The sequence below is a fragment of the Chryseobacterium culicis genome (assembly GCF_900108365.1).
In the GTDB taxonomy this organism is placed as follows: Bacteria; Bacteroidota; Bacteroidia; order Flavobacteriales; family Weeksellaceae; genus Chryseobacterium; species Chryseobacterium culicis.
This window is the reverse complement of the sequence record NZ_FNWQ01000002.1, coordinates 115,343-173,013: the sequence shown is the minus strand read 5'-3', so window position 1 is coordinate 173,013 and position 57,671 is coordinate 115,343. Positions and strand designations below refer to the sequence as shown.

54 protein-coding genes, 1 tRNA gene, 2 pseudogenes and 1 riboswitch (2 of these 58 running past the window's edge) are annotated in these 57,671 nt (G+C 37.8%); of the genes and pseudogenes, 15 read left to right on the top strand and 42 right to left on the bottom strand.

The features are described 5' to 3' along the window. The 3 genes in view from BLW74_RS22660 to BLW74_RS07100 are tightly spaced (at most 12 nt apart) and all read left to right on the top strand, a layout consistent with a single transcriptional unit that may run on beyond the window. Positions 1-66 carry the final stretch of a hypothetical protein gene (locus BLW74_RS22660; protein WP_228424816.1) on the top strand. Its footprint begins 252 nt before the window's first position, so 66 of the gene's 318 nt are visible here — the last part of the coding sequence; its start codon lies off the left edge, out of view; its stop codon occupies positions 64-66. Next, positions 47-370: a hypothetical protein gene (locus tag BLW74_RS22655; RefSeq protein ID WP_228424814.1), complete on the top strand. Its 324-nt coding sequence runs from the start codon at positions 47-49 to the stop codon at positions 368-370. Before BLW74_RS22660 ends, BLW74_RS22655 begins: the two co-directional genes overlap by 20 nt. Before the next feature lie 12 nt (positions 371-382). Then, positions 383-784, top strand: a complete 402-nt coding sequence (locus BLW74_RS07100; protein WP_089691005.1) for a DoxX family protein — start codon at positions 383-385, stop codon at positions 782-784. A gap of 66 nt (positions 785-850) precedes the next feature. Here the strand turns inward: BLW74_RS07100 and BLW74_RS07095 are convergent, their stop codons facing one another. Continuing rightward, a complete protein-coding gene (locus BLW74_RS07095) occupies positions 851-1,486 on the bottom strand; it encodes a DUF1062 domain-containing protein (RefSeq protein WP_089691003.1) in 636 nt (211 codons plus the stop codon). A 502-nt stretch (positions 1,487-1,988) separates the two neighbouring features. On the opposite strand from BLW74_RS07095, the gene BLW74_RS07090 reads away from it, so the two are divergent. Together BLW74_RS07090 and BLW74_RS07085 are read left to right on the top strand one after the other, a co-directional pair. Next, positions 1,989-3,404, top strand: a complete 1,416-nt coding sequence (locus BLW74_RS07090) for an aldehyde dehydrogenase family protein (RefSeq protein ID WP_089691001.1) — start codon at positions 1,989-1,991, stop codon at positions 3,402-3,404. 124 nt (positions 3,405-3,528) lie between these two features. After that, a complete protein-coding gene (locus BLW74_RS07085) occupies positions 3,529-4,326 on the top strand; it encodes a helix-turn-helix domain-containing protein (RefSeq protein ID WP_089690999.1) in 798 nt (265 codons plus the stop codon). A 126-nt stretch (positions 4,327-4,452) separates the two neighbouring features. Here the strand turns inward: BLW74_RS07085 and metE are convergent, their stop codons facing one another. Next, the gene (metE, locus tag BLW74_RS07080) at positions 4,453-6,756 is read right to left on the bottom strand and encodes a 5-methyltetrahydropteroyltriglutamate--homocysteine S-methyltransferase (protein WP_089690997.1); all 2,304 of its coding nucleotides are present in this window, start codon (positions 6,754-6,756) and stop codon (positions 4,453-4,455) included. Between the two features lie 172 nt (positions 6,757-6,928). After that, positions 6,929-7,114, bottom strand: a riboswitch (cobalamin riboswitch). A gap of 195 nt (positions 7,115-7,309) precedes the next feature. Between metE and BLW74_RS07075 the strand changes: the two genes are divergently transcribed. Next, entirely contained in the window at positions 7,310-7,771 is a 462-nt protein-coding gene (locus BLW74_RS07075) for an Lrp/AsnC family transcriptional regulator (protein WP_089690995.1), read from the top strand. A gap of 84 nt (positions 7,772-7,855) precedes the next feature. Here the strand turns inward: BLW74_RS07075 and BLW74_RS07070 are convergent, their stop codons facing one another. The 3 genes from BLW74_RS07070 to BLW74_RS07060 form a co-directional block, all read right to left on the bottom strand. Next, positions 7,856-8,398: a hypothetical protein gene (locus tag BLW74_RS07070; RefSeq protein WP_089690993.1), complete on the bottom strand. Its 543-nt coding sequence runs from the start codon at positions 8,396-8,398 to the stop codon at positions 7,856-7,858. 100 nt (positions 8,399-8,498) lie between these two features. Beyond that, complete coding sequence (locus BLW74_RS07065) at positions 8,499-8,873, bottom strand: VOC family protein (protein ID WP_228424812.1); 375 nt, start codon at positions 8,871-8,873, stop codon at positions 8,499-8,501. A gap of 4 nt (positions 8,874-8,877) precedes the next feature. Then, positions 8,878-9,738 carry an alpha/beta fold hydrolase gene (locus tag BLW74_RS07060; protein ID WP_089690989.1) on the bottom strand — a complete coding sequence of 287 codons (861 nt, stop codon included), beginning with the start codon at positions 9,736-9,738 and terminating at the stop codon, positions 8,878-8,880. A gap of 286 nt (positions 9,739-10,024) precedes the next feature. Here BLW74_RS07060 and BLW74_RS22380 point away from each other — a divergent pair, with 286 nt between their 5' ends. Together BLW74_RS22380 and BLW74_RS22375 are read left to right on the top strand one after the other, a co-directional pair. Next, positions 10,025-10,168, top strand: coding sequence for a bacteriocin-like protein (locus tag BLW74_RS22380; protein ID WP_002980068.1), 144 nt, complete (start codon positions 10,025-10,027; stop codon positions 10,166-10,168). 26 nt (positions 10,169-10,194) lie between these two features. Continuing rightward, positions 10,195-10,341 carry a bacteriocin-like protein gene (locus BLW74_RS22375; RefSeq protein WP_167358394.1) on the top strand — a complete coding sequence of 49 codons (147 nt, stop codon included), beginning with the start codon at positions 10,195-10,197 and terminating at the stop codon, positions 10,339-10,341. A gap of 375 nt (positions 10,342-10,716) precedes the next feature. Here BLW74_RS22375 and BLW74_RS07055 read toward each other — a convergent pair whose 3' ends face one another. The 6 genes and pseudogenes from BLW74_RS07055 to BLW74_RS22650 form a co-directional block, all read right to left on the bottom strand. Beyond that, the gene (locus tag BLW74_RS07055) at positions 10,717-11,121 is read right to left on the bottom strand and encodes a hypothetical protein (protein WP_089690988.1); all 405 of its coding nucleotides are present in this window, start codon (positions 11,119-11,121) and stop codon (positions 10,717-10,719) included. Between the two features lie 63 nt (positions 11,122-11,184). Next, positions 11,185-11,460, bottom strand: a complete 276-nt coding sequence (locus BLW74_RS22220; RefSeq protein ID WP_139265715.1) for a hypothetical protein — start codon at positions 11,458-11,460, stop codon at positions 11,185-11,187. A gap of 341 nt (positions 11,461-11,801) precedes the next feature. Beyond that, positions 11,802-12,334: pseudogene (locus BLW74_RS07050) on the bottom strand (RHS repeat domain-containing protein); the annotation flags it as partial. Between the two features lie 131 nt (positions 12,335-12,465). Then, positions 12,466-12,762: a hypothetical protein gene (locus BLW74_RS07045; protein ID WP_089690986.1), complete on the bottom strand. Its 297-nt coding sequence runs from the start codon at positions 12,760-12,762 to the stop codon at positions 12,466-12,468. A gap of 50 nt (positions 12,763-12,812) precedes the next feature. Continuing rightward, positions 12,813-13,667 (bottom strand): toprim domain-containing protein, encoded by an 855-nt coding sequence (locus tag BLW74_RS07040; RefSeq protein WP_228424810.1) that lies wholly within the window; start codon positions 13,665-13,667, stop codon positions 12,813-12,815. Continuing rightward, a complete protein-coding gene (locus BLW74_RS22650; RefSeq protein ID WP_228424808.1) occupies positions 13,625-14,047 on the bottom strand; it encodes a CHC2 zinc finger domain-containing protein in 423 nt (140 codons plus the stop codon). The genes BLW74_RS07040 and BLW74_RS22650 overlap by 43 nt, the downstream gene beginning before the upstream one ends. 209 nt (positions 14,048-14,256) lie before the next feature. Between BLW74_RS22650 and BLW74_RS07030 the strand changes: the two are divergent. Beyond that, positions 14,257-14,541 (top strand): annotated as a pseudogene (locus BLW74_RS07030) (helix-turn-helix domain-containing protein); the annotation flags it as partial. A 390-nt stretch (positions 14,542-14,931) separates the two neighbouring features. Here BLW74_RS07030 and BLW74_RS07020 read toward each other — a convergent pair. The 14 genes from BLW74_RS07020 to BLW74_RS06955 all read right to left on the bottom strand — a co-directional run bounded on the left by BLW74_RS07020 (position 14,932) and on the right by BLW74_RS06955 (position 37,701). Then, positions 14,932-18,306, bottom strand: coding sequence for a DUF6443 domain-containing protein (locus BLW74_RS07020; RefSeq protein WP_089690976.1), 3,375 nt, complete (start codon positions 18,304-18,306; stop codon positions 14,932-14,934). 12 nt (positions 18,307-18,318) lie between these two features. Further along, the gene (locus tag BLW74_RS07015; RefSeq protein ID WP_089690974.1) at positions 18,319-21,540 is read right to left on the bottom strand and encodes a hypothetical protein; all 3,222 of its coding nucleotides are present in this window, start codon (positions 21,538-21,540) and stop codon (positions 18,319-18,321) included. Positions 21,541-21,546: 6 nt separating this feature from the next. Beyond that, positions 21,547-23,208 carry a T9SS type A sorting domain-containing protein gene (locus tag BLW74_RS07010; RefSeq protein WP_089690972.1) on the bottom strand — a complete coding sequence of 554 codons (1,662 nt, stop codon included), beginning with the start codon at positions 23,206-23,208 and terminating at the stop codon, positions 21,547-21,549. Positions 23,209-23,568: 360 nt separating this feature from the next. Beyond that, positions 23,569-23,653, bottom strand: a tRNA-Ser gene (locus tag BLW74_RS07005). Between the two features lie 216 nt (positions 23,654-23,869). Next, a complete protein-coding gene (locus BLW74_RS07000; RefSeq protein ID WP_089690970.1) occupies positions 23,870-24,364 on the bottom strand; it encodes a hypothetical protein in 495 nt (164 codons plus the stop codon). A gap of 108 nt (positions 24,365-24,472) precedes the next feature. Beyond that, positions 24,473-24,826 carry an immunity 51 family protein gene (locus tag BLW74_RS06995; protein ID WP_228424806.1) on the bottom strand — a complete coding sequence of 118 codons (354 nt, stop codon included), beginning with the start codon at positions 24,824-24,826 and terminating at the stop codon, positions 24,473-24,475. A gap of 9 nt (positions 24,827-24,835) precedes the next feature. After that, complete coding sequence (locus BLW74_RS06990) at positions 24,836-25,339, bottom strand: Imm26 family immunity protein (RefSeq protein WP_089690968.1); 504 nt, start codon at positions 25,337-25,339, stop codon at positions 24,836-24,838. Positions 25,340-25,342: 3 nt separating this feature from the next. After that, positions 25,343-25,948, bottom strand: coding sequence for a hypothetical protein (locus tag BLW74_RS06985; RefSeq protein ID WP_089690966.1), 606 nt, complete (start codon positions 25,946-25,948; stop codon positions 25,343-25,345). A 22-nt stretch (positions 25,949-25,970) separates the two neighbouring features. Then, positions 25,971-26,645 (bottom strand): hypothetical protein, encoded by a 675-nt coding sequence (locus BLW74_RS06980; protein WP_089690964.1) that lies wholly within the window; start codon positions 26,643-26,645, stop codon positions 25,971-25,973. After that, complete coding sequence (locus tag BLW74_RS06975; RefSeq protein WP_317041026.1) at positions 26,636-31,363, bottom strand: RHS repeat-associated core domain-containing protein; 4,728 nt, start codon at positions 31,361-31,363, stop codon at positions 26,636-26,638. The genes BLW74_RS06980 and BLW74_RS06975 overlap by 10 nt, the downstream gene beginning before the upstream one ends. An 18-nt stretch (positions 31,364-31,381) precedes the next feature. Then, the gene (locus BLW74_RS06970) at positions 31,382-32,641 is read right to left on the bottom strand and encodes a tetratricopeptide repeat protein (RefSeq protein WP_089690962.1); all 1,260 of its coding nucleotides are present in this window, start codon (positions 32,639-32,641) and stop codon (positions 31,382-31,384) included. 6 nt (positions 32,642-32,647) lie between these two features. Further along, positions 32,648-34,810: a type VI secretion system Vgr family protein gene (locus tag BLW74_RS06965; protein WP_089690960.1), complete on the bottom strand. Its 2,163-nt coding sequence runs from the start codon at positions 34,808-34,810 to the stop codon at positions 32,648-32,650. Between the two features lie 540 nt (positions 34,811-35,350). After that, on the bottom strand, positions 35,351-37,123 hold the full coding sequence (locus BLW74_RS06960; protein ID WP_089690959.1) for a S41 family peptidase: 1,773 nt from the start codon (positions 37,121-37,123) through the stop codon (positions 35,351-35,353). Between the two features lie 74 nt (positions 37,124-37,197). Further along, positions 37,198-37,701 carry a DinB family protein gene (locus BLW74_RS06955; protein ID WP_089690956.1) on the bottom strand — a complete coding sequence of 168 codons (504 nt, stop codon included), beginning with the start codon at positions 37,699-37,701 and terminating at the stop codon, positions 37,198-37,200. A 171-nt stretch (positions 37,702-37,872) separates the two neighbouring features. Between BLW74_RS06955 and BLW74_RS06950 the strand changes: the two genes are divergently transcribed. Next, entirely contained in the window at positions 37,873-39,009 is a 1,137-nt protein-coding gene (locus BLW74_RS06950) for a tetratricopeptide repeat protein (RefSeq protein WP_139265714.1), read from the top strand. A gap of 88 nt (positions 39,010-39,097) precedes the next feature. Further along, entirely contained in the window at positions 39,098-39,433 is a 336-nt protein-coding gene (locus BLW74_RS06945; protein WP_089690952.1) for a nuclear transport factor 2 family protein, read from the top strand. A gap of 43 nt (positions 39,434-39,476) precedes the next feature. Here BLW74_RS06945 and BLW74_RS06940 read toward each other — a convergent pair whose 3' ends face one another. From BLW74_RS06940 to BLW74_RS06895, 9 genes are all read right to left on the bottom strand, one after another. Then, positions 39,477-40,040, bottom strand: coding sequence for a DUF6624 domain-containing protein (locus BLW74_RS06940; protein WP_089690950.1), 564 nt, complete (start codon positions 40,038-40,040; stop codon positions 39,477-39,479). 35 nt (positions 40,041-40,075) lie between these two features. Continuing rightward, a complete protein-coding gene (locus tag BLW74_RS06935) occupies positions 40,076-40,636 on the bottom strand; it encodes an AAA family ATPase (protein WP_089690948.1) in 561 nt (186 codons plus the stop codon). A 57-nt stretch (positions 40,637-40,693) separates the two neighbouring features. Beyond that, positions 40,694-41,689 (bottom strand): MsnO8 family LLM class oxidoreductase, encoded by a 996-nt coding sequence (locus BLW74_RS06930; protein ID WP_089690946.1) that lies wholly within the window; start codon positions 41,687-41,689, stop codon positions 40,694-40,696. A gap of 65 nt (positions 41,690-41,754) precedes the next feature. Further along, a complete protein-coding gene (locus tag BLW74_RS06925; RefSeq protein ID WP_089690944.1) occupies positions 41,755-42,111 on the bottom strand; it encodes a winged helix-turn-helix transcriptional regulator in 357 nt (118 codons plus the stop codon). Between the two features lie 121 nt (positions 42,112-42,232). Then, positions 42,233-42,397 (bottom strand): bacteriocin-like protein, encoded by a 165-nt coding sequence (locus BLW74_RS22370; protein WP_167358393.1) that lies wholly within the window; start codon positions 42,395-42,397, stop codon positions 42,233-42,235. A 90-nt stretch (positions 42,398-42,487) separates the two neighbouring features. Further along, complete coding sequence (locus BLW74_RS06920; RefSeq protein WP_089690943.1) at positions 42,488-43,123, bottom strand: ABC transporter ATP-binding protein; 636 nt, start codon at positions 43,121-43,123, stop codon at positions 42,488-42,490. Beyond that, positions 43,110-44,021, bottom strand: a complete 912-nt coding sequence (locus BLW74_RS06915) for a hypothetical protein (RefSeq protein WP_139265713.1) — start codon at positions 44,019-44,021, stop codon at positions 43,110-43,112. Before BLW74_RS06915 ends, BLW74_RS06920 begins: the two co-directional genes overlap by 14 nt. Positions 44,022-44,087: 66 nt before the next feature. After that, entirely contained in the window at positions 44,088-44,327 is a 240-nt protein-coding gene (locus BLW74_RS06905; protein WP_139265712.1) for a hypothetical protein, read from the bottom strand. 305 nt (positions 44,328-44,632) lie between these two features. Next, positions 44,633-45,928 carry an Ig-like domain-containing domain gene (locus BLW74_RS06895; RefSeq protein ID WP_089690936.1) on the bottom strand — a complete coding sequence of 432 codons (1,296 nt, stop codon included), beginning with the start codon at positions 45,926-45,928 and terminating at the stop codon, positions 44,633-44,635. A 234-nt stretch (positions 45,929-46,162) separates the two neighbouring features. On the opposite strand from BLW74_RS06895, the gene BLW74_RS06890 reads away from it, so the two are divergent. The 3 genes from BLW74_RS06890 (at position 46,163) to BLW74_RS06880 (ending at position 48,497) form a co-directional block, all read left to right on the top strand. After that, entirely contained in the window at positions 46,163-47,044 is an 882-nt protein-coding gene (locus tag BLW74_RS06890; protein WP_089690934.1) for a cupin-like domain-containing protein, read from the top strand. 139 nt (positions 47,045-47,183) lie between these two features. Further along, positions 47,184-47,897 carry a hypothetical protein gene (locus BLW74_RS06885; protein ID WP_089690932.1) on the top strand — a complete coding sequence of 238 codons (714 nt, stop codon included), beginning with the start codon at positions 47,184-47,186 and terminating at the stop codon, positions 47,895-47,897. Positions 47,898-47,960: 63 nt separating this feature from the next. Continuing rightward, positions 47,961-48,497, top strand: a complete 537-nt coding sequence (locus BLW74_RS06880; protein ID WP_089690931.1) for a TetR/AcrR family transcriptional regulator — start codon at positions 47,961-47,963, stop codon at positions 48,495-48,497. 87 nt (positions 48,498-48,584) lie between these two features. On the opposite strand, the gene BLW74_RS06875 is transcribed toward BLW74_RS06880, so the two are convergent. Continuing rightward, positions 48,585-50,834 (bottom strand): ATP-binding cassette domain-containing protein, encoded by a 2,250-nt coding sequence (locus BLW74_RS06875; protein ID WP_089690929.1) that lies wholly within the window; start codon positions 50,832-50,834, stop codon positions 48,585-48,587. Between the two features lie 51 nt (positions 50,835-50,885). Here BLW74_RS06875 and BLW74_RS06870 point away from each other — a divergent pair, with 51 nt between their 5' ends. Beyond that, positions 50,886-51,308, top strand: coding sequence for a MarR family winged helix-turn-helix transcriptional regulator (locus BLW74_RS06870; RefSeq protein WP_089690927.1), 423 nt, complete (start codon positions 50,886-50,888; stop codon positions 51,306-51,308). 9 nt (positions 51,309-51,317) lie between these two features. Here the strand turns inward: BLW74_RS06870 and BLW74_RS06865 are convergent, their stop codons facing one another. The 7 genes from BLW74_RS06865 to BLW74_RS06835 form a co-directional block, all read right to left on the bottom strand. Next, positions 51,318-52,040 (bottom strand): sterol desaturase family protein, encoded by a 723-nt coding sequence (locus BLW74_RS06865; protein ID WP_089690925.1) that lies wholly within the window; start codon positions 52,038-52,040, stop codon positions 51,318-51,320. A gap of 79 nt (positions 52,041-52,119) precedes the next feature. Continuing rightward, a complete protein-coding gene (locus BLW74_RS06860) occupies positions 52,120-52,389 on the bottom strand; it encodes a hypothetical protein (RefSeq protein WP_089690923.1) in 270 nt (89 codons plus the stop codon). Positions 52,390-52,523: 134 nt separating this feature from the next. Next, positions 52,524-53,864: a S41 family peptidase gene (locus BLW74_RS06855; protein ID WP_089690921.1), complete on the bottom strand. Its 1,341-nt coding sequence runs from the start codon at positions 53,862-53,864 to the stop codon at positions 52,524-52,526. 6 nt (positions 53,865-53,870) lie between these two features. Next, positions 53,871-54,614, bottom strand: coding sequence for a hypothetical protein (locus BLW74_RS06850; protein ID WP_228424804.1), 744 nt, complete (start codon positions 54,612-54,614; stop codon positions 53,871-53,873). 176 nt (positions 54,615-54,790) lie between these two features. Next, on the bottom strand, positions 54,791-55,714 hold the full coding sequence (locus BLW74_RS06845) for a T9SS-dependent choice-of-anchor J family protein (protein ID WP_089690917.1): 924 nt from the start codon (positions 55,712-55,714) through the stop codon (positions 54,791-54,793). Positions 55,715-55,787: 73 nt separating this feature from the next. After that, on the bottom strand, positions 55,788-57,080 hold the full coding sequence (locus BLW74_RS06840) for a hypothetical protein (RefSeq protein WP_089690915.1): 1,293 nt from the start codon (positions 57,078-57,080) through the stop codon (positions 55,788-55,790). 311 nt (positions 57,081-57,391) lie between these two features. Beyond that, on the bottom strand, positions 57,392-57,671 hold the 3' portion of the coding sequence (locus tag BLW74_RS06835; RefSeq protein ID WP_089690913.1) for a TonB-dependent receptor. 3,008 nt of this gene lie beyond the right edge of the window; the window shows 280 of its 3,288 coding nt (coding positions 3,009-3,288); its start codon lies off the right edge, out of view; it ends in the stop codon at positions 57,392-57,394.

Below are 57,671 nucleotides of genomic sequence, written 5' to 3'. Positions count from 1 at the left end.
AGCGCTAATGCCGCATTGGGAATGAAGAACCCTGGGGCATTTTTCAGTGCCTATCTTTCAGTATAAGATCGTTCAATCATCCTATTCTCTCTCCTACTCCGTAGGAACTACGTACCAGAAGGGATTTTCTCTGGAACAGTCAATATCTTTTGAATATACACCGTATCTGACAGAAAATTGTAAAGGATATTTCAGTGTGCTTGCTATTGGAAACCTTGATGACAGCGGATATCCCAGAGGACTGCAATTCATAAGACTGGGCGTAAAACAGAATAAAATAATGTACGGACTGGCTTCCAATTTCGATCAGTTTAATAATGGAAAAAAGACCCTGGAAAATATCGGGGCATTTGTAAAATATAACTTTTAATAATGATAAGAAATGAAAAAGAACATTGATTTAGGACTATTTATCACCAGGATCGCAATCGGATTTCCGATGTCGGTGTACGGAATCGGTAAATTAATCCACGGAGTTGGGTTTATTGAAGATATGATGACGATGCACGGTTTGCCGTCATTCTTCGCTTATGGAGTGTTTGCAGGAGAAATTGCAGCACCTGTAATGCTGATGACAGGATTCCGGGCACGTCTTGCAGGATTAATTTTTGCAGCCAATTGCTTCACAGCCATTATTCTGGCACAAACTGCTAATATTTTCAAGCTTAATGAGTTTGGAGGCTGGGCTTTAGAGCTGCTTGTGATCTACATGCTTGTAAGCATAAGCTTTTTCTTTACCGGAGCCGGAAAATATGCAATTTCTGTTCACAGCAAATGGGACTGAGCATATTTCAATAAACAAAAACCTCCCGATCACCGATCAGGAGGTTTTTTGTGATTATTAATCATCTTAAGCATTATGCGATAAATCTTCCTTTCCTATAAGATAAGTATTGATCAGAGCCTGCCTGCTGATTTTAATAACATCATCATTTTTAAACTTATATTTCTTCTGAAAAGGCCTTTCGTTATAATAAACGGCATCAGATTCAAGCAATAAATTCAATGTAGAGGAAGAAAGTCCTAAACATGTTCGGATCAGTGCTGAAACGCTCATATTAAAGTCAAAGGAACAGTGTATTTGAAATAAAACCATTTCTTCATTCATATTAATAAGATCTTCCACCGGAAGTTTGGGAGACAGAATTTCATATGCAACATTTTCCCAATCTGCTTCTACATTGTTTTTTCTCATTATCTCCTTTGAAAAGGCATACTTCCAGGCAATTTCTGCATTGTTTTCCGAAAATTTACTGAATAGCTCTTTACTGATGGATTCTGTTCTGATTCTTGAAAAAACAGTCATATTATAGGTGTTGCTGCATTTTACACATCGGTAAATTAGCCATATATCAATATTCTTTTTCTGGGCATTCAGCCTGAATTTATCACTGCATTGAAATCTGTCGGTGTTACAATGGCTGCATTTCTTTTTAAGTAAGGGAGTATTTTTCGCTTTTACCTCCCAGATATGTTGGATACTCATCGCTTATGATCGTGCTTATTATAATTCTTTGTTGGATTTTTTCCATAGTATTCACGTATTAAAAGGAGATGATTAACATCCGTTGATAGCTTTAAGCGTTTTTTAAGCTATAATTTGCTGCAAAGTTCAGTTTGTAATCAATAGCAGTTATCAAAGCCAAAACAGAAGACAGAACCCCATTTTTAGGGTAATACGATAAATAATATGGTGAAATGAAAACCTGTTCGGGCAGAGTTACCCAAACGAAAGAACGATCAGCCTGTGGTTCGGAGACTGATACTAAGCGAAAATAAGTTTAAGAGTTGTTCTCAAAACGAGTTATTTACTTGGTTATGATAAAAGTAGTCAATTTTATTGAATGGCAAAATCTTTTCACGTCTAAAATTAAAAAAGTACAACTGCACAATCCGTAAAATGAACCATACAACAAAGAAAAATTGAGCTATACAACAAACCTGCCTTTTCACTTTCTGCCGAACTTTGTGGTATTAAAATCATCAAAATGAGACAGATTACTAAAATTTACGTCAACGGAGAATTCGTAACTCCAAAAGGAACAGAAACGTTTGATCTTATCAATCCAACTACCAATGAGAAAACCGGAGAAGTAGTGCTGGGAAATGAAGAAGATACCCAAATGGCCATTGCAGCGGCAAAGAAAGCTTTTACCACATTCTCGAAAACAACAAAAGCAGAAAGAATCAGCCTTCTTAAAAAACTGCACGAAGCCGTAAGCAAAAGGGAAAATGAACTGGTTTCTGCCATGGTTAATGAATATGGAGGCACATTGCAATTCTGCAGAATGAGCGTACAAAATGCTATTTCTGCCTTTACAGCTATCATAAACACTTTAGAATCTTATGATTTTGAAAGAACTGTAGGCCATTCTAAAGTACGTTTTGAGTCTTTAGGGGTAGTAGGAATTATCACTCCATGGAATGCCAGCAACAGCTTCATTTGTAATAAACTGGCTACCGCTATTGCTGCAGGCTGTACAGCTGTTATCAAACCAAGCGAGATGAGTGCCGTACAAACCCAGCTGCTCACGGAATGCTTTCATGAAGCAGACTTACCGCAAGGGGTTTTCAATATTGTTAATGGATTGGGAAATGTAGTTGGTGCAGAAATTACCCGGCATCCGGATATTGCTAAAATCTCCTTCACAGGATCTACCCAGACTGGAAAAGCAATTGCAAAAGGCGCTGTAGATACGATGAAGAGAGTAACTCTGGAACTTGGAGGAAAGTCTCCCAATATCATTCTGGAGGATGCCGATTTTAATCAGGCAATCCCGATGGCTGTTTTCGGGGCGTATATGAATAATGGACAGGCCTGTATTGCCCCTACCCGTCTGCTTGTTCCCCAGAACAGACTGGATGAAGTGAATGAGCTGGCTAAAAAAGCTGCAGAGCAGGTAAAAGTAGGAAATCCTAACGATGAAGATACTCTTGTGGGCCCGATGGTAAGTGCGAAACAGTTTGAAAGAGTGCAGAGCTACATCCGTCTGGGACTGGAAGAAGGAGCTGTTCTCCTTGCCGGTGGTGAAGGAAAGCCTGAAGGTCTTGAAAAGGGTAATTTCGTAAAGGCAACTCTTTTTACCAATGTTCGTAATGATATGCGTATTGCGCAGGAGGAAATTTTCGGGCCGGTACTTTCTATTATCCCTTACACCAGCGAAGAGGAAGCCATTTCTATCGCCAATGACACAACTTATGGTCTTGCCGCTTATATCAGCTCTGCGGATAAAGAACACGCAGAACGTGTAGCAGCACAGATTGATGCCGGAAGAATCTGCATTAACGGATTTGCGCATGATCCTTACGCTCCTTTCGGAGGTTTTAAGCAAAGTGGTATCGGACGTGAATTTGGAGTATTCGGTCTGGAAGCGTACCTGGAGCCTAAAGCCATCCTTATATAATGCTGTATTCCTCAAAGCCTGTACATCTAGGCCTTTGGGGAATTTAATTTCTACCTGAAGATCCCATCATAAAAAAGTTTTGTAAGTTTGAATAAGAATCTCTCAAGAAATACCTCTCTGTGATATGAATGAAAATAAAATTCCGTTGCCTATTAATTATTCCTGTCATTTTTCAGAATTCCGGGAAGGAGAACAGTTTGCGCAAATTCACAGTCTCGGATTGGTTCTTTCCGGAGAAATGGAACTGAATGACGGTATTACGAAAACGGTATTCAAGGCAGGCGAACTTTATTCAGCCAGGAAAAACAGCTTATTGAAATTCGCAAAATATCCTCCAAAAGATGGAGAAGTAAGAACCGTATCCATCTATTTTGACGACGCAATGCTTCATGATTTCAGCCGTGAATATGGATATCAGGCAGAAAGGAAAGATCATGTTCCGGCCTACATAAAACCAGAGCAAAAGGCTTTACATTCTTTTATGTACTCATTACTGCCATATGAAGATCTTTCTGCTTCGGAAGAAATTCTCAGGCTTAAGCAGAAGGAAGCTTTACTGCTGCTGCTCAATTATGATCCAGGTCTTAAGGATATCTTATTTGATTTTTCAGAGCCTTATAAAATAGATATTGAAGCTTTTATGAATAAAAATTTTCATTTCAATGTCAATGTAGAGCGTTTTGCTTATTTAACGGGAAGAAGTTTATCTGCATTCAAAAGAGACTTTCAGAAAATATTTGGTATTCCGCCAAGACAGTGGCTGCAGCTTCGAAGATTAAAGGAGGCTCATTTTCTGCTTTCCCAGAAAGGACGATCTGTAACTGATATTTATCTGGATCTGGGATTTGAAAATTTATCCCATTTCTCCTTTGCCTTTAAAAAGCAGTTTGGCTATGCTCCAAGCACATTACAGGCAAAATAGTTCAAATGAACACCGTCAGTAGAAAAACGCTTTTCTCATCCATTTTCAAAGAATGACCATAATAAATCGTGCCATGAATATCATGGCACGATCCTGTTGATTGTATCTGATTATTTCTAAGATTTTCTAAAGTGCATATTCTACAGAAGCTTCTTTAGCAGCAGCAACCATTGCGATTAAAGCTTTTTCAGTTTCATCCCAGTGTCTTGTTTTCAGTCCGCAGTCCGGATTTACCCAAAGCTGACCGGCAGGAATTACATGCTGCGCTTTTCTCAACAGTTCGATCATTTCTTCTTTTGACGGAACTCTTGGTGAGTGAATATCATAGACTCCGGGACCAATTTCATTCGGATATCTGAAATCTGCAAAAGCATTCAGCAATTCCATCTGAGAGCGGGAACATTCTATGGTAATTACGTCTGCATCCATATCAGCAATATTTTCAATAATATCATTGAATTCTGAATAACACATATGCGTATGGATCTGGGTAGCGTCTTCTACTCCACTTGCTGAAATTCTGAAGGCTTCTACGGCCCATTTCAGATAATTCTGCCAGTCTGTTTTTCTTAACGGAAGTCCTTCTCTTATAGCCGGTTCGTCAATCTGAATAATTCTGATACCTGCCTTTTCCAGGTCCACTACTTCATCACGGATCGCCAGTGCAATCTGCTTACATGTTTCTGAACGAGGCTGATCATCACGCACAAAAGACCACTGTAAAATCGTAACAGGACCCGTCAGCATTCCTTTTACCCATTTTTCAGTCTGGGATTGGGCGTATTGAGACCAATATACCGTCATGGGAGCAGGTCGGGAAACATCACCAAAAATTACAGGAGGCTTCACACAGCGGCTTCCGTAGCTTTGTACCCAGCCATTTTTGGTAAATGTGAATCCTTCCAGCTGCTCTCCGAAATACTCTACCATATCATTACGCTCAAATTCTCCGTGAACCAGCACATCAATTCCGATATCTTCCTGCCAGCGGATGGTTCTTTTCGTTTCTTCTTTCAGCAAAGTATCATATTGTTCTGCCGTTAGAGCACCTTTTTTGAACTGAGCCCTCCAGCTTCTTACTTCTTCAGTTTGCGGAAATGATCCGATGGTTGTGGTTGGAAATAAAGGAAGCTGAAGTACCTTTTGCTGTTTTTCCTTACGGATTTTGAAGGTATTGATTCTTTGAGCGTCTTTTTCTGTAACCGCATTTACTCTTTGCTTCACCTCGTCATTATGAATAAGAGAAGAAGTTCTTCTGCTTTCAATCGCTTTTTTATTCTCCTCAAACACTTCAAGAATCTGTTCATTTTCTGTTCCTGATGCAAGTTCTTTAAGCGCTACCACTTCTGCCACTTTCTGCTTGGCAAAGGCCAGCCAGTTTTTAATTTCGGGATTAAGTGTGGTTTCAAAATCAAGATCACACGGAGAATGCAGCAACGAGCATGACGGTGCAATCAAAATTCTTTCAGAACCTAATTTTTCTGCAGCTTTTCTGATGAAGGACAATGATTTTTCAAAATCATTTTTCCAGATATTTCTCCCGTCAATTATGCCTAATGAAAGACTTAAGCCTTCAGGAATACCATGTAAAACATCATCCAGCTGTTCAGGATTTCTTACCAGGTCAATATGTAATGTATTCACCGGAAGGGAAACGGCGAGCGGTGTATTATCTTTTAATCCGTCAAAATAAGTGGCAACAATAAACTTCAGCTTGGGGAAACGCTTTCTGATTTCAGCATATACAGAAACATAAGTCTTTTTTGCATTCTCTGTTAAATCCATTGCCAGAAAAGGTTCATCAAACTGAATCCATTCCGCTCCCTGATCCTGCAGTTTGGTTAAAATCTCTGTATAGACAGGGAGAAGATTTCCGGCAAGATCCAGTTTATCAAATCCATCTTCTTTTTCTTTTCCTAATAACAGATAGGATACAAGCCCGATGATAACTGGCTTTGGATTGATTCCAGCCTGTTTGGCTCCTGCAAATTCATTGAAGATTTTATCTGAACTTACTTTAAATTGCTGGTTTCTGTAAAATTCCGGAACAATGTAGTGGTAGTTGGTATCAAACCATTTGGTCATTTCCATTGCGGTGATGTCCAATCCATCTTTCTGATATCCTCTTGCCATAGCAAAATAGAGATCCAGCTCAGAACTGTTCTTTTTAAGGGCAACTTCATGATAACGCGCCGGAATTGCTCCTACCACAAGGCTCATATCCAATACCTGATCATAATAAGAAAAATCGTTACATGGAATAAGATCTATTCCCGCTTCTTTCTGGATACTCCAGTTTTGATTACAGATATTTCTTCCTGTATTCAAAAGTTCTTCCAGAAGGATTTTACCTGACCAATACTGCTCGCAGGCTTTTTTGAGTTCTCTTTTGCTACCAATCCGCGGATAGCCCAGAATGTGAGTTTGCATTTTTTAAACTTTTTAATTAAACTTATCAGAAAGTTCTTTATAATGCTTCGGCATGTTGAGCGGAATAAATTTCAGGAAATCAGAAATATAGCATAGAAAGCATTTCCTTTGTAAAGAAACACATCAATCTGATATATTATCTGTATGACCCAAAGCTTCAGACCGCGAAAGCATTGTCAATTCAGTAAAGGCAGGTCTCCTGACTTGTAACAGCTTCCGTCATCCTTCCCGCTTTTGGCAGTGGATATGCTAGGACAGAAACCTTTGGTGTGTTACTTACAGTTGCGCGACAGCTCGTGATTTTCACACGATTCCCTATTAATCTACCTTAAGTAAAACCTTTCCTGTTTGATGAAGAATCTATAAAGAACGGTACCTTTACCTTTAACAACCGTTACCGGTAAAAGCTTTTAATTTTGTGTAAAATTAGCAATACAGAATAAAAACACAATAAAAACCTCATAATTAAGCAAATTAAACTATTATATATTCCGATAAAAGAATAAAATACTTTACATTTGTTTGTTTTAATTCTTTAAAAGAATAATATTCTGTGGAACAACTCGATGATAAGGATGTACAGCTGCTCAGGCTGCTCCAGAAAAATGCAAAACTGACCGTTAAAGAGCTGGCAAAAGAAGTTAATCTCTCCACATCCCCTGTTTTTGAAAGAGTGAAAAGACTGGAACAGGATGGTTTTGTTAAAAGATATGCTGCAGTTCTTGATGCTGAAAAACTTAACCGTGGATTTACGGTTTTCTGTCAGATCAAACTGAAAATTCATGACAGATCTGTGGGCTATGATTTTGTGAAAGAGATTTTAGAAATTGAAGAAGTTGCAGAGTGCTACAATATTTCCGGAGATTTTGATTTCCTTCTGAAAGTTCAGGTACGGGATATGAAGCATTATCAGGATTTTGTATTCAATAAACTGGGATCTGTGGATTCTATCGGAAGCACTCACAGTACTTTTGTGATGGCTGAGGTGAAAAACAACCATGGATTAACGATATAAATCTGTAAAAAGTCCCATTTTTCCTGCAACAGAAAATCCGTCAGAAAATGACGGATTCACTACTATATTAAGGTTTGCCGATGATTAATTGGCTGCCGGATCAATAAGTTCCGGAGTTAAGCTTAATGATTTTAACAGGTTTTTACTATCGAAAAGCAACGTTGCATAATGCTTTCCTTTCTTAAACACCAGTTTTGAGCCTCCAGGAAATTCACTGTCAGCACCCAGTTTCTGTGCTTTCGCATGGTATTTACTGAATCTGTTTTTGCTATCCTGTAATGAGGTTTTATTTAGGATAAGACCAAAAGGCAGTCCTTCTATCACTAGAAGTTTGTTGTCTGACGCTGTAAAGAACATTTCATTAACAGTATTGTTCTTTCCCAGACTGCAGTACAGCTCAAGCCCCGTTTTCATTGGCCACTTTGCATATTTCTCTTCATTGGCATCTTCATAAAAAACAGTTTTTACATTCAGTGCTTTTGAAATTTTATCGGCAGTCTGCGGAAACACAAATTCTGAGTTTTTATCCAGTACAGCATTTAATGCGGCTGTTTTCTGTGAAAATGCGGCAGCGCTCAGGACCAGGAAAAAAATGGTTACAAGGCAAGTAAATGATTTCGTCTTCATGGCTATTTTTTAAATTGTATGATTGATGGCTAAAGGTATTAAAAATACACAATCTTCCCAATATAATTTAGCTCTGCAGCCAGGCTTGCTAATTTTTTGTCTATTTATGATTTTCCTGCAAATTGAACACTGTACCCGCAGGATCAGTAATCCAATTCATATTATCCGGAAGTTCTTCAAGTTCGTCACAGGTTTCCACACCATTTGAAAGCAAATATTGTGCAGCGGTTTCCACGTCAGGAACTGTTAGCTGTAACCATGTTTCAGAATGGGTGTAATTATCCACACAGTCCAGCCATATAATGTTGTGGCCAAATTTTACTTCGTGTGTTCTGGAAACAGTAGGATTCTTTATGGGTTTTTCTTCCACATTTAATAGTAAAATATCCCTGTAGAAAGTGACCGTTTTTTCGTATTTACTTTTTGGAATTTTTATGGCAATATTAATTCCGGCTTCAAATGTTATATTCATCATCAATTTATTTCAAAAAACCGTTTAGATAATTCAGGATCATTGCTGTCTGCATCATCAGACTCACATGAGTCTGCCCCGGAGCAATTGCCAGGTGAGATTTCGGCATAGCACCCATATCTGCAAAAACATCGCCGCCCAATAATTTATAGGTTTTGGCCAGCTCTATTTTATCCAGCCCGTCATTATCACCGGCAATGATTAAAACAGGTGCTGAGATTTTAGAAATACGGTCATCACCAAGATCAAAAGGCTGCGCGGCAGAGGCCATCATCTGTTCCAGAAACTTTGTCCATTTTGTTTTATCCGGTGCTACGGCATTATAGGCCGTATGTAGAGGACTGTTTGTAAAAAGATCCGGTTTCATTCCTTCAAATGCTTTATTCACTTCAGGAAGCCAGCCATTTGTTTTATAGGTTGAAGAAATAATCACCAGCTGATCGAGTCTTTCAGGACTCTGTATAGCCAGCTGATAAGCGACTTCACCACCAAAACTGTACCCTGCCACATCGGCTTTGTCAATTTTCAGGTAGTCCATTACTTTTGTAACATCACTTGCTAAAACAGCATGTGACAGCTTTCTTTCTGAAAATGGAGAATGCCCGTGTCCCTGTAATTCAAGAGCAATTACTTTTCTATTTTTAGACAGTTCGGGAATTAATTCGCCCCAATTCATATCAATTGTCATGAAAGCACCATGCAGCAATACAATGGGCTTACCTTTACCATAGACTTCATAGTAAACTTTTATCCCGTTAACAGGTGCATAACCGCTTTCAGAAGGCTTTACTTTTTGGCCATATAACTGAGATGCAGCTAAAACGATGGCTAAAATCAGGAGTACAGATAATTTAAGTGGACTTTTCATAATAGTATCAGATTTAGTGGATTAAACTTTTACCCAAAAGTATCAAGTCAAACCGAAACCGGACTTGTCACAGGACAAGATTTTACTGAGACAGGATTAAACTATATGAATTCTTTCCATCTTATCTTTAAATGCATCTATTCATAAAATAAATTTATTTTATTCAGTGTAATAAACAAAAAATACAACATATTTAACGAGTTAAACACAAAAATTTTTATAATATTTCTATATAAGTTGATAAAATTTGACTAATTTCGAATAGAACTAAACCTAAAAAATTATTATGAAAAATTTAAAGAAAATCGAAAGACAGGAATTGAAAACAATTAAGGGCGGAATTGACTGCAGAGGCGGTCAGTTATGTTTAATCGGAGGAAAATGGCAGTGTATGCCTTATGACGGATGCGGCGGTGGAAACCAGCCATAATTTATTTTTAACTCAATAACTTGACTATGAAAAATTCTAAAAAAATTTCAAGAGACGAATTGAAGAGTATTAATGGCGGAGCGGCAACCTGCTCTGAAGCATGCTGTCCACCCCCGGGAATTAAAAGATGCCCTTGGGTGTATTGTGTAGCACCATGTGAGATCTTAAGTTAAAAAGAAAGAAAATTCTGATCAACTGTTGTCAACATAAAGCCATTGCAGATGCAATGGCTTTTAATGTACTATTGTAACTGAAAAGAGATTCACAATTTTTATTATGTAATTTGATGTGGCGTATTAGGACAGATATTTTTCAAGTTTCTGTTTCAGGTTTTTGAGTTGTGTCTAATTTAGATATTCAAGACTTCTTAAATATCTAAATCCTGCTTTATACAGAACTTCTCTTACATTATATTGGATGAAGGATATAATTAGTAAAACTTATTTATACATAAAAAGCCATTGTACTTTGCACTGCAATAGCTTTTTATTATAACAATGGGACACGAGCGAAACGCTCGCGCCAACGGTGGGGAACAATCCTTGCTACTATTCACTTTTATTCATTCTGGTTTTAAAAGTAATTAATTTTTGTGCTTGTTGTCCTTTTTCTTCAAAAGGTTTGTAACCTTCTTTTTGTAAATGTACATACACAAAAGCACTCTTTTTTAACGTGGTAGAATAATAACCTTTATTATCAGTCTTTAGTTCTATTTTATCATGGCCTAAATATTCGTCATAATTTTTATAGCCATCATTGTTTTCATATCTATCATTTATTATTATCACCTTAACATTTTTCAGAGGCTGAGAATTACTAGAATCTGAAACGTAACCTTCAACCTTTACCTCATTCACATCTTGATTGTTACAATAATAAATGAAAAAATATACACTTACTAAAGCCAGTATAACAAGTGTTACTATTAATAATTTACCTATTTTTTGCTTCATCTATTCTTTTATTTATTACTGTTTGAATATTAGTTCCAGCTTTTGTCTGGATATTTCCATGAGTTAAATTTTCCCACTCAATTTTATATTTGTAACTTTTGCTTTTCCTTCAGAAGTATGCCTATATCCTCTTGAACCTGGAGAATTGCTACTTCCACCATCACTTCTTTTACTACTGTTACTGGATGACCCCAAAGAAGAACCTGAAGCTCTCGATGAACTATATGCACCAGAATTATTTTCTTGATAAAAAACATATGCAGAATTCACATTATTTGAAATAGATGTATCGACAGTTGACCCTCTTAATGGTCCATCTGAGCTATCTACAATAATCATAGTATTAACAGGTACATTAGAAACTTCCTCAGCTAAATTTACTGCATTGTCTCCACCATAATTATAACCATATACAAGAACTATATCTCCTTCTTAGTAGTTTTTTTCTAAAAATTCTTTTCCTGTTTCAACTCCTGCTCCTTGTGTTAATACTGGTGATATCATAGCTCCTTTAAAATCCATTCCCAATGATCTAACATAAGAAGCTGTAGCATTATATCTAGTTCCTGCTCCTCCAGCATCTTTTGTATTACTTCTTATTTTTCCATCTCCAGTAGGTCCACCATGATAAAATACAGCTAAAACTCTAGGTTTAGGTCCACGAGGAAGATCTGGTTCTCTCCGTCTGGATCAATATACATTACCGGGTTACTAAAAGCACAATTATAAGGACTATGCCTAGTCATTTTCTCAGCCAACGGGTCTACAACACCCCATCTTCCAAGGTCAGCCATATACATCCTCGCCCCATAATCATACATTCCGCTTTCCTGAAGCTCCTTACCATTATACTTCTATTTATAAGCAGAATTTCCTAACAAAAATACCCTTCATGCTTCAATCCAAAAGGATAATAATTACTTTCTTCAATGATCTCTGTTCCTACCCTATTCTTAGCATAGCTTAGCCTAACATTTCCAAGATGGTCCGTATAATTGTACACATACTTCCCGGTCTCAACATTAAAATATCCTTCTGAGGTTGGGAAGAATTTCAATGTAGAGTTTTCATATTGGAAACCATCCAGATAATCTGTAGTTTTTGTGTCAAAGACCTTTTTCACTTTTACTCCATCTGCTCTGTAAATATAATCCGTTACTTTGGCGTTTTGGGTAGCTTTTTCAGGTAAATTTAGATAATTATATTGGATGGAAATATAATTAATAGAACCTTCTTTATAAACAACCCTTGTCCTATTTGCAAGGGTTGCTATTTATTGGTAAGTTTATTTATAAACTCAAAGTCTGGAGACTTTGCGCAGTGGGTGAATTACAAATCTTCTTTCTACTCTCCATTTTTTATTTTGTTTATAAAAGGAAAGTTTTCACTATATTCTACTAAAACTGTATCACCGATTTTATAACTATCATCATAACTGGGATTAGAGTACTTCTTATCTTCGACAGAAAACTCATAATAGTAATTAAATGCTCCTGTTATAAAACCCCTTCTTCCCTGTACAATCCCGTGCAAAGGACTTTTATTTAAATAGCTGATCGTGGTTAAAAATAAAAGCAGTCGGGACTGTTCTTCACCAATAATTCCTGCTTTTTCTATGAGCTGATTTAGATTTTTCAGCAAATTTTCTTGTTGAAGAAAATCTATTGGATTTAAGATTTTACTATTTTTTACTATTTCTTCACTTGTTGCTTTTGTAATATCTTCTTTTCAGTAGATTGTATTGTTTGTGTGGAGATTACAGTATTTGACACATTTTTATCTGAAAAAATAAAGATCCGCCTGTCTAATAATTCTGTAAATATTTCTTCGTTGTAAAGCTGCAGGGTTTCGTTGACATCATTACAGGGCAGTTCTACAATGCTGAACCTGACCGTTAGACTGGCAGTCTGAAGGTGATCTTTGACTGCTTCCTTACCAAGGAAGAGACCAGTCTGCTTAGAAGACAGATGGTCTTTTAAGAGTTCAGCATACTTTTCTACAGCTTCCTTTCCGGCTTTGTCCTGATCAAAACAAAAGATAATTTCTTCCAATTCTTTAAGCTCTTTGATTGCCTGTAAAATCTCTTCATTCAGTCCATTGGTTCCAAAACAGGCTACAATACTGTAATTTCCGGCAATATTTTTTATTTGAAGCAACGACGAAGCTGCATCAATAATCGCTTCCGTTAAAATCAGTTTTTTAGTTTCAGGATTCGGATATCCGGGATAAATTCCCGAGCGGTTCTTCAGATAAAAATGTTTACCGCCTTTCTCTAAAATGCTTCTTACGTAAAGGCTTACAATTCTATTTTTCCTGTCCTTCAAAGGAAAAATAATACACTTATTGGCAAAAACCTGATACGCTTTTTCTTTGGTTCTGTAGCTTATTAAGCCTTTGTCCAGTAGTAATCTTGTTTGTAAAGCATTGTTGATCAGCTCTTCGGTTTTTCTTTCTCCATGATGAAACTGTCCCGAGTTGTAGCCGATTTCTAAAATACTGTTGTCTAAATTCCTTTTCCGGTATATTCTTTGGCAGGAGGGGAACAATAAAGCGCTTTTCTAAAATAGCTAAAGGTGTTTTCTAAAAAAAGGGCAGACTTCTCTACAGAGATTAACGTCTGCCCAATGGGCCTAGCAGTACCTGACGTATCTGTAACGGTTGATTTTTCGTGATTTACTAAAAAGCTTTTGGCTTTCTTTATTACTTCGTGCTTGGATATCTTTTCATAATCTTCTATAAACTGGATCACGTCTCCGGTTTTTCCGCAACTGTGGCGTTTGTAAAAGTTCTTTTCCGGATTGACCTGAAGACTTGCCGTTTTGTCTTCGTGATAAAAGCAATGAAGCATTTTGTTTTTTGGTTCAAGGTGGTAATGTTGCAGAATTGCGGATAAGCTTAAGCGTTCTTTGATGGCGGTGATTTCCATTGTTTAAAAATTTTTGAAAAAAATTACATTCTCATATTTGTCCCAAAAGTGACAATTACGAGAATACAAAACAAGTCTTATCCGAGATTTATATTTTTATTCTACTCTTATTTGTCTTAAATTCGCATTTATAAGGTGTTTAAATCTTTAAAATCTCACTTATGACTATTGCAGAACTTATAAGATTATACACATAACAAAAAGGACTTTCACAGGCGGAGCTTGCAGAAAAATCTCAGGTGAATAATAAAAGCCTTTCCCGTTACGAACTGGGAAGCAGTATTCCGCCTGCCGATGCGCTTAAAAATATTGCCGATGCTTTAGGAGTTTCAAGTGATGCATTACTGAACGATGAAACAGTTGCTATTAAAGATAAGGGACTTCTGAAAAAATTTGAAGCCATACAGGAGATGAGCGAAGAAGACAAAGATCTGGTAACAAGGTTTCTTGATCTTACCATAAGAGATTTTAATGCAAGAAAAGCCTATAAGTAAGTTTTGCTTTACTATAAAACACAAAACCCACCGCTTTGCGGTGGGTTCTTTATTATTGCTCAAGGATTACAAATCCGCAAGATAAGATATCCACAATATTACAATTTCACTTTAGATAAACTCCTTTCAGAAAGAAGAAGTAAAATAATAATGCTAGTAAAGGAATACATAATAAAGAGTTAATAATATTTCCTTTACTTAAACTATTCTTAATTATTACAATAATTGATATTAATATACCTATTACATTCAAAGGAAATAAAATAAAAAAATTTATTCTATTACTCAAGGAAGAATATGGATTAAGCCATTTTAGTAAATCAATTAATATAAATGCTGAAAAATTTAACAAGAAAATAATAAAAGATACGATTGCTAAATTTTTGATATTTATTTTTTCCATCCTACTCTGTTATAATTAAATCCGTTAGTAACCGCTCCCTGATCAGACTTAGTATCTGCTCCTTGACGCGAGATATATCTACTTCTTATATCTGCTCCATTTTTTAAAACATCTAGTGGAGCCCCAATCATTTGAAAAGCCTTTCCTGTCATAAAATTACCCGCATCATAAACATTATAAAGGGTATTAGTCCCTTCAAATTTCACTAATCCACCTGTTCCATCAGTAGTAAATCCAGTGGGAGGACTCGGAGCAGGATAATTTCCTCCGCCAGCTACAACAGATGTCATATCATCTGCAAAATCAAAAGAATCTCCTGAACCTCCTAGTGATCCCATATATAGCATCCATGGTGTCATAATATATGATTGCTCTCCAAATGACTGAAGGTATTGAGAAGTATCTTTTATATCTCCTATTCCTAATTGATTAAAATTATCAGCCATCTGCTGTGCCGAATATGGTGTAAATAAACGTAAGCCATCATATTGAAGATCTATGGTAGACATTGTATTTGCTAAATCAACCACCATTTGCAATTGTTGTTGATCATTTGCAGGATCATTTAAATTTAATTGATTACCCTCCATATCCTGAACAACATGAGGACCTTCTTGAGGGATAATCTCTTGAACATAACCTTGAGAATTTACTTTAATGATGTCTTGGTTTGATCTCCCATCAGGATCAATAAATCTAATCGGATTATTATAAGCATAATTATATGGAGACCAACGACGTGAAGTTTCCGCGAGCGGATCTACGACGCCCCATCTACCAATATCTGCCATATAAAACCTTGCACCATAATCATACATACCACTTTCCTGAAGCTCCTTGCCGTTGTACTTGTATTTATATGCAGAATTCCCTAATAAAACATTATACCCTTCATGTTTCAATCCAAACGGATAATAATTACTTTCTTCAATGATCTCTGTTCCTGCACCGTTCTTAGCATAACTTAGCCTGATGTTTCCAAGGTGATCGGTGTAATTGTACACATACTTTCCAGTCTCAACATTAAAATATCCTTCTGAGGTTGGGAAGAATTTCAATGTAGAGTTTTCATACTGGAAACCATCCAGATAATCTGTAGCTTTTGTATCAAAGATCTTTTTTACTTTTACTCCATCTGCTCTGTAAGTATAATCCGTTACTTTAGAGTTTTGGGTAATTTTTTCAGGTAAATTTAGATAATTATATTGGATGGAAGAAATTCCTTTATCCATATGGCTGGTCATATTTCCATTGCTGTCATATGAAATTTCATTTCCTCCTACAGGATATCCCGTATTATTAAGGTAGGCATCTGATACATTATTAAGTTTATTTCCCGTGTAAGTATACACCAGATTATCAATCACTACAGCGGTAGCACTGCCTGGAAGGGCTTCCTGTGTTCTTACCAGATTCAGGATATTTCCATTCACATCATAAGCCATAAGTTCATTGTATTCTTTACCGGAAGGGTTGCTATCTTTTTGATAAAAACCTGCGGTAAGCCTGTTCAGGGTATCATATACATAACCATACCTTCTCAGATTACCATTGGAATCTGTGGCTGTTTTCCAATCAACCTCTACGATGTTTCCGTTGTATTTAGGTTGCACCTTGTGGTTGGGATATTCTGTATTGGGAACTTCCAGACCTTCTACTTTGTTGTATTTTATTTCATATCCAAAAAGGTTTGCTCCTAAGTTTTTAGGATCGTTAATTTTGGTCATCCATCCACGGATGTTATAGGCATAGCTAATATTCTGCAATGGATTGGAAAGATCTGTTCCTCCTACTTTTTTACCAGAAAGCTGAGAAATTTCATTATAGGTATTCTGGGTTAAAATTTCTGTGGCATTACCATCTATCTGATGCTTGTGTACCAATAATCTGTTTTGGTGATCGTATTCAAAAGTTTCGGTAATAACTCTTTCCGTATCAGAATTTAAACGCTTATGGCGGGTAATGGTTTGTTGTGGCAAGCCTGCAAAATCAAGCTTGGATTCTGTATGGGTATACCCTCCCAAATGATTGATAGAATGGGTTCCAATCACTCTTCCTTTCCTGTCGTAATAGGTATAGGTTTTTGTCCAGCTGTCATCCTCAACGTTTTTTACAAGACTTAAAACAGGAAGTCCTTTGGTACTTCTTCCATCAGCAGTAGTTGTATCCGTCAATACAGGCTCTCCCAAAATACTGGAAGGAACAGGGGGATTGAAGCCATACTGCTGGGGATAAGAATCGTAATAGGTAACAGATAAAAGGGTATTCAATCCCCAATGCATATTGGTATAATAATAAGGCATTCCGTTTGCCGTCAGAGGGGTGTTATCTCTGCCTTCAATAATAGCTCCCCCAAGGATCTGGTTCTGCATCCCGATTCTGGTATTATTAGACTTTACAATTCCTGTATAGATAGGTCTTCCCAGCACATCGTATTTATAGATGATCCAGTCGAAAGATTTTCTTAAATTCGCATCCTGGGATAGGATCATCCTGTCTGCCTTATCATACACCATAAATTCCCAATCCTTGCCAGGAAGTTTCTTTTCTACCAATCTTCCCTTTCCGTCATAACGGTACTGGTAACATAAATTATTCAGTAAGTCATCCGTAATTGCCTGATGCACAGCTTTGGGAGGGATCACAAAAGAAAGCTGGTCATACTCATTATAAACATAGTAAGTGTCTATATGTTCTGCATAACTCTTCACTTTTCTTACCAATAAAACCTGACCTCTTCCATTTTTAAATTCTATCGTTTCATTTCCATCTTCATCTTTTACCGAATTTTTATAAAGCTGACCAGGGGCATAGATTGTTGCCGGAGATAAACTTAGTTTACTTTTCGTTGCTCCATTTTCCCAGGTAGTGGCAGTGGTGAACTGATACACTTCATTCACACCATTAGCATCATATTCAAATTTAACAGGTTTAGTACTCCAATCATTACCCACCTGAATCTGCTGCTGAATTCTGTCTAAAGGTGAGTTTTCCAGCACTTTTTCAGAATAGATCTTTTCTGAACCATACGTATTGGGATATACTCCCAGTGGCCCTGAGTAAATAGCCCCATTAGAAGTCCCCATCTGGGGCACAGGCAGATATTCTTTCGTCTGTCTTCCAAACTGGTCATATTCAATAGGGGTAACCACATCTTTCCCGGTAGGCGATGCTAATGCATTGATGATCTGTTTTGGTCTTCCTAATCCGTCAAAATACTGAACGGTTAAGGTGTTCTTTACACAATCTGCACTCAGACAGGTTTTGCTGAAGATATAGTTTTCCGTTATGCTCGGTGTTATTTGTGCGTGAAGTAAGCCCACTACAAACAATGTACTTATGGAAATATTTATTTTTTTCATTTTGTTATAGTTTTATTGTTTGTAGTTGTATTTCATCTCCTTTATAATCTGGCCATTTACATCTACTATCTTCTGAAGTCTACCTGCAGAATCATAAATATAATTTTCTCTAATGCCTGAAGGCGGGGTGATGCTTCTGACTCCAATTAAAGGATCGTAGCTGTAGGTTGTAATCTGATAACCAGGCAGCGTGTTTTTAAAATTGTTAAATGCTGTAAGCAGATTCGTTTCATCATTATTACTGCCTGCTGCAGCATCTGTATTGGAAGCATTAACAAGGGCATCAATGATTGGCTGCTGGATGGCTGCTATTTTTACGTTTTCTATTTTAGCAATAGGCTGCGTTTGGTTATAACCCCAGATAATTGTTGTTGAGATACCGTCTTTTGTAGTATACTGTTGAAGATTTCCTTTAGAATCGTATTGATCATACGTTATTTCTGTGGTTTGGGTGTTTTGCAAATCGGTAGATACTACAGAGCTTGGAAGTAAATTTAATGGATTATCATACTTCGTTTCCGTCTTTGATACAGTATTCAAGTTTTTCTTTACTTCTGTCTCTAAGGGAATGCCAATCATATTAGCATTAATAAGCTTCTGATTTCCTTTTTCGTGAGCGTATTGATAATTGGTTTCATTTATAGTACCATCTGGGAAAGTCGTCTTTTGTTTATTAAGCTGATAATGGGATGGATTATTATAGAAATAATCAGTTTGTGTCAGAACTGGAGTGCCATTGAAATAATCTGTAGTTTTTTGAGATTGCAGATAAGTAAAACGACTGATGTTTTTGTATAAAACCAGATCAAGATTATCAAATTCGCCCACGCCTCCAAAAGCTATCAGAAGTTCGTATTTCTTTCTGGTTGCTAATGAAAATGTTTCAAATTTACTAAAAGGTGACTCAAAGTAAATCTTCTCAATTTCTTTTACCTTAGTATCATCTTTATAATACTGTGTGAGATATTCTATTCCGTTATTCCAGGCAGTATTTGATCTTGGAGCGGATAAAATTTCTGATCCATTAATACTTCCTGTTTCATCATTATCAGTAATAAACTTATGAACAATTTTTCCTTTTTGCCCTAAATCTTCAATTACAGTATCATAGCAAACATCCGGTTCAAAAGAACCATATTGATTTAAGTTGGAAGATGTAATTGAATAATACTGTATTGGGAGAACGGGTCCGCTACACTGGCTTCCTTCACAATATGAGATAGTATTATTAATTTCAGAGAAAACAGGATCTCTGTTTACTTTAATAGATGGAGTGCCATCTAATTTGTTATATTTATATAATTTTGTTATTTCATCTCCCGAGTTAGAAGTATCAATAGTTTTGGATACTCTCAACCCACCAACTGGTTTATTAATAGTTTCCATATGAGCAGGTGTTTCACCTGCAGGATAGAAGATCGTTGCATTAGCAATTGAACAGAACCAACCAGCCCTTAATTCAAACTTATAAGGTTGGTCTTTTTGGAGATAAACATAACCATCATCACTGGTACCAGTTAAACATGTTACTCCTGTTCCTGTTTCAACCATACCATAGGTAAGACTTTGCTTATAAATTATTTGAGGAGTATTAGTTTGATCAAATACTGTTACAGAGGTATTTTGTTTCTGGGTAGTGGTCAGATTTGAATTGTAGCAACCTCCATCCAGTTTTACATCGTTTGCAGCTGTAATATGTGCATAACCTGATGCTCCAGGTATAATGGTAATTGATTTTGTTTTTACAGAAGTATGATCATCAGTTGATGTAAACATAACTTCGCTATTATTGTAAGCCGATTCTGGCACAAAGTACTGAGTATCTATTTTGGGAGTTTCGTAAAACAAGGTTGTATTTCCTCCTGTAGGATAGGTTATCTTTTGCAATAATCCATAATAATTAGTACTTGTATTTATTTCCTGATTGGCTCCAGAATAATTAATATATTGAGGTAAATTACTCTGCGCAGATGTGAAAATTTGAGGAATTAAACTGGAATTAGACTGATCGTTAAAATATCCCCACTTATCTCTGCTAAAACTTAACCTAGCTGGTACTGACTCATAACTATAGTAATCAAAAGAATATTTTGAATTGTTCTTAATGTTATTTAAAGAGCTTAAAAATATTCTATTCTTGGCATTTTTTTTATAAATCAAATTAAAGTCTTCAATAATTTCATTATTATGATATTTCGCTACCCTTTTTAATAATCCAAAATCATCTTGTTGTGCTTCATATTCAAAATTAATTTCAGAAGTTTCATCATAAATTTTTTTAATTTGTTTTCCAAATGTTATCTGATTTGTTTCCGATATTAATCCAATATCCGGGGTGATTATATAATTATTTACATTACAATACGTAGAACACGCGACTGAATTAGGATCATTTGATGGATTAGAATATTTTTGTTGTGCCGTCTTTGTATAAATCATCGTCTGAGACTGTGCAATGGTACTTTGAAAATTTTGATCATAATACTCTATATTCACTTGATGATTATTTGTATCAACTATTTTTGTTAAATACCACGCTGTTGTGTTTACATATATCTCACGATGCATTCCTGAGTTCGTTTGTGTTGTCCTAGTTTTTTCGTTATCAAAAAATGAATAAACACTACCATCTGTTCCTGTTATGGTAAATCCGTCACTTTGTTTTGTAATTTTATAGCCATTATTATTAAGAAGTCTGATATTCCCATTTCTTTCGATATAAAAACTTAAGCTTGTCCCACAAAAATTTGCAGTATAAATATCTAATTCAGAATCAAAATTATCTTTTTTACAATTTTTTAGATAAGAAACAACTGTCGGGTCATTATATCCCAATAAATCGATATTTGGAGTATCTGTTGAGGTGGAATTTACTTCGTCAGGAAGGTCTCTTATTATTCTTGTTATTACTCCTGCGTTAATAAATCTCCAACCCAAACCAACAGACCCGTTAAGTTCATCTACTCTGATGCCATTACTAGCATAATTGATATTAATAGGAATTTTAATCGAACCTCCATGAAATTCTGTAATAGGAATATCAATATTAGTCCCCCCAGTAAAGAGACCTGTTGCAATATTTCCAAATGTCCCAAATTTAAATGATTCCGGAGTCGGAGGAATTATGTTACTAATTGTTTTATCGACTGTATTAACAGGATCTGTAGAAGTATTTTGAGCCTTTAATGTTACAAGAAGATTCAAAATAAATCCAGAAATTATAACGTTTCTCATTTGTGTTTATTTCTTGATTAATTTAGCATTCGCCGTTTTATTGGTATCAGTCTTTATAGTGATTAAATAAGCTCCCTGAACCAAAGCCTGGGTATTAATCTTGGTCACTTTGTTTTTTGTTTTAATACTTTGAAGCTGTCTTCCGGACATATCATACAATAGAATATCAGCATCCTTGAAGCCCTGTTCTGAGCCTGTCGAAGAATCACATCCGATTTCTACGTAAGCATAGTCTGAGACAGGATTTGGATAGATCTTGATATCATATTTTTCAATCAGCTGATCAACCTGTTTGTCACCCAGCTTTACAATCTTCCAGTTTTCTTTACCCAGTTCTTCGGCGCTGGTTCCGGCAAGAACAATTGATCCGTCTCTGTTCAATTTTAAATCAGAAAGCCTTTCTTCCTTTTGTCTGGATTCTCCTTTAACATGTTTTCTCCACTGCTCATTCCCGTTTTGATCTAAATACAACATCCAAAAGGTTTCGTCGTCGGTTTGTACTCTTCCCTCAGCCTGAGTATAACCTCCCAGCAAAATACCTTTAGACTTCTCGCTTCCATCTTCCAGCCTCCCGCTTACCACACTCATTCCCATCAAAATGTCTCTGTTTTTGAAGTTGTAGGATTTCTGCCACTGCTCATCACCTCTTTCATTTAAAGCAATCAGCCATAGATCGGTTCCTTCTTCAATGCTGACCGTTTTATTTCCCGATCTTTCTGATCTTGATTCTCCGCCAATGATAAATCCGTTTGAAGTTAATGCCAGGGTTCTGATATGATCATCTCCTTTTCCTCCAAAATTCTTTTCCCATTCTACTTTTCCGGTTTTATCTAGCTTCACGATCCAGTAGTCACCTTCGCCATAATTGCTGCTGGCTTTTGGTTTCTGGCTAATGGCTGTTGAAGAGGCAGATCGTTGGTTACCCGCCTGAGTGCTGGCAGATCCCGAAACACGAACCTCGGAACTTCTGGAATAAATACCCAGTAATGCTCCGCCATCTTTTGTGGGTATCATCTTTTCCACTTCGTCTAAACCTTTTCCCCCTAAAATAAGCTGTGAAAGCTCTTTTCCGTCTTTATCCAGTTTTGTGATTAAAACATCTTTGGAACCGTAACCCTTTAAATCCTGAGCTTGTCGAAGGGTTGTAACATTGCCTGCCACAAAGAACCCTAAATCTGTTGTTTGAATCACAGCTCTTGCTTCTTCATCGGAAGAACTCCCCAATGTTTTCTGCCAGAGTTCATCACCAAATTCATTGATCCTGATCAGCCAGATATCGGATCCTCCTTTGGATTCTTCTTTTTTATCCAGTCCTTTTCCGGAATAAGAAGTTCCTGCCAAAAGAAATCCGCCATCCTGCGTAGTAACTGTTGCTGATAAATAATCATGATTTTGTCCTGAAAAGTATTTTTCCCAGGCTTCTTCTCCCTGCTGATTGAGTTTAATCAAATGAAAATCATAACCGTTATTCTGCTTACTGCCTTCTGCCTGCAGTTTATTGCTCTGAATAGAGCTTCCTGTGATTAAATATTGCTGATCAATTGTCGTGGTAACCTGGCTTAGAAAATCCTGGGTAGAGGATTTGATGTCTTTCTGCCATAATACTTCCTGGGCAGATAGGCCCAAAGCAGTACCTAAAGTACAGGCACCGAGATAGAGTTTTTTCATCCTGTGTTGTTATTTGAGTTTATAATTAGCATATTAAAGTTGTGCGAATTTAACTGCTATTAACACATCAAAAAATACACTTATGCCATTTAACTTAAATTCTACTATTCATAATGAAATATCAATTACAAATATCTAAATATCTGTTTTTCTGATGTAAAATTATCTCGGCGTCATGATAAGTACAACGGATTCGTTATATATTTTGATTACTCTTCATCAGATGAAAAGAGCAGAATGTCTTTTTTAATACAGATTTTTTAGGGAGGAACATCTTTCTGAAAAATAAGCTTGATGAAGGATTCTTTATCATCCTAAAAATAAAAAAACCTTAAATCAATTGATTTAAGGTTTTTTATGCGGAGAGTGAGGGATTCGAACCCCCGGACCTGTTACAGTCAACAGTTTTCAAGACTGCCGCAATCGACCACTCTGCCAACTCTCCCTAAACTCCGGTAATACCGTTGTTTTCAGTGGTGCAAATATAGAAATTTTTTTATTACTGACAAAATATTTTTTGTGAAAATTCTGGATTTTCGAAATTTCACAATAGAATACATATTTTCAGTTTTTCAAAATAAGAATATTAAGAACTCACCACCAGTTATTTAGCTATGACAAGAGCATACTCCACTATGAATATCATTTTTAATAAATATTTTTATCCATAATAATATTCAGTGGTGACATCTCCGCTAAAGACGGGATGCATATCCTGTTTCTGCATATTCAGCTCAAATAATCTTTCGCCATTTTTATTTCCTCCCCGTATTTTTAAAGAATACCATCCGTTTTCTAACGAAAAAGTTATGGTATTTTCATCGTTAATAGAGGCTATATCTTTTAGGTAGCCAATGCCCACTATTTTAACTTCATTATTGGCACTCTGGAATATCCAGCCTTTTGACTCCACTTCTACCTCATTGTCATTCAAAATTTTTTCTTCATTCACTGATATCCGAAATGCGTAATCATCTTCTTCTACCCCTATGATGGGAATAGCAATTCCTGATTTTGTAATTTCATCGCCATGTTCATTTTCAACAAAATATTTTAAAATATTATTACCCTCAAGATGATTTTCTTCCAGATATTTTGCTAAAAGCTGCGGACTGAACACGACGAACCCTTTAAGTTCGGAGAATATTTTCTTCATATAGATTGGATTGGATTTGGATTAAAAATTTATTTATTGTTTTTGCGGTATGGGCATGTTTTCGTATTTTTTTGTTAACAGGTATTTTTAAGAAGCAGTATAACCAAATCAATCCAGCTCTGCGCGTGAAAACAAATCTTTGAGTAAGGTTTCATCTTCGCATGCATTTTTAAAGTTTAAGATAAATTCTTTCAACTTTTCTGAATCGGAAGAATAGGCACAAAACATTCCTGCTTCAGGATCGAAATGAATGATATCAATCAGATCGGGTCTTTTTTCTTGGATAAAAACATCTGCTAATGAGGCCCAATCATAGCCATTTCCTTCGAAACCTTCATCGGCACGGGTATCAAATATTTCCTGTTTATAGGATCCTGCATCCAGACAAACAGAAAAGCTGTTGGAGTGTTCTACCCAAAAAAAGGGTTTGATTGCTTGTTTTAAATTATTTGTTTCCATCATCTTATCATCTTATTGCTGGAGCAGAGTCAGGTTATCAGTTTTTATAGCATCTTCAACTCTTGTTGGATTGAAGATAGTCCAGGGGTTATATTTTTTAGCCTCGTCATTACTTATTCTTTGCTTTGTTCCGCCTTTCCATAAATCAAAGCTATTTTCTGTACCCAGAATAAAAGTTATTTCAGAATAATTGGAATCTTTATTTTTATCATACTGATCTGTCTCCAAAATAAATCTCCATCTGTTTCTGTCAAAAGCCAGTGTAGTATGGATAGGCTCTGTTAATCTTCCTGAATTAAGAATTATATTTTTATCCTTTGGAATTTCACCTGTATATTTAAATATTTCAATAAGATCTCCGGTTGAATCATTCTTTTCAATTAATCTTCCATACGCATATGTTTCATTTTCAACAAATTTAAAAGATTTATAATTTTTAACATTTTCTTTTACCCCTCCAGGTAAGAATAAGGGTATGAAAAAAATGTTACCCTCTTTTTTTTCAAAGTATTCCATAAATTATTTAAACTTATTCGCTAAATCTGAATAATATTGCCTTCCATATTCATTATTGGATTCTTCTGCTTTTTTGTCGAAATAATTAGCGACCTCTTCCTTATAATTTTCAGGAATTTCACTGCCCAATATATCCATGATGACTTCAAAAGAACTTTCTGCTACTTTCTTCGGAGACATATCCTTTACCTCCATAAAATACTGCCATTTATTACTGTAATTTTTAAAATGCTCCATTCTTGGAAGAAATATTGCGACATAAGGACCAATGTTTTTTTTGTAAGCATTATCAAACATCAACTCATAAATATCCTTTGTTTCTGGCAGATTATATCTTTGAATCATATTGCCTATTGCTGAAATGAGAAGAATAACCAACTTGGCATTTTCAGTATTATTTTTATAAATATCTAACAGGATATCGGCAAATTTAGCATCATTAAAAAGATAATTATAATATATTGACACTTCCAGCCTTGGAGTTTTTTCAAATTCTTTAACGGCCTGAAAAAGTTCTTCATCACTTAGCTTTTTCCATCCCGAGATCTGTTTTTTTAATGATTCAATGTTATCAATATTGTTCTGGATCTTTTGAGATATATTACTCATTTATACTTCTTCAATTTCATATTTATTTAATAATTCTTACGTTCACTTTATCCATTATCTCGTCCACAGATTTATAATCATCAATTTTTTTACACTTTTCAATTAAAAGATCCTTCAGCATTTTCAATTTTTTAATGACTTCTATATTTTCCAAACTATTGTTTTTCACTAAAGCTAATTCTTCCAACGGAAGATTTTCTATACCATCCAGTGTTTCTATCTTCGAAGTGTAGACATGGAGAACTTTCAGATTTTCCAATTTGGAAAGTTCACTAAGGTTCGTGTTTGGGAATTTTGTAAGGACAAGACTTTGTAATGAATAAGCCTTATTAAAATTAACCAATCCTTTCCAATACTCACTACCCAGATGTTTAATTTTATGGAAATTTGATATATCAATTGAAAATTTTTGCTTCTCTAAATAGATCTTTTCAAGGTTTTGCAAAGAGTATATTGATTCAATATTTGCAACATTTTCTATTGTGCTTAAAGAAATAATTTTCAAGTGATCTGAAAGTTTTTCAAATTCTTTAAAATCGACTTTAAACTCAGTATTTTCATGCCCTAAGAACCCTCTTATCTGAATTTGAGCAATTTTTAAATGCTTAGCATATTCTGTACCTTCTTTTAACTGATTAGCATGAATAACTATATATTCCCCGTCTAAATTTTTTCTTACTGTTTTATCTAGTAACATTTTATTCCTACTGTAGTATTAAATTTTGTCTCAAAATCATCCGCTTTCTTTACAATATCATTGTATAAGGTTGGATTATTCAATTGTGCATCTGTCAATAATTTTTCGCCTGGTGAATTGATAGCATTATCAAAATCAATAGCGGTCACGGCATTATTTCTTCTCATTAATTCAGCTTCTACCATCAGCCCTGTTTTATTATCTCCATAATCCACATGTATTCCCTGAGTAACATTTCCTTTGCCTCCCACTCTTTCTCCCATTGAAGTATACATCCTGTTGGAAGGCCCTTTTCCTATATACCATTTTGAACCATTAGTAAACATATAGGTACCTGTAAGCCCAAATGGATCTACCCAAATATTACTGTCAAAAACGTATGCATAGAAATTGGGATTATTTCCAAATAGCCCTATCGGGTCTTTAGAAATATAAATTCCACTATCGTTATCATAATACCTAAAGCGATTATAATAAAGACCATCTGTTTCTATATCCTCATATTGCCCAAGTTGTCTGAATGGAATAAAATAACGGTCTCCTTTTAATTTTTTAATGTTTCCGTAAATATCATATTCTGTACTCCAGACGATTTGTCCTTCTTCATCAAAAGCCTGAACAGGCCTGCCTAAATAATCGGAAACAATGCTGTAGCTTTCTCCATTGATCATTTTGGCACATGGTATATATGAATTTCGCTCGTATATCCAGGTAACCACATTCTGTACAGGTTCTTTTCCTGCTATGACATTTCCGTCGTCATCTACTGAGGTTACGGGTACTTCATCAATATCGTAACTCCATTCATGCAAAATGACATTGCCATCCCAAATATAACGAGTTATTTTCTTTGCTCCAATTTTTGATATTCTTCTTCCCAGTGCATCATAGCTAAAACTGACCTCTTTTCCATCGGGACGTTTTACTTTGGTAAGCATTCCGTTGGCATGCCAGCAATAAGCCCAGTCGCCAGGGTTCCATTCCGGGTTTTGCACTTCTGCGGAAGGTATTGGATTAACATCGGGTAAATCGATTCCGTCCGGAAGCTTAGGAGTATTCAGCCAGTCTGAGGCGATGGTTTTGTAGTAAGGATGCACGAGATCTTCTTCTTCGTGATTCTCCGGCAGGACATTGTTGATCGGACGTTTACTTTTTAACAGTAAATTGCCTTCCTCATCATAGTGATAGAACCAGTTTTTGTCGCGCATCAGTTTTCCGCCCTTATCGTAAACACGGTCGGTTCTTTTAGCACTTTCATAGAGACACCCTGTGGCATCAGGATTTTTATACTGCACTTCACCACTTGAGTATTCTGCAGCGATGAGACTTCCAAATGCATCATAGTCAAATCTGGTTCTTCCTCCCGTCACTCTGTCCAGAACATGGAACAGCCGGCCTCCGGCGGCCCAGTCATAATCTTTATGGAAAGTTGTGTCCGTTTTATTGACTTTCACTTTCTGGCTTACCGGCATTCCGATATGATCAAACTCGAAAGTACTTTCTACTCCGCCTGTCATTTCACGGGAAAGTATCTTTCCGCTCTGGCCGATATTCAGATCCATCTGCCATGGAAGCTGAAGTTCAGGTGTAGCTGCTCTGACTGTCTTAAGATGTCTCAGATCATTGTAAGCATATTCTATTTCTGCCCCAAGGCTGCTTTGTAGGCCTATGAGATTTCCCTGGCCGTCATATTCATACCGAATGGAATGTTCACCCTGTTTTTCACTGATGATCTGTCCTAATTTATTTCTCTGGAAACTGATGCTGCTGTCCTCATTATCAGCTTTAATCAGTAATCCTGAGGTATCATATTGATAAGCTTCCCAGGTTCCGTCCGGATAATGAGTCTGTGTGATTCTTCGTCCTAAATCATACTCATAGAATGTATTTTTTCCCTGAGGGGTTCTTCTTTGGGTAATGAGCCCGTCTTTGTCTCTTACAAAGAATTTTTTCTGACCATCAAAGCCCGTTTCTCCAATGATTTCATTGTTATTATTTCTTTCAAAAGAATAAATTTCTCCTTTTTCATTGGTTATGCTTACTAAATTTTCATAGGCATCATATCCAAAAATTACCGTTTCTTCTTTTTTATTGGTAAGGGCATTGCGTCTTACCTTACGTTTCAGGCTGCCCAATGGGGTATAGCTCAGAAGCCATTCTGCACGGCCGTCTGTGGCGTATACCGGAAGATCATAAGCATCGTAACGCAGCTTTAAAGGAAGCTGTCCCTGTTCATCTACCTCTATTACCCTTCCCATCCTGTCTCTGTTCAGAATGGTTCTGTTTAATGGTTTGGGGCTGAAAACGAGCATTCTTCCATATTCATCATATTTCAGATACTGCTCAGCGCCGGCACTGTTGGTAATAAGAGTAACCTGCCCTCTCTGATTATAATGATAGCGGGTGATAATATCTCCTCTTCTGCTGGCCTCAGGAAGTTGTTCACCATCGGCGTATTCGTAGTAAACGGTTTCTTCTGTGGGATCGGTGTAGCTTAAGAGTTTACCATCTTCATCATAACTCCATGTTTCTGAAGTTCCGGAAGGCGAAAAACGGGCTGTGACCTGTCCAAATTCGTTATACCGATAATGGTATTCTTCTCCATCCGGGCTGTGATAGGTCTTAATATTTCCCATTTCATCATAAGTGAATCCTTCTACCCTGCCTTCAGGTGATCCTATCATTTTCAGTTCATTATGAGCGGTATAATCATACCATGTTTCGCCACCTTCTCCGTCTACTTTCTTATAGACCAGAAAGTTTTCATCATAATGATATTCTTCTGTTCTGCTGTTCTGTTTTGGATAAATAACTTCAGTGAAACCTTCTTCATCGTGATACTGAAGTCTTCCCTCCATATATCCGTCTGTACCTTTGGTATGAATTACCCTTCCGTTTTTATCATATTTCCACTGATAGCTCATTCCATTACGGTTGGTTCTTTTCACTACCTGGTTTTTTCCGTCATATTCAAAGACAATTGCCTTTTTGTGAAGATCCCAGACGTGGGTAAGATTTCCGCGGCCGTCATACTCATACCGGATCTGCAGATCTTTTTGTTTCTTATAGCAGTAATATACTTCTGTGATTTTTTTATGTTCAGGATGAATAACCGTTTCTATACTATTACCGGTGTTAAGGTCCTTAATCATTTTAAGAACAATATTCCGGTCTTCATATTCGTATTCTCTGACTGTTCCGTCTCCATATTCAATACGGATGACTTTATAGATGGGTCCTTCTGCAGCATGGTGGAAACGCTGATAGGTATAAATATCAGTCCCTTTCCTTATTATCCAGATGCTGCTGCTTGGCCGGTACTGGCCTATTTTCTGACCCCTGAAATAGGTCATTTCTTCTCCGATTTCCGGGGCGGGAATCAGCATTGATATATTTTCGTCGGGATGCATCCAAGCAGCAAACTTATTGTTTTCTTCGGGAAGAATAAACAGATCATGGTTATTGAAAACACCGTTTCCTACAGGGCCAAAATCATAAGGTCTGTCGCTGTGCCATACATTTCTCCATTGTAAAGGGGTGCTTCCCTGAACCTCAAAATCATCCCATTCAAAAACCATAGCGCCTGTGGCTAAATTGACAGGCTCAAACCCCCAATGACAAAGCTTCTTAGACAATGCATTAGCCAATTTGAATTTGCTGAACGGTGCTTTCTTAAGAACGCTGTTGTTGAATTTCTTTAAGCCATTTGCTCCCAGCTTTCCGATTTTCTTGGTCAGGCTTCTCATTAAAAACATACCGGCAAGACGCATCAGCATTTCGCCTGGCGTATAGACATGGGGAACAAAAGCTCCTCCCACCAATACAGGGCCGCCCGTATTGATCTGGATATACATGCTTGAAAAATTATTGTAAAAGGCGAAATACGCCAGTGGATTTTTCTTCGGTTTGTCCGGCATAGCAGGAAGCATTGTCATTCCGAAAGGAAATCCCATACAGGTAAGCACCTGCTGAGGCTGGTTTCCACTCATCTTACTTCCCTGCGCCAGAACGGTCTGCGAACCATAATACACCTCTCCTTCGTGCGGAGCTTCCTGAGGAAAAGGAATGATGTATACCGGAATAAGTGAGGTGATATGCCTGAACGGAATCAAGACTCCCATTACACTGGTCGTAGTAGTGGCTTTATGCCTTCCGTGAACGTAGATGGAGCCTCCCATCGGAATGCTTTCCGGAAGAGATGGCATAAGGTTTCTCGCAAACTGAGGAATCGGAATGGTGATGGTAATGTAATCCATGATGTCAAAAACAATCCCGATAAACGGATGCGGTAATGGCAGCGGAATTAACATGAAAGATGGCGGCGGCGGAATCAACGTCCAGTGGATATCAATGGCCAGAACAATATCAAAATGTTTACTTGTATGCTGAATAGCGGTGGACGGCATTGCGGGTGTATTAACTTTGATCAGCTTCACTTTGCTTTCCGGAGCGGCTTTTTCTGCGGTTACAGCACTGTCTCCACCTCCGCCGCCATTCCCCTTCGCCGGCTGAGCGCTGTCTCCTCCTGCAATGGATTTAGCCATAGACACAGGATTAAGGGAGTCGAAATTATTTTTCATCCCGTTTTTCCAGCCCTGTTTGGTTTTGTCCCAGCTTACCGAAGTAACGTCTGCATTTACCCTCAGGGAGCGGTCCGGATTCATATCCGGTTTTTCAACCTTGATGGGTTTTACTGTTTTTTTATTGAGATCTGCCATGATTCTTTTAATTTGAGATTACCCGGCTTTTGGTCTTTCTACACTTACCTTCCAGTCATCGCCAAAATACGTCTTCATTTCATTGTCCAGTTTTGTTTTTTTATCCTGATCGCCTTCGTATTTGAGAATCAGCATTGAGGCTACAAACCGCAGACTGCTCTGTTCTCTGGCTGAAGGTTCCATTATTTTTGCGATATCAAGGCATTTTTCAAAATACCTGATCACTGTATCTTTTTTAAGAAGAGTATCATTCAGGGTTCCTATGATTCTGTAACATTCGATAGCCATTGCATATTCGCCAATTTTCTGTGCTGTTTCTGCAGCTTTTTCGAATATCTTTTCTGCTTTGGATTTCTTTGAGCTTCCCAAGAGATGGCTCCCGTAATTCATGTACATCTGAACCGCCAGGGGTGAATCCGGTTCTACTTCTTCCAATATCGTCCTGTATGTATCTTCTGCACGTTCTTTTTTCCTGTCTGCCGTATAAGCCTGGGTAAGCATAAAGTAGGCAGAGATTTCACCCTGTTTATTTTTCTGTTCTTTAGCCAGCTTCACGGCTGTTTTCAGGGCATGTTCCGCTTCTTTGAATCTTTCTTTACTTAAATGATTACTGGCTACAAGAATCTGCTGCTGAAAATCTGTATCCGGACTGTTTTTCTTCCGGTTGGTATGCGCCGCAGTATTCTGCATCAGCTGATGAATATCCACTTCTACCCTGAAACTGTGTGCTGAAGGAATCGGTGACAGTGTTCTGTAGGTGTGATGCTCTGCCCAGACCAGCTTAATATCTTTATTTTCTGATGCCTCACAGATGCTGCACCATTCCTTCACCCATAAAGACAACTCTTCTTTGTTACTGATTCTGAGGGGAGCGATGTAAAGGTAGATCTTGGGGTGCTGAATATTCGGGAAGTTTTTCTTTAATTCCAGTAAAGGATAAAATGCTTTATAGGCATCTGTTGTAAAGGTTTCTTCCGGCTTCTTCAGATCCCAGTATGGAATGTTTTCTTCGCTTTTTTTCAGCATTTCGTAGAACTCGGTCCATTCATCCAGTAAGGTCTGTCCGAAGGAATTCATGCCGTTAAATTCCTGGTAATGGAGTAAAAAAACGTCATCGCTTTCTTCATCTTCAGAAAGTTTTGATTTGATAAACCCGTCAAAAAGATCGGTTTCATGTTTTTCTCCTGTACAGATCAGCATAGGTTTTTCTTCGTTTGTTGAAACGACTTTCTGCCATTGTCTTTTTAATTTGACCAACTCCAAATCTACGGGATTCATCTGCTTTTAATTCAGTTTTACGGTTCCGCTTACAATATTGGTTTCACTTCCGCCGCCCACATTTATTTTCCCTCCGCTGCTGAGATTGGCTTCCGTATCTCCTCTCATGGAAAGAGTGGTGGTTCCGACATCAAGCGTATCTGATTTGATTCCGATTCCCGAAACAGGATCTCCGTCTTCAGGCCCTACTCCCACTCCAATACTGGATGTTCCTCCCACTCCGATATTGATTCCCTGTACAAATATTTCTTTTCCTTTGATCTGAATATTTCCGTCTTTATCCATATAAAGGGAACTGCTTCCACAGTTGAGGGTGATAGAAATTTTACTGTCGATGGTGATATTTCCTGCTCCGTCCAGAAAAACAGAATTCTGGTCTTTATCTCTTACGGTAATTCCGCCGGCGTCGTCCAGGCTCATCGTATGCCCGCTCTTACTGCTTAAACTTTTAATATTATTTCCGGCACCACCGCCTCCGCCTACTCCGCCATGGAACATTCCCCCCATTACAAAGGGACGGTCGGGGTGCTGATGGGCAAAATTGACCACAACCTGATCACCCACTTCCGGGATAGCCATAAAGCCACGGTTTTTGCTTACTTTTTCGCTTCCGCCGCCATCGGGAGTCATTACCCTGATGTATTCTGTGGTAGTAGAACCGTTCTGCCAGTCGAACTGAACTTTCACTCTTCCCTGATTCAGAGGGTCTGTATTGGAAATCACTTTGGCAAACTGTGCATCTGCTTTGGGAAAATGGAACTCCGGACGCGGAATAAACCCTGTATCCGAAGCTATGGCCTCAAATGTTCCGGTATAATATCCTCTTGCATCTACTTCGTGATCCATATTTATAATCATCAGCTTGGTGAAATAAGTAGTTTCACTGCTTTCTGCTTTTCTCATTTCGATATCAGCAATGCAGCCGGGATAAAGGAATGGTACTGTTGTAACACCTGAAATGACAAATACTTCTGATGCTTTGCTTCCTGCTGTTCCTTTCTGGGAATTTTCCACATCCATGAAAGACACAGCTTTTATGGGAGCCACTCTTAGAGACGGTGTTGTAAACGTTTTCTCTGAAATTTCGTACGCCCGTTTAGCAATATCTGAAGTATGATTGATTTTTGAGCTGCCTGCGGTTAATTTTTCATTTTTGCTGCTGTTGTATCCATAAAATGACGGATTTACATGCTGAGCTTTCATTTTTATCTTTACATCGCTTACACTGCTGCCATAAGTCAGCTTTACAGGTTTTTCCTGAGGCGGCAGCTTACCGAAATGAAGAACTTCACCGTCATAATAAAACTGCTCTCCATAGGCTTCTGCTATTCTTGCGAGATAATTGTAATGGGTCTCTTCATACTGTGAGCTGTACGAAACGTTTCCGTGCGCTGCATCAACTCTGAAATCAAAGGTATTCTGCCCTAAGCCTTCTTTGATGACCTGATCTGCAATACTGTTCAGACTGATTTCCTGTGCACCTCCAAAGCTCTGAATATGGGGTGCCGCATCTAAAAGAACTGTAGGGCTTGATCCTGTAAGAACAATATTTCCGAGGCTACCCTTTTCCTGGCTGAAACCTACTTCTGTAATGACGCCTACAAAGTTTCTTTCCGGGCCGTCTTCAACATCCTTGTACCTGAAAATAACGGTGATTCTTTTTCCCAGAAAGTTCTGGGCTTCTTCCAGATTATGATTTTCTGAACTTCCTAAGGTGTCGTGAGCCAGCGTCAGATCAAATTCGTGATGTTTAACAGCGCTTTGCTTTAATTGAAAATGCTTGAAATGCTTGAGCACTTTTCCGTCAATGACAATTTCAAGTTTTACAACACGGTTGATTCCCGCTACCTGATTGCCGGGGATTGTATTGGCATTATAGATTCCGGATGTGGGCTGTTTGGACCATACTTTGTCTTCAACCAATGTAGGGGGATTAGGCTGCTTAACCTGATTCATGAACATTTGAGAACCGTTCTGAACCATTCCTGTGTAGGCCTGGGCCTGAGCCATTTTTTCTGTTGCTTTTTTAACGGTTCCGCCTGATTTTTCCTGTACTTCCCTGGCCGCTTTACTCACTGCCTGGTCCTTCAGTGTTTCTTTTATATTGTTTGCAGCCGGAATTTTATCTTGGGGAACAGGCGTTTTGGGTGAATGATCGTCCTGAAACATAATTATACTGTTTTGATTGATTGGGTGTCAAGTTTTAAGGCTAAAATCTATCCGAGGTCACTCAGATACATTTTCGTTATCTGCAGTCTGTTTCGGGAAATTGAATGCAGATAATAAGATCTAAACAGGGTATATGCGTAATTGTAAAATGGTAAAGCAGAAAATACCTCTGCTTTACACCCTGTTATATTACGGGGTTTCTCCGGTATTTATGGTTATGAGATGAAAGATATAATCATGATTAATTTTTTTGTAATTGGATTGGTGGTCTTACAAATATAAAACGCTAATCTCTATTCAAAAAATTTTCTGAAGGCAATCTGAAATTTTGTAGTAGTTCTACGACTTTTGTTTCATATTTCTAAAACAAATGATAAAATAAAAGAAATAAATATCTGTTTATCAGAAGGATATTTAACAATTTTTAATACATTAAAATAATAAATTTATCACATAAAATAGAAATAACCTAAAAAACACTATACAACAACCTCCTCCGAAAATGAATTTCAGAGGGTCTTTATAGGATAGTTCAATGCTTTATTGTTTCTGTTTTCTGAGTTCTGAAACGGTTTTAAGATAGACATCGGTCTGATCCAGAAATTCCTGATCAGACTGCTGCACTTTAATATGGGGTATAATACCGTGCCCTCTTTTCTGATCCGGCAGGTTTTGTGCATCCTGAATCACATGGACGATAGAAAATCCTGTCTGAATACCTGTATTGGGAAGTTCATAAACCAATGGCAGATGTCCGTTATGCTCATAATACCCTCCTACCGTTTCTTTTCCGATGACTATGGCATTGGTGTAAGATTTAATGAGTGAAGCCAAATGTGAGGCTGCAGAAGCTACCCGCTGATCTACAAACAGATAAAGCTGTCCTTTAAAAGTTCGGGTATCAGGCATAATAGAAGGATTTTTATCATCTGTCCAGTAATATTTTCCCTGAACTTCTTTAGGATAAAGCTGTTTCAGATAAGCATTGAGTCCATGTTTGTCATTTACTCCATTAGAAAGGAAAAGAGGAGTGATTACCAGCTTTTCTTCCAGGGGAACTTCATTGAACAAAGTGTATGCATACTGGCTGTCACGGAAAGGCCTTGGGGTAAAGAACGAGAACACTTTTTCATAGAGCGCTCCCGTACCTCCGGTATTTCCTCTGAGATCTATGATGAGATTTTGTATTTTCTCCCGTTCCAGCGTATCCATCATCTGATCAAGAAAAACACTGAATTTTTTGTAAGCAGGATCTTCTTTTCCGGTGGCAAAATCAAATCCCCTCAAAGATAATCGGTATATTCCTTCTCCTTCTTTCGTGAAACTGTATTTTTCTGAAAGCAGTTTTTGGTCAAAATGTAAGGAATGTCTTGAATCCTGAAGCTTTTTAAAGTTTTCCCAAGATGTTCCGGGCAATGAAATTTCTTTTATATTTCCGTTCCACTGATAGGTAATAACATACTTCTTGTGTGTTCCGAATTCTATATAAAACTTATCCAGCATGCCTCTCTCAAAACCCGTCGTTTCTTTGTACGGCATGGAATATCCGTCAGAAAAATAGTATTTAGAAAAACGGCTGATCATTTCTCTGGCAGGAACCCCATTAACAGAAAGGATTTCGGCGCCTAAAGGAATCGCCACATCTTTAGAATCCTGAAGCAGGCGGCCGTCAACATTTTTTAGCGTAATGGGTAAATATTCCGGTTTCTGGGTAAGATAATAGGAAGCATGATTGGGCAGATCTGTATAGTTGTGACAGCTTCCTTCAAATCCCGTCACATTTGCGATGACTTTATAAAAATCAAAAATATTTTTACTGTTTCCAGCCTCCGTTTCAGCCTGCCGGTAAATGCTGTCAATTTCTTTTCTGGTTCTGTACACATACAATCCCGAATTGGCTTTTTCTCTGATCGAACGGAATGTTCTGAGATCTTCTACAAACTGGTCAGGACTGAACTGCCCATCCAGAACTGATGTATTCTTAGATTCTGTGATAGAAACTTCAGCTGGCCTGCTTTTTTCTATATAGGATTTGGCCCAGATTTTCAGCTCATATTTCCTTCCTTTTTCCGGGGTAAAATAGAATCGCTCAACACTTTTTGTTCCTCTGGAATCATCCTGTTCTTTCAGTTTTTTTCCATCCATAAATAACGCAATTCCCAGATTGGCCTCTCCTGATTGTATTGAAATCCACGAAGGCTTATGAGACAGCGGAATGTATTGTAAAGTATCTCCCGGTTTCAGCAGTGACTTTGTTTGTGCATATGCGCTGTTTAGAAGCAATACAAGGGGAATGATAACAGATCTGGTCATTATTATTTTTTGAATGGGCTAATATACAAATTAACCTCAACCGACTGAAAAATATACATTCATCAATTAGTATTCTATAATTTTATACTCATTTCCTGCACTTCTTCTGCAGAAAATCCGTAGATCTGCGGGGTCTTTACCTCCAGAAGGTTCAGGTAAATGTAGATTTCAGCTCTGTGGTGAATCTCGTGTTCTATCATTGCACGCAGCCATTTCCAGATAGAGATTTCATTATTGGCAGGGGTTAAGCATTTGCGGGTAAGATCTTCATCAGAAAGCTTTCCGATAATTTGCAGCGTCTGACGGTGCATCTCGTTAAAAAACTTGACGGTATTTTCATACCCGTCAGCAAGTTCTTTTCCACATCCCGGATAGGCACTTTTATTTCCGGAAATGGTTTCTCCATACATATACCTTTCTATTGCAGCAATATGTCTGATCTGATCTCCAATGGTAAATTTTCCAGGTTTATACGTAAAATCAATATGCTCAGGAGGGACAACACTGATGATCCGGCTGGTTCTTTCTCTTATTTTTTCGTAATAATCCAGGAATGATTGTACACTTTTTATTTCCATATCTACAGGCTTTCTCTGATACTTTTATCTGGGGTGAATATAAGAATTATAAAGAAAGAAATTTTTGATTGTACTCAGAAATTATTCACAAAGATGCAAAAAATCCCAAATAAGTGATTTTTAAATTTGGATGCTTACTAAATATCCAATATTTTAGTTAAAAAAATAACCATGATGAAATTAGTAACAGGTTTGTGCATTGTATTGTTTTGCTTTAGCCATATGAATGCTCAATCTGCAAAAATTGATGCTGAAAAGCTACTGGAATATTATGAAACACAGCGTTATGCTGATGCTGCGCAGTATCTTCAGCGTATGTATCCGGGAGACACCCAGGATCTAAAAGCGCTTTCACAAATCGCTTACTGTAATATGATGGCGGGAAAACTGCCGGAAGCAGAAAAAAACTACCAGAAAATCAATGCCATACAACCGAATAATATCCCTACTCTATTCAGCCTGGCCAGCATTAATTCCAGACGTGGCAACGCATCTCATGCCAGGGCATATCTTCAGCAGATTATTCAGCTGGACAGCCTCAATTTCAGCGCATATAAACAGCTTGCTTCCCATGCCGATACTCCTGAATCCCAACTTAATTACCTGAAAAAAGCCAATACCCTGAACAATACTGATCCGGATGTAGCTTATGATCTTTCTTTGGCTTACAGTGGTCTCAAACAGTTTAAACCTGCTTATGAGGTCCTGAAAGCAGCAATTGCTTCTGACCCTGAAAACTTTACTTTACAGCAAGCTTTATTACCGGCTGCCAATCAGCTGGGAAAGTATACAGAGGTGATTGAAACCGGAGAAAAACTCTTGAAAAATCATGCTGATGTGAATGTAATGAATGATGTGGGACAGGCTTATTTTTATGTAAAAGATTATCGGAAATGCATTAATCTTTATCAAATGCTGGAAGCTAAAGGCGTACAAAACGAGGGTACATTATACTTCATGACTTTAAGCTACCGCGAACTGAAAGATTATGATAATGCAGGTATTTATGCTCAAAAGACAATTGATGAGGCCATTTCAGATCATACCAGCTTATACTATGCTGCACTGGCTGGTATTGATGAGGCTAAAAACAGGTATAATGAAGCAGTGGCTGCTTATAAAAGAGGACTGACTTTCGGCACAAGTAATATCATTTATTATCGTTTGGGACTTCTTTACGATCTCCATCTTAAACAGCCGAAAAATGCGGCCACCCATTACCAGCTTTATCTTAAAAACAATCCGGATCAGGACAAGGAAAAAGAACAGATTGCTTATGCCAAAGGCAGAATTTCCGATTTAAAATAATGTACAATCTGAACTGTTTTGTGATTACAGTCACAAACGGAATTTTGCGTAACCTGCTAACTTTGTCTTTTCTATTAAAAACATTTTTATGAATTCTAAACACCAAAATACAGCGGAACAATTTATCCAATATCTGAATGAAGAAAATTTTGACATGGCGGAAAGCTGTCTGGATCCTGATTTTACATTTACTGGAGTCTTGGGAAAGAGAGAAGGTGCTTCTGTATACATCCAGGATATGAAGAAGATGAAGTTTAAATATGAAATTCTTAAAACTTTCACAGCGGGCGAAGATGTATGTTTCTGGTATATGATTGCTATGGGAGAACAAACCATAGAATCTTCAGGATGGTATGAAATCAAAAATGAAAAAATTCAGTCTTTAAAAGTACTGTTTGATCCAAGGCCCTTACTGAAGGAGTAAGACCAGAACCGATCAGAATATAAATACGAAATATAATAGTACTTTAAATCCAGCCAGTTTTTTTTCGCCAGACTGTATAGCCCGGATCTTTACTTTCTATTTCCGGAATTTCTTCTGGCGCCGGAATTGTATTGATTTCCTCCCTTGAAAGTATTGGCAAATTTACTTTTTCACGCTCCTGATTTAAGTTTTCTTTATTTTCGACAGGATAAATAGCTCCATCCGCTGTCAGCTGTGTTCCGTATTTTTGCGGCTTACTTTGAAAGACCTGAATTCGGTCATACAAATAGGCTTTATTCGTAAGATTTATATCTTCACTGTTTTCGTCCATCATAGCCAGGCATTTTTTCATCAATTCAGGTTCTCCAATGGAATGCTGGATGATCAGCCATGCCGCATCACTTGCTTTTTTACCCACCTTTGAAACTGTAGGAAAACCGATCTCCGATATAATTTCCCGAAGCTGCTCTGCGTGAGCTCTGTGAATTTTTTCCATTTCAGGATGATAACCTCCGGACAATTTACCTGCTTTTAATAGCTTTTCTCTGAGAGAAAGGTCTTTGCGGGCCATTTCAATAAGCTGTTTTTCAAAGGAAAGATGGTTCATGTTACAAATGATTATTGATGATTGAGCAATTAATCCTAATGAGTATACGAAATAGCATCCAGTATAAAGTTTGCTCTTTTCTCTACCGAAACTTTGGGAACTTCTACGAGGCTATAGCTGTACTCGCGATAAATATCTTTCATACATTCAAAGGTAAGAACAGCCTGTTCTATGCTTTGCTTTCTTTCCGGATCATTTTCGTAGATTTCTTTCCACGGCGGCAGAATAAAAACAGTGGTATTATAAGTCATTTCTCTGGCTTTTGCTTCCATTGATGCCGGAATGGGAATATTTTCAAGCTTCATATAGCCCAGCGTGTCCAAAATTCCACGGTCAAAGAAAACGGGTTTCGGGTTCAGGAGCTGCCTGATTCTTTTATACGTTTTAACAGACTCCTTAAACATCAGATGGGCAAAAAGTTCCTTATCCCGCCAGGGAAGTCCCTCTCCACCAATATGAATCTGTTCTTTTATAATTTTTCTGCCTTCTTCCGGAACCGTTATCAGTCCTTTTTTACTTAATTCATCCAGCAAAGTCGTTTTTCCTCCTCCGGGACCACCTGTCATGATATATAATATCGAATTATCCTGCTTCATGTTTAGTTTCTTGTTAAAATATACCCTTTATAGCCCATCTTCAAATACTCTGAAGGGTTATTGGGTATTTTCAATGATACTCTTATAGGTATAGATACGGTCTTCTTCTCGATGCATATTACATAATATCAGGATATTATCGGTATTGTATTTTTCTGCAACCTGATGTAGTTTCTGACCTATGGAAAGTGGTGTCTCTATCATAATCCTGTCCAAGACCTTTAAAAATTCTTCTTCGCCGTCTGTACCCAAAATTCTTTGCTCTATGTCTTCGGTAGGAAGAACCGCATCGGGACTGGTTAACTTCCGTGACTGTAAAAACTGATAGGCCATGCCGTAGGCATTCATTCTGGCCTGATCCAGAGTGTCTGACACCGATGCTGCTACGGCTATCTGTAAAGAAGGCTGAGCAAAATATTGAGTCTCATCAAACTCCCGGAGATAAGCTTGTGTATTTTCCATGCCGTTATCACTGTTCATAAAAGCCGCAAAAGAATATCCAATACCATGTTTCGCGGCCTCTCTGGCGGAAGTAATTCCTGAACCCAGCCATATTATTTCAGGGATATGGTTTACTTGGGTGGGTTGTGCAATAAGCCCGTCATAGACTCCTTTTTCATCTTTTATAAACTGAATGATTTCTTCCAGTTTCTTTTCCATATCGGAGAGAATGACCGGTTTATGATTATTGAGTGCCATCACGGCATCTTTCAATCCTCCGGGGGCTTTTCCCAAACCGAGAATAAAACGTTCCGGATAGAGTATTGAAAGCATTTTGGTCCATTCTGCAATCTTATAGGCAGAATAGTTTCTCATCATTATGCCGGCTGTTCCTATTTTTATTCTTTTCGTTTTACTGAGTACAATAGCTGCCAGTAATTCGGGGCTGGAACTTCCGTACGCTTCTACTCCATGATGTTCAGAATACATAATGCTGTGAAAGCCTTTTTCTTCGGCCAGCAAAGCAAGACTGATACTGTTTTCCAATGCAGATGCAGCACTTCCTCCCACTGTTGTAGGTGATTGGTCTAATATCCCTAGTTTCAGCTTCATACTGTAGAATCAATTTTATGGTGAAGGTATGAAAAAAGCTTTATTTATGCAGAAACAGGCGTTTATTAGTCTTTGGGCGGAAAGACAATTCCTTCATCTTTGATCAGATCATAACCAAAGCTCATGATGGCTTCAATTACCGGAATTGCTTTTTTTCCTTTCTCTGTAAGGCTATATTCCACTTTTGGCGGAACTACAGGAAATACTTCACGATGGATCATGTCTTTGGCTTCCAGTTCACGAAGCTGGCTGGTCAGCATTTTATCTGTAATATGGGGAATATCTTTTTTAAGCTCACTGAACCGAAGAGGTATCTCCTGTAATCTCCACAGTACAGGCATTTTCCAGGTACCCCCGATATGGCTTAATGCAAACTCCATAGGTGTATAATACAGTCTTTTATCATGAAAAAATTCAGGCATAAGAATTTTTTTACTGTTTTACTTTATAAAAAGTAGGGTTATCAGAAAGAAATATACAATTTCTAAGCGTTAATCAAAATAAAACCTTCTAAAAAGTAGAAGGTTTTTTCATGAGCGATGATTATGCACAAAGAATGTCTCCACATCCTCCACCGCCACCGTTTCCGTTGAGATAATAACAGATAGTTGTAGGACAGCCGCATGCTTTACATTCGCTGGCTGCTGGTGGACGGCCGCCGGTTATCGTCTTTAAACTTTGTCTCGCGATTTTCTTTAGGTTTTTCATAGTCAACAAGTTTGTTTGATTTGCAGGAGTAATTTAATAAAAATTCTCCTGACTGGCTTGGTTAAAATCGTTAAAATGTAAATTTCACCTCTAGAATTTAAGTGTATTCAATTGGCTGAATTCTTCTTTATTGTATATTTTTTCAATTTTCCCATCTTGCAGAAGGGCTATTTTATCACAGGTATGAAAAAGCGTTTCGATGATATGAGAACTCACAATGACTACTTTGTTTTCGGATTTCAGCTGTCTGATAATATCATAAAGGATATGAACCCCTTCAAAGTCTACCCCATTAAAAGGTTCATCCAGAATAGCAATGGGTTTATCCAGCATCAGCATCCCGGCAAGCGCAAGCTTTTTTTTCATTCCACTGGAGTAATACTGTACATACTTTTTCAGAGGGAGATTGAATTTTTCAATAATATCTGTAGCTTCATTTTCTTTTTTTGAAGTGAAATAAGCGAGATATTCTTCTCCTGTCATATAGGGATAAAAGTAGTTTTCAGTTTCAAGATAGGAAATCATTTCCCGTTTCAGCCGTTCATTCTTCCAGGTAATAGTTCCTGAAAAAGGAACAGATTGGTAAAGAGTTTCAAACAGTGTTGTCTTTCCGGCTCCATTTTTTCCAAGTAATCCCACTATAGAGCCTTCTTCCACGGACAGACTCAGGCCGTTTAATACTTTTTGATTTTTAAAATGAACTTGTATATTATTAATCTCCAACATAGGTTCTGATATTTTGAGAAGCTTCCCTGATATTTTTTTTCAATATAAATACGGCTGGGATAATGGCCAGGCTGCATATGGTATACTCTATAAAAACGCCCAGATTAAAATAATTACTCTTTTCTTTATAATGATACTGCCTGTATTTTCTGGTTAAAATCAATAGAAAATAAAGGTTCATAAAGGCAAAATAATAGAGAATGTATAAGCTTTCCGCAGGATGCAAAATGAGAAACAGGCCATACGCAGGGAGAAGTAAAGCATTAACAAACAGTGAATTTCTTCTCAGTTTTTGTTTTAAGGTATATTTTCTGAAATACATTTCAAGCATTTCTTTGTTTTCATTCAGCTCGTAAATATGGGAGAGGTAATCCAGCGCCAATACCGCGGCCAGAATGAATGTTACAGGATGATAAGCCGAACACCAGATGATCACCAATCCCAAAGTTGCCAGCCAGGTGTTTTTTCTCAGAAAGCTTTTCCATTCAAATAAATCATCAGGAATAAAATTCCAGTGAAATGCGGCGTCATGTCTTATTACCGGGCTGATAAAACCCAGTAAAATAAATAACGGCAATGAAAATAAGGCCATGCTGTCTGCTGTATAATGAATGTTTCCAAAAAGCAGAATATGATAAATAACTACAGCTTCCAGTATAATTACCCACCGCCAGCTTTTAACAAAAACTTTCTTCAAAAAAGGAATGTCTTTTCTTTCATGATGAAAAAGCAGGATCATTATAAACAGCAAAGGTGGATAATAGTAATTGTCAGGCAGTTTCATGATCATCAGCCCACCCAGAATAAGCAGGACAGGTACACTTTTTCTTGGGTTCAGGTTGAGCAGTCTGAAGCTTTGATGGAATCTGAATTTTAAATGGTGCAATAGTTTTTTCAAAGGATTGACTGTAGATTAAAGATTTAAAGATACCTATTTCAGGCGAAATGGAATTTGCTCTGTGCATCAATTTTTTCTAATCACCGCATATAAAAAGGTTAATAATACAGCACCTACCGTAATGATCGGCCACCAGTAAGGCAGAACCCAGAGTACAAAATACTTTACGGAGCTGATCAGGTACGAAAACCTATTTTCTGATGGATAAACCTGCGTGAATGCAGAGTCTGTAAGCCCAAGAATATAGGCTGTTAAAGACAATATCATTACGTTTATGACAAATACTCTTATGGTATTTTTCTTCATCACTTTCTTTTTAAGACTTTATAATCATATTTTACCTCTCTATTGACAGGCTCTGACAACAAAATAAATCAATATTATCAGCATCTGAAATGCCGATAACACCATTAGGAAAAACCACCATACAAGACCGGCTCCTCCACTGCTGTCGAATATAAAATGATAATACAATACAGAATTGTACAGGCAAAACAAGATCACATTAACGATTCCGAATTTTTTATAATGCCTAAGAGTTAAGATAATAAGCAAAAAGCAAATGATTGACGTCGTATATAAAAGTTGGTTATCGTTCATCATCAATCCAATTATTTGTTTCCGGTTTTAAACCTGATCACCAGCCTTTCGTCTTTAAGAGAATAGCCATCTTTGGATCTGAAACCTTTATTGGTGAGGATAAATTCATATTCTTTATTGGGTTTAAGATCTACTCCCAGAACCAGAGTTTTATCACTATTTTCCATCCCTATTACTTTGGTGATGGGCAGGTATTCTTTTCCTTTATCGGAAAGATTGAAAGAATAATATTTCGGTACCATCTCTTTTGAGAAGGTAATTCTCATTTCTTTTGTATCAGGACTTACCGCTAAAGAACCATTGGGAGGAGTTATTTTCACAACATCTGGCGTATTTTTCCGGTATTCCTTCATCAGATCTTTAGTTTTTTCTTTAAAAAATTTAGATTGAGTGAGGAAGTTTTCTACGGCTTTATCACTGTTATAATTCAGCTCAATAATATCTTTGACGGCCTGTTTCTTATCTTTGGCATTCTGATAGTATAACTTACTGATCTCATAGCCTACATAATATCCTAAATCTGCACTTTCACCTTTATCTCTTCCATTATAGAGCCAGTTGGAAAAATTTCCGGTGAACATTTCTTTTCTAAATAAATCTTTCACCTGAGCAGCATGAGCAGCTCCGTAATATAAATATGTTCTTTCCAGCGGTCTGTTCATCACGAGCTCTGAAATCAGGTCGCAAGATCCTTCTTTGATAGACTGATTTAATACCCTTCTGCGGTCTCCGGTCTGCTGGGTATGGATGTATTCATGAATATTGAGAGAAACAATATTATCGAGAGACTGCTTTGCAAAAACGCCTTTCAGCCATTCGTCCTGAAATTCCGAAACATCGGTAGACGGAGATCCTGTGGCAATTTCAGCTCCCACCAATACCGTATTTTCACTTACCGTTCCTCCGGAATTAAGCCCGCCAATGGTAAAATACATTTCTGCATCTTTAAGCTCGGGATATATTTCCTTCAGCCTCGCAACGCTCCTTTCCAGTTCGTCGGTTTTGGTTTTTATCGTCAGCGTATTGGATCGTATGGAATTCCAGAATTTCGGATAATTCTCAATATTTTTCACATAAAGACTGTCATTGTACCCCCTGGCATTCATGAAAGCCTTTAAGCCTTTTGTTGCTTTACCGGTATAAAACCTTTTTATCAAATCCAGTTTTTTGGAGAAGCTGTCTGTGGTTTGAATGCTGTCATAAGCTACCCAGAAATGATCAATATCCGAAGTAAAAATTTTGGAAGGTTTCTGTGAAAAAGCGCTTGAAAAAGCAAGCAGAAGAAATAGTGATGACAGGTGTTTCATGATTATTTTTAATACCACAATGATACATACAATAATTATATTCTGCAACACTCATTACAGCCTGCATACTGCCTGTTTTAAAAGTTTAAAGACTATAATCCCAGCACAATAACTCCAATAAAAAGAACTCAAAACACGTATTTTATCATTTATTTATATCAATTCCAAATAATTTTAATTCTTTTCATTTTATTATCGTAAATATTTAATACTTTAGCTTAATAATTTGAACGAATGGGAATAATCCTTAAACCAATTGATATTGTAGATGATATTTCACAAGAAGATTTCCGAGAAAAATATCTAAAGCCATGTAAGCCAGTGGTAATCAGAAATATGGCGAGAAAATGGCCTGCCTACCAAAAATGGACGATGGAGTATATGAAAGAAGTAGTAGGAGACGTTGAAGTTCCCCTTTATGACAGTTCCAAAGCAGATCCTGCCGCTCCTATTAATACCCCAACGACGAAAATGCAATTCCGTGATTACGTTGACCTTATTCAGCGGGAGCCTACCGATCTGAGAATATTTTTCTTTGATCCTATCAAGTTTGCTCCCAAGCTTCTGGAAGATTATGTTCCGCCAAAGAACCTGATGGGAGGATTTTTGGATAAATATCCGAGTATGTTTTTCGGAGGCAAGGGTTCGGTGACTTTCCTTCATTATGATATTGATATGCCGCATATTTTCCACACCCATTTCAATGGAAGAAAGCATGTTTTATTATTTGAATACAAATGGAAATCCAGACTTTACAAACTTCCGTATGCGACTTATGCTCTGGAAGATTACGATATTGCCAATCCTGATTTTGAGAAATTTCCGGCTTTGGACGGTATTGAAGGCATCGAGTGTTTTCTTGAACATGGTGATACTTTATTCATGCCTACCGGCTGGTGGCACTGGATGAAATATCTGGACGGCTCTTTCTCTATCTCTCTGCGCGCATGGGACAAGAGCTGGGCTGTAAAAGCACATTCTCTTTGGAACCTTGCCGTTCAGCGTAACTTTGATAACTTTATGAAGGGCCGTTACAAAAAAAGATATATGGACTGGAAAGAAAGAAAAGCGGTAGAAATAGCGAATAACGCATTAAAAAGAGGACTTCCCAAATAACACTGGGAGCAGTTCTTATACAGGCAGAGAGTGGATGGTTAATTAGGATCATGCACTCTTTTTTATGTACAGCCCTATTTTGGCAATATCATTCAAAATTTAAGTAAATTGCATATTCTGTTCCCCAATATCCGTATATATGTTTGAAAAGTTGATTGATAGCTTTGAAAAGCTGTGTCTGCAGATTATTATTGAAATATTGCTGGTTCCGGTAACCATCTTCAAATTGTTTCAGGATCCCCGCCGCTGTTACGATCTTTCCGTCCATGAGATGGAAAAGGAAGAAGCGGAACGTTTTCATGACTACCTCTCTCCCATCAAACTTTCTGTGTACACATCTGTAATTGTCTCCGTGCTTTTAATGGATTATGGTGGTGAGCATCATATTATTTCGAAGATCAAAGGACTAAGCATGGTGGAAAAAGCTTTGTTTATATTTCTAATAAATAACATTACCGCAGTTCTCTTCAGTGTTGCTTTATTGTGCTACAAAAAGGAAAAAGTAAATACCGTTACCTTCAGAACGCTGCTGTTTTCGTTTATTTATACCACCGTTTATACCTCAACGCCGTTTTTTATACTGATCAGTTCAGCGATGTTCCTGGGACAGACTTTAAATGTGGAATCTTATCTGGATCATCTGGGTAAGGTGACCGAGTATGGAACAAGGGACTATTTGTTTTTCCTGGTATTTCTTGTTTTTCTCATCATTGGAATTATCGGAATATTTAAGCTTTTCAAAGCGTTGCATTATATTCTGAAGAATAATTTCAGTTACCATCCTTATGTAGTCTGGTTTTTCACCGTACTTTTCTTTGTGGTCCAGCTTTATTATGCCCGAGGATTTATTTAAAATTATTTCTTTTTTCGGACACACCAGTCTGTTTATTTTTTACATTTGTAAAAATTTCACAAAATGCCTAAACCCCGCGAAAGAATAGTAAGCACAGCAATGGTTCTCTTCCATAGACAAGGCTATAACAATACAGGCATCAACCAGATCATTGAAGAAGCGGGCGTCTCAAAAGCAAGTTTTTATCAGCATTTTAAATCTAAGGATGACCTTTGTATTGAATTCCTTAATAAGAGGTATGAGTACTGGGTATCTGAGCTTGACAAGTTCACAGCTGCAGCAGAAACAGTGCAGGACAAGTTCCAAAAATCTTTTGATTTCCTAATTTACATGAATGAAAGAGAAGATTTCCGGGGATGCAGCTTTCTGAATATTCTGTCAGAAATTCCTGCGGATAAAGAAGAAATCCACCGTGTCATCCGCGGTCATAAAAATAAACTGAGAAACTGTTTCAATGAAGATCTTCAGAATGATATCATTTCAGCCCATATTTATCTCCTTTTTGAAAGTTCCATACTGACCAGCCAGCTCTACAGATCGAATGAACTGATAGAAAAATCTAAAATTATCGTTCAGGATTTACTGAGCACCCCGCATTAAGCAAAAACTTCTGGTTTGGGCTCACATCTGTAGACCCTTATTTTTTGCAGGGTTCTGATGATTAACTTTTCGTGTGCACTGCTTTTCTTACTGAACATGTTTCCTCAGAAACGCTGCGGTGAATGATATTTTGTTTTTTAACAGCTCCTGAGGAGTTCCCTCGAACAGCACTTTGCCGCCAAATTTCCCTGCACCCGGCCCCATATCAATAATCCAGTCTGCCTGCGAAATAATATCCAGGTTGTGTTCTATAACAATCAGTGTATTATTCTGCTCTACAAGACCGTTAAAAAAGGTCAGCAGCTTCTGGGTATCACTGGGATGCAGGCCTGTGCTCGGCTCATCCAGAATAATGATCTGATTGGTATTTTTCAGTTCTCTGGTCAGTTTCAGGCGCTGCCTTTCGCCTCCGGAAAAGCTATTCAGTCTTTGTCCTAAAGTCAGATAATCAAGCCCTAATTGTATCAGCAGATCAAAATTGTTGACAATAGATTTTTCCTCAAAAAAAGAAATGGCCTCCAGAACCGTCATATTCATTACTTCTACAATTGTTTTTCCATTGTATCTGTACTGAAGCACATCAGGATCAAAACCGGAACCTCCGCAAACTTCGCAGGGCTGTTCAATATCATCCATAAAAGCAAGGTCAATTTTTTCTATTCCCAATCCTTTACAGTTTCTGCAGCCCCCTTCACTATTTCTGCTGAACATTTTGTCTGAAACATGGTTAGACCGTGCAAAAAGCTTACGCACAATTTCTGATATCCCCAGGTAAGTAAGCACATTGGAACGGGCGCTTGCAGCAAATAAAGACTGATCAATAATGGTGACATCAGGATAAAGTTCCGGCAGCATACGATTAATCAGAGTACTTTTGCCAGATCCTGCCACTCCCGTTACCACTGTCATGATTCCGGTGGGAATATGTACCGTTACATTGCTAAGATTATATCTGTTCGCATTTTTAATTTCCAGATAACCATCAGGCTTTCTGAATTTTTGTTTTATGAATGGTTTTTCTGCAAAATAAGAGCCTGTTTTACCTTTGGAGTTCTTTAAATTTTTAAATGTCCCGTTGTATACCACTTCTCCTCCATTTCTTCCTGAACCTGGGCCTATATCGATCACCCGATCCGCCATTTTGATCAGATCCGGATCATGCTCCACTATTAAAACCGAATTTCCTTTATCCCTGATCTGCTGCATAATGGTGATGATATTCTGCAGATCTTTTGGATGGAGACCAATACTTGGCTCATCAAATATGTATAAAAGATCAATCAGACTGTTTCCGAGGCTGCGCACCATTTTGATACGCTGAGACTCTCCTCCGGAAAGGGTGTTGGTATTTCTGTCCAGAGTCAGATACTGCAATCCTATTGTGATGATATTCTGCAGTTTTGCGTAAAGCTCTTTGATAACAACTTCATAAGGACCCGCATCCAGAGAGGTAATAAATTCCGACAGCTCATCTACAGAAAGTGCCATACAGTCGGCTATATTCATTCCCTGAATTTTGCAGGATAAGATTTTTTCGTTTAATCGTTTTCCGCTGCATGAAGGGCATGTTTTAGTAATAACAACATGTTTCAGGGCATCTTTTCTTGTGATGTTTTCTTTAGAATCCTTTTTGAGAAACGCCTTTTCAATCCTTGGAATGATTCCTTCATATTGTACGGTTTTTCCCCATTCTTGATGTGGATGTTCTGGTTTATGTTCTGGTGCATAGAGCAGGGTTTCCCATTCTTTATCGCTGAAATCCTTCAGTTTTTTATCATTATCGAAGTAACCTGACAAAGTATATCTTGTTAAGCGCCATCCGCCCGGCTGAAAAGTTGGAAACCGGACTGCGCCTTCATGTAATGATTTTTCCCGATCAATTAAAGCATTTATATCCAACGTTTGAACAAAGCCTAACCCCTCACATTCAGGGCACATTCCCTGGGGATGATTAAATGAAAAAACATTGGAATATCCTACAAACGGCTCTCCCATTCTCGAAAACAGCAGCCTCAGAGAAGCAGACACATCCGCTGCTGTTCCCACAGTAGATCTGGCATTTCCACCCAACCGCTTTTGATTGATAATGATAGGAACATTAAGATTTTCAATTTTGTCAACATCCGGCACACCATAATACTGCAGGCGGTTTCTGATAAAACTGTTCTGGGTTTCATTAATCTGTCTCTGTGCTTCGGCCCCAATAGTTTCAAAAACCAAAGACGATTTTCCGGATCCAGACACTCCCGTAAAAACTACGATCCTGTATTTGGGAATTTTAATGGAAATATTTTTGAGATTATTCTGCCGGGCATTGGTAATTTCTATATTTTCCATGGTAAAAATGTTTAACTTTGTTAATAATTAACTAAGTTAAGTATATTTCTCATGAAACCTATTGAAAAAGAATTTTTTAACACATTTACTGATTTTCAGTGCCTTATTCTGGCTCATATGAACCGGGGCGATATTAACGGAGTAACTGCCGCTCATTATAATATTATTGAATTTATTCTGAGAAAAGGAATAACAACAGGAAGGGAAATATCAACGGCCTTCAATATCAGCCAGGCAGCGATATCAAAACAACTGAAATTTCTGATTACCCATGATTTCATTATCCGGGAACAGGACAGAACAGATCACAGGAAATATCATCTTTCAGTAACGGACAAGGGAAGATTTGTTATAGATAATTCTGAAACCTTCCGTAAAGCGATCACCCACCAGACAGCTTCTATACTCACCTCTGAAGAATTGAAAAACTTTAACGGACTGCTAAAGAAAGTATTGACTCATCTGAAACTATAACATCAATTCTTACTTATACGTTCCGAATATCCTGTCCCAGATCGAAGTATAAAATCCAAAATTTTTACTTTCATCCAGATGATGCTGATTGTGAAACCTGGTTGTTCCCACAAAGAAGCGGTCAAAAGAAGCCGGAAAAAATTCTCTGTTCAAATGTCCTATGGTTCCCCAGATAAGATTGAGCAAAAGATAAACTGAAATAGAAACTACTGAGAAATCATGGGCGGTGAGTAAAGCCAGCATCATTAAACCGAATCCTATGGTTTCAAAAGGATGCAGCACAAAAAGGCTCAGAAAATTGGTACTGACGTGTTCATGATGTTTTCCGTGCAACGTTTTGTAGACAACAGGTAAATGGGCGGCGAAATGAAAGAGGTACATGAGAAGATCCATTAAGAGTAGCAGAGCAGCAACTTCCGCTACTATCCTGAACACAGATTGCGTCTGTCCCAGAATGATCCATCCGGATTTCCACAAAAAAGCACCTAAAAGCATTACAAAACTGTTACATACCACGGTCATCAGGCTAAGGTAAAAATCGGATCTGGTTACCGGGTGGTTTTTCTCCTGCAACTGACTTTTCCGGCAAGTCTTTTCGATGAAAACGTATAAGCCAATAGAAAAAAGGTACAGAATGGCATTAATGATCAGACTGAACACTACCCACTGCGGCCAGGAGAACTGCCAAAAAACCTGTAAATAACCGGAAAATTCTGTTTGATTAAAATTCATAAGTCCTTTATCCTTCAGCTAGATTTTATAAAGGTATACATTTCAAAGTAAAATCAACCGATAAAGTGCATTTCAGACTTTATTTTTGTCTAGCTTTTCTCCTGAGTTCCCGAAGTCTTGATGTCAGCTTCTTTCTCAAATCATTATGGTATTGCCGGTAATTTTTGATGCTGTTCTCGAGATTCTTTTTATTGAGCAGATACTCATCATAGAGATTACCTAATTCTGAGATCTGAGTTATCACATCTGAAGGCTGGCTTTCCGGGTCTTCTGCAGCTTCTATCAGCAGACGGTAATATTCGATACGGCTGGTCAGGTTCATGTGAAGTTTTGGTTCTATTCCCTGCATGATTTTATGATTTTATTGATTTTCCGAATTGGTAAAGAGGATATTGTAAATTTCCTTTTACAGTTCGATATATTATTTATTATTTTTTGTTATTAATGATAAACTTATTCCAGGATAAGAAGCTTATGAACTTTTTACTTATCCAACATCACAGGCGGTACGTCACTCTGATATAAAATCTTAACACCTGTATTCTTCTCCGGAGCGGTAGATTTAAGATATCCTCCGTTTAGTGCAGAAGAAATAAGCGTTTCATTGGGATCCCCCAAAGGTAATAATGGCAAAACGGAAAACTCATTAACGCTAATATGAGGCGCAATTCCGTTACTGTATTCTCCGGCTCCGCTGGCATTAAATACTTTATAAATCACAGGATGTACCTGCCATGAAATTTTTCTCGGTTTACGTTTGTCTTCCACTATAAATCCTGCCATATCCTTTCCCAGTGTAGTGTCTCCCATCTGAATAACCTGCATATAGGGTTTCAGATTGTTGATAACAATTTCTGCTGCTGATGCTGTACTGCCCGATGTGAGAATAATTACTTTCTGTAATCCCAATGCATTGGCCCGTAAGGTGGTAAAATCAAGAGCTTTGGGATCATAAGCAATCTGTTGGGCAAATGTTCTTTTTACTTCACCCCCATTTTTATTTCCTTTAAAAATGATGAATGGAGAAGCAGACGATAATCCCGAAGGAATCAATGAGCATAGTGCAGCCGCAGATGATACAGAGCCTCCATAATTGTAACGGAGATCGAGAATCAGTTCCTGGACCCCGGCAGCCTTCAATTCTCCAACCTTTTGGTTCAGCGTCTGAGTCATTCCGTCCGGAAAATCATACACATACAGGTACCCTATTTTTTTACCGCTTTTTTCGAAAACTTTAGATAAAATGGGCTGTTCAAAAGAAAAACCATAGTAAACCGTGATATTTTTCTCCCCGGTAACAGATCCATTCTGCCATTTTCCAACGGTAAGTTCTACAACAGTCTGATCTTTAATAGAGGAAGCCATTGTTTCGGCATTTGCTGCTGTCATTAATTTTCCATTGATTTTGGTAATGATCATCCCCCTTTCCAACCCGGAATTGAAGGCCGGAGAATTTTGAAGCACCAGCTTTACTACGGTAACTACTTCATTATTGGCAAGCTGAACAACAGAGTAATCAAACCCATACATATTTCTTACAGAACGTGGATAAGTAGAGGAATCCTCAGTATTAACGATAAAAGAAAACCGATCCTTGGAAGAAAGCAGACTTTTGAAAAAATCTTTTACAGGAAGCCGATAATTAGGCTTTGCAGGCATTTCATCTGCCCAGTAATAATACCGTTTCATACTGTCCTGAACCCAGAGATTCACAGATTCTGTGCTTCCTTCCGGAAAAACGGGAGTGCTTTCGTCATTATTATTCGTACACGAAATGAGAAAGACCACGATGGCAATGCACTGAAGTATTAAAAAATTTTTCATACGCAATTACAGGTATTCTGCCACATCTATATCTCCTTTGACAGTCCATTCTCCATTTTCCATTTTTTCCTGGAGGACGATCATATTTGCACCGGTGTGCTGTTTTATTTTTACCTGAATCATTTTAGATCCGGCATAAGGTTCTGTAGTTCCCGGTTTGTACAGTTCCAGATATACAGGAGCTGTAGAGCTGTAAAAGTTATAGGTTTTCAATGCTGTAAAATTATCTTTTCCGATATTGTCAAATTCAGCCAGCACTGCTCCATTATCTCTTTTTAAAATCCCTTTTACATTTTTCGATGAGGTTCCGGACAATTCGCCCAGATTAGGAAAAATAAATTCGAAACCTACTTTCCCAAGGTTGACCTGAGGCTTTACAGCATACGTCTGCAAATAAATTCCGGGGAGATTAAAAAAGTTTAAGGTTTTAAAGTCATCTATATGGTCATAGGTAATACTGTATTTTGCGATTTCGGTGCCTGTTTCGTTATTATATACAGACAGTGTATTGGTTTCTCCCTGATCCAGCACAAACTGAAGCTGGGTTTCTATTTTATTGGTATAAGACGTTTTACCGTCAATGGATACAGGTTCCCCGTTAAACCTCAGCTGAAGAACATCAGGTTTGGAAAATCCTTTGATATTCACCTCGCCGGGTTTCTGTACTTTATCATACAATTCCATCGTGTTGCTGTCTGTACATGAAAAAAGTAGGGTAAAAAATAGGAGTAATACAAAGATTTTATTCATCTTTCTTAAATTATTTCATGGTAAAACTTAAAATATTGCCCAACCCGCAGGCCGGGCAATATATAATTATAAAAAAACTGGTTGGATATGTTCTGGATAATATTTTTCAGATATCATCCATTATTGTATTCTTAATTTCTGGTGTTTCTAAAGGCAGTTTTTTAAGGTCAGAAAAATTATTTTTTAATGAATTTCAATCTTTCCGTAATCTTTCCATCCGTAATTTCGGCAAGGTAAGTCCCTGAGATAAGTCCCTGTACGGAAATAGTTCCGGAATACCGGGTCGTTAGCATTTTCTGTCCTGCTGCATTGTAGATACTGACTACTGCTGCATTTTCTTTCAATTCGGGGTTAAGGCGCAGCTGTAAAGACTCTTTCACCGGATTTTCTGCTATTTGCGTAGCAGTTCTGTTTCTTTTTACCTCCTTAGTTCCCAAAAATGCTGTCGCATATATTCCGATCTCATCAATATTGATATTCTGGATATTATTTCCGCTTGCTTTTCTGTTGGCCCACATTCCGATATAGATTTTCTTTCCGGCAAAAGCAGAAAGATCTACAAGAGACTGTACAAACTCGGTAAGATCTGCCGGAAACGGATTGGCTGAATCTCCTACCTGTATTTTATAAAGACTCTGAACGTCATTACCCCCTGCATCCACGGTCATTGCCTGAAAATCTGCCAATGTAGGAACTTCTTTCTGCGGTGTACTGACATAGATAAAAAGGTCTCTGGCAACAATGGTGTGGGTAGATCTCTGTCTTCCGATGTTGGCAGCCAAAGTAACAGTACCTGCGGTGTTCGTAAGGTCAATCTGAGGAGAAATAATCCAGTCATTTTCTGTAGCGAATCCTGTAGCATTACCGGTAGGCACCAAACTGATGGAATGACGAAGAACTCCAGCAGTTCCATACGCTAAAGCTGTTCCGTTGTGGTAGATATTCTGTCCCTGCACCCATCCGTTGCTGTTCCCGTTCAGATCATGAAATGTCCATCCCTGAAGATCAGCAGGAGAATCAAAAGAATTTCCCCATACAAGAGTCTGTGCTGCAGCAAGGTGGGATAAAAACAGAACAGATGATAAAAGTATTTTTTTCATAATGCTGATTGTTAATGTTTTGATTAAAAGCAAGGAATCAGCTTTCGCTGTTCCCTGCTGTGTAAAGGTTTTATTATTCTACAATTGTGAAATTGTATTTTGTCCAAAGCCCCTGGAAGTTTCCACAGTTTCTTGGAGATACGTTCCAGCTTCCTTCGTTGAAGAATGGCTGGCTCATACCCCACAGCGATGCAGGTGTACCTGTTAGCAGATTAGCGGCAGGGATTCCTGCTGTTCCTGTCCCTGTAACAGAAGTATTAAATCCATGGATCTGAATCGTGTTGTATGCTGAAGCTGAAGAAAGTTCAGAACCTGTACCTTCTACTTTGATCCCTACAGGATAACCGGTAACAACCGCATTATTCAATGTTAATCTTCCGTGTCTTCTGATGTGAATACCGTTTTCATACAAAGCTCCCTGAGTAGAGTTTTTAGTACCGATGATGGTCAGGTTGTTGATAACAGGGTGCGTCAACAGTGATGTAGAAGAACCGTCCGCATTATTATCAAGCTCGATACCGTTAGAATCAGGACTTGATCCGCTAAGACTGTGCGTAGAGTTGTAATCTGCCAAAGCTAATGCACAGGTGATGGTTCCTGTATATCCGTTATCGAAATCAAAGTTATCGTCATCCGCCGCAAAAGATACAAGGTTTGAAGCGTTGACAGTACCTCCGAAGAATTCGAAAGAATCATCTTTTCCGAAAGATACCTGAATATGATCCAAAGTAGTTCCGTTTCCTACTCCTCCTAAAGTAAGACCGTTGATTTCATTTCCTGAGTTTGGAGCTAACAGATCGTACCCTGCAAACTCAATACGTACATACTTCAGTGTTCCACCGTTGTGAGAAGCATTTGTACCTCCGTAATAGAAATCCGGACCGGATAATCCTTCAATTGTTTTTGTGAAAGGCGTGTTGGTAGGAGCATCTCCTAAGATAATCACCCCTCCGAAGTCACCAGGAGCGGCAGTAGTATCTTCATTTCCGTCCAGTAATTTGTAGCTTGTGAAAATGATAGGCTGAGCTTCTGTACCTGCGGCGTTGATTTTTCCTGTTTTTGCAATGACCAAAACTCCTGTAGCGGTGTTGCTGGTGTTTGGCTTAGCTTTAATGAATGTACCCGGCTGGATTGTTAAGGTAGCGCCATCTTTTACGGTTACAACTCCATCTAATTCTACTACACCGCTCCATGTAGTATTGGTAGTAATAGCTCCACTAACGCTGGTTACCGGAAGCGCCGAAGCTGTAAGGTATTCAGCAGAAGTAGATTTCATATCGAATGGAGATGATGAATCTGCCAGTTGATCGTGTTGACAAGCTGTAAGAGATAATGCTGCCACTGCAATTAGAGTTAGTCTTTTCATTGTTATAATTTTTAGTAGAATCCGGTCGTGTTATTTTTATACCAGATCAGTTTTTTACTATTCAGGAATATCTTCCTCACTATTCCTTTGATTTGTTTTTTGGTGTTCCTCCCATCGTTGCAGGAGGAGCTGCATTGCGGGAGTTCCCGTGAGATCCGTTAATGCCTGGGAAAAGCTCTTAACGTCCGGTTTTTTCTTCACTGTACTGCTGTGCGCATCATCAGTATTATTTCAGTTTTGATCAGGTTCCCGAAACCTGTACGCCTCTATCTTAAGAGCTCTTTTTATATCATTTTGTCTGGTGTCTTATTTTAAAAAGTATAGTTCACACTCAGGCTGAATATTCTTCCGCTGTATGCCCGAAACATGATTTTATCAATGTTTTTATCATATCTGTCAGTGGCTCCGGGAAGAAGATCCCAGGCTTCTCTTTCTGTGCCTACATTACTTCCGCCTCCATTTTTTGCGGCGAGATAAGAGTTGAAATTGTTATAATATTCTTTTACCCTGTTGAAGAGATTTCTTACATTGAATTTCACTTCAAAATTTCTGTTACGAAGGAACTTATAAGAGATCTGGGCATCCGCTACG

Bases quoted from the DNA above. Each gene is read 5' to 3' on its own strand.
- BLW74_RS07100 (WP_089691005.1), top strand. From the start codon at position 383: ATGAAAAAGAACATTGATTTAGGACTATTTATCACCAGGATCGCAATC.
- BLW74_RS07095 (WP_089691003.1), bottom strand. From the start codon at position 1,486: ATGAGTATCCAACATATCTGGGAGGTAAAAGCGAAAAATACTCCCTTA.
- BLW74_RS07090 (WP_089691001.1), top strand. From the start codon at position 1,989: ATGAGACAGATTACTAAAATTTACGTCAACGGAGAATTCGTAACTCCA.
- BLW74_RS07085 (WP_089690999.1), top strand. From the start codon at position 3,529: ATGAATGAAAATAAAATTCCGTTGCCTATTAATTATTCCTGTCATTTT.
- metE (WP_089690997.1), bottom strand. From the start codon at position 6,756: ATGCAAACTCACATTCTGGGCTATCCGCGGATTGGTAGCAAAAGAGAA.
- BLW74_RS07070 (WP_089690993.1), bottom strand. From the start codon at position 8,398: ATGAAGACGAAATCATTTACTTGCCTTGTAACCATTTTTTTCCTGGTC.
- BLW74_RS07065 (WP_228424812.1), bottom strand. From the start codon at position 8,873: ATGATGAATATAACATTTGAAGCCGGAATTAATATTGCCATAAAAATT.
- BLW74_RS07060 (WP_089690989.1), bottom strand. From the start codon at position 9,738: ATGAAAAGTCCACTTAAATTATCTGTACTCCTGATTTTAGCCATCGTT.
- BLW74_RS22380 (WP_002980068.1), top strand. From the start codon at position 10,025: ATGAAAAATTTAAAGAAAATCGAAAGACAGGAATTGAAAACAATTAAG.
- BLW74_RS22375 (WP_167358394.1), top strand. From the start codon at position 10,195: ATGAAAAATTCTAAAAAAATTTCAAGAGACGAATTGAAGAGTATTAAT.
- BLW74_RS07055 (WP_089690988.1), bottom strand. From the start codon at position 11,121: ATGAAGCAAAAAATAGGTAAATTATTAATAGTAACACTTGTTATACTG.
- BLW74_RS22220 (WP_139265715.1), bottom strand. From the start codon at position 11,460: ATGATTATTGTAGATAGCTCAGATGGACCATTAAGAGGGTCAACTGTC.
- BLW74_RS22650 (WP_228424808.1), bottom strand. From the start codon at position 14,047: ATGGAAATCACCGCCATCAAAGAACGCTTAAGCTTATCCGCAATTCTG.
- BLW74_RS07020 (WP_089690976.1), bottom strand. From the start codon at position 18,306: ATGAAAAAAATAAATATTTCCATAAGTACATTGTTTGTAGTGGGCTTA.
- BLW74_RS07015 (WP_089690974.1), bottom strand. From the start codon at position 21,540: ATGAGAAACGTTATAATTTCTGGATTTATTTTGAATCTTCTTGTAACA.
- BLW74_RS07010 (WP_089690972.1), bottom strand. From the start codon at position 23,208: ATGAAAAAACTCTATCTCGGTGCCTGTACTTTAGGTACTGCTTTGGGC.
- BLW74_RS07000 (WP_089690970.1), bottom strand. From the start codon at position 24,364: ATGAAGAAAATATTCTCCGAACTTAAAGGGTTCGTCGTGTTCAGTCCG.
- BLW74_RS06995 (WP_228424806.1), bottom strand. From the start codon at position 24,826: ATGATGGAAACAAATAATTTAAAACAAGCAATCAAACCCTTTTTTTGG.
- BLW74_RS06990 (WP_089690968.1), bottom strand. From the start codon at position 25,339: ATGGAATACTTTGAAAAAAAAGAGGGTAACATTTTTTTCATACCCTTA.
- BLW74_RS06985 (WP_089690966.1), bottom strand. From the start codon at position 25,948: ATGAGTAATATATCTCAAAAGATCCAGAACAATATTGATAACATTGAA.
- BLW74_RS06980 (WP_089690964.1), bottom strand. From the start codon at position 26,645: ATGTTACTAGATAAAACAGTAAGAAAAAATTTAGACGGGGAATATATA.
- BLW74_RS06975 (WP_317041026.1), bottom strand. From the start codon at position 31,363: ATGGCAGATCTCAATAAAAAAACAGTAAAACCCATCAAGGTTGAAAAA.
- BLW74_RS06970 (WP_089690962.1), bottom strand. From the start codon at position 32,641: ATGAATCCCGTAGATTTGGAGTTGGTCAAATTAAAAAGACAATGGCAG.
- BLW74_RS06965 (WP_089690960.1), bottom strand. From the start codon at position 34,810: ATGTTTCAGGACGATCATTCACCCAAAACGCCTGTTCCCCAAGATAAA.
- BLW74_RS06960 (WP_089690959.1), bottom strand. From the start codon at position 37,123: ATGACCAGATCTGTTATCATTCCCCTTGTATTGCTTCTAAACAGCGCA.
- BLW74_RS06955 (WP_089690956.1), bottom strand. From the start codon at position 37,701: ATGGAAATAAAAAGTGTACAATCATTCCTGGATTATTACGAAAAAATA.
- BLW74_RS06950 (WP_139265714.1), top strand. From the start codon at position 37,873: ATGATGAAATTAGTAACAGGTTTGTGCATTGTATTGTTTTGCTTTAGC.
- BLW74_RS06945 (WP_089690952.1), top strand. From the start codon at position 39,098: ATGAATTCTAAACACCAAAATACAGCGGAACAATTTATCCAATATCTG.
- BLW74_RS06940 (WP_089690950.1), bottom strand. From the start codon at position 40,040: ATGAACCATCTTTCCTTTGAAAAACAGCTTATTGAAATGGCCCGCAAA.
- BLW74_RS06935 (WP_089690948.1), bottom strand. From the start codon at position 40,636: ATGAAGCAGGATAATTCGATATTATATATCATGACAGGTGGTCCCGGA.
- BLW74_RS06930 (WP_089690946.1), bottom strand. From the start codon at position 41,689: ATGAAGCTGAAACTAGGGATATTAGACCAATCACCTACAACAGTGGGA.
- BLW74_RS06925 (WP_089690944.1), bottom strand. From the start codon at position 42,111: ATGCCTGAATTTTTTCATGATAAAAGACTGTATTATACACCTATGGAG.
- BLW74_RS22370 (WP_167358393.1), bottom strand. From the start codon at position 42,397: ATGAAAAACCTAAAGAAAATCGCGAGACAAAGTTTAAAGACGATAACC.
- BLW74_RS06920 (WP_089690943.1), bottom strand. From the start codon at position 43,123: ATGTTGGAGATTAATAATATACAAGTTCATTTTAAAAATCAAAAAGTA.
- BLW74_RS06905 (WP_139265712.1), bottom strand. From the start codon at position 44,327: ATGAAGAAAAATACCATAAGAGTATTTGTCATAAACGTAATGATATTG.
- BLW74_RS06895 (WP_089690936.1), bottom strand. From the start codon at position 45,928: ATGAAACACCTGTCATCACTATTTCTTCTGCTTGCTTTTTCAAGCGCT.
- BLW74_RS06890 (WP_089690934.1), top strand. From the start codon at position 46,163: ATGGGAATAATCCTTAAACCAATTGATATTGTAGATGATATTTCACAA.
- BLW74_RS06885 (WP_089690932.1), top strand. From the start codon at position 47,184: ATGTTTGAAAAGTTGATTGATAGCTTTGAAAAGCTGTGTCTGCAGATT.
- BLW74_RS06880 (WP_089690931.1), top strand. From the start codon at position 47,961: ATGCCTAAACCCCGCGAAAGAATAGTAAGCACAGCAATGGTTCTCTTC.
- BLW74_RS06875 (WP_089690929.1), bottom strand. From the start codon at position 50,834: ATGGAAAATATAGAAATTACCAATGCCCGGCAGAATAATCTCAAAAAT.
- BLW74_RS06870 (WP_089690927.1), top strand. From the start codon at position 50,886: ATGAAACCTATTGAAAAAGAATTTTTTAACACATTTACTGATTTTCAG.
- BLW74_RS06865 (WP_089690925.1), bottom strand. From the start codon at position 52,040: ATGAATTTTAATCAAACAGAATTTTCCGGTTATTTACAGGTTTTTTGG.
- BLW74_RS06860 (WP_089690923.1), bottom strand. From the start codon at position 52,389: ATGCAGGGAATAGAACCAAAACTTCACATGAACCTGACCAGCCGTATC.
- BLW74_RS06855 (WP_089690921.1), bottom strand. From the start codon at position 53,864: ATGAAAAATTTTTTAATACTTCAGTGCATTGCCATCGTGGTCTTTCTC.
- BLW74_RS06850 (WP_228424804.1), bottom strand. From the start codon at position 54,614: ATGAATAAAATCTTTGTATTACTCCTATTTTTTACCCTACTTTTTTCA.
- BLW74_RS06845 (WP_089690917.1), bottom strand. From the start codon at position 55,714: ATGAAAAAAATACTTTTATCATCTGTTCTGTTTTTATCCCACCTTGCT.
- BLW74_RS06840 (WP_089690915.1), bottom strand. From the start codon at position 57,080: ATGAAAAGACTAACTCTAATTGCAGTGGCAGCATTATCTCTTACAGCT.